The sequence below is a fragment of the Serratia sp. LTN-2 genome, assembly GCF_059740205.1.
Genome location: NZ_JCAXDO010000011.1, coordinates 1 through 55614, shown reverse-complemented (window position 1 = coordinate 55614; position 55614 = coordinate 1). Strand labels below are relative to the sequence as shown.

Sequence of the window (55614 nt, the reverse complement as noted above, 5' to 3'; positions counted from 1 at the left end):
GAACAGGCGGCGCTGGCGGTCTATCTGCGGGGACATGTACCGGTGATCGGCGAATGGTTGGCGCTGCCTCTGGCGGCTGCGGCGGGTTCCACCCAACTTGGCGATGCGGTGAGCGAGGCGTTTCTCTACCCGGTGGCTCACCGGTTGATTGCGCAGTGTCAGGCGGTGTATCGCATCGAAGGAACGTCTGCGGGGGCCGATAACGACGTGCGGTTGGCCAAGGAGTGGGGATTGACGGTCTATCGTCATCTGGAGGAGATCCCGGCCGTACAGGCATAACGCAGGGGCGGGCGCAGGCTCGCCCCCTCGCGTTATTTTTCGTTCAGGACAAACCTCAACCCGGCGATCAGCTTATCCATGCCGGCCTCCAGCTTGCCGCGCGGGCAGCCGGCGTTGAGGCGCAGGAACCCGCGGCCTTCCTCGCCGTAGGTGAAGCCCGGCATGATCGCCACCTTTTCACGCTCGATCAGCGCCTGCTGCAGCGCGCGATCGTCAATGGCCAGCGGCCGCAGATCGATCCAGGCCAGGTAGGTGGCCTGCGGCGGGCGCCAGCCCAGCGCGGGAAACGCCTCCGCCAGCCGTTCGGCGACGTAGGTCAGATTATCCTGCAGATAGTCGCGCAGCGCATCCAGCCAGGGTTCGCCGTGACGATAGGCGGCCACGTGCGCCGCCACCGCCAGCACCGCCGGCGAGGAGAGGCCGTCGCGGGATTTGAGCTGCTGGAAGTAGGCTTCGCGGCTGGCGTCGTCGCTGATAAAACCGTAGGCGCCGGTCAGCGCCGGAATATTGAAACTCTTGGAGCCGGAGGTCAGCACTGCCCAGGCGCCGGTCGCCACCTGGCTCCACGGCGTATGGCGGTGTTCGCCCCATACCATGTCCATGTGGATCTCATCGCTGATCACCCTCACGTCGTGGCGTTCGCACAGTTCGGCCATCTGCTGCAGCTCTTCGCGACGCCATACCTTGCCGGTGGGGTTGTGCGGGCTGCACAGCAGCAGGATCTTGGTTTGCGGCCGCGCCAGCAACGCCTCAAGGTGCGCCATGTCGCAGCGCCAGTCGTCGCCGGCTTTTTGCAGCGGACAGGCCAGCAGCTGGCGCTGGTTGGCGAGGATCACCTTGTAGAAGGCGTCGTAGGCCGGGGTATGGGTCACCACGTAGTCGCCCGGCACGGACCATTGGCGGATCAGCTGCGCCGCCATGTAGATAACGGAAGGGCCGTACACCGCCGTTGCGGTGTCGACAGCGGTGTTGAAACGTTGCTGATACCAGTGGCGCAGCGCGCCGAGAAAATCCTCGTGCTGCCAGCGGCTGTAGCCCAGCACGCCGTGCTGCAGGCGCTGCTGCAGCGCCTCGAGAATGCACGGCGCGGTGGCGAAGTCCATATCGGAGATGGTGAACGGCAGCAGATCGGCGCTGCCGAAACGATCGGCGATGTAGTCCCACTGGGTGCACCAGGTGCCGTGGCGGTCGATCGGGGTGGAGAAATCAAACATGGGTGGCTCCCTGCAGCGCCGCGGCAGGTTGCGCCGTGGCTATCAGTGAGTCTAATTCATCCTTCACCGATTGCACCTGCGGGCCGATCACCACCTGCAGATTATGTTCGTTGAGATGCACCACGCCGATGGCGCGGTTGGCCTTCAGCGCGCCATCGTCCACGCGGCTCATGTCATTGACCGACAGGCGCAGGCGGGTGATGCAGTTGTCCAGCGTGATGATGTTATCCGGGCCGCCGAGCGCCGCCAAAATCGCCGGCGCATTGTAGCCGGATTTGCCCACTGCTCCGCTCGGCGCGCTCTGGCTGGCGGCGCTGTCGCTCTCGCGGCCCGGCGTTTTGATGTTAAAGCGCTGGATGGCGAAGCGGAAAATGGCGTAATAGCCGACGAACCAGACGGCGGCCACCACCGGCACCAGATACCACTTGGTGGCGGTGCCGTGCAGAATGCCGAACACCACGAAATCGATGATGTTGCCGTCGGTGTTGCCGATGGTCACACCCAGCAGCGCCATCACGGTAAAGCCCAACCCGGTGAGCAGCGCGTGGATCAGATAGAGGAACGGCGCGACGAACAGGAACAGGAACTCGATCGGTTCGGTGGTGCCGCCGACCACGCAGGCTACCACGCCGGAGATCAACAGCCCTTTGATTTTATGGCGGTTCTCCGGTTTGGCACAGTGGTACATTGCCAGCGCCGCGCCCGGCAGGCCACCGAGGAACGCCGGCATTTTGCCCTGCGACAGGAAGCGGGTGGCGCTTTCGGCAAAGCCGGTGGTGGTCGGGCAGGAGAGCTGGGCCTGGAAGATGGTCAGGGCGCCGCTGACGCTGTGGCCGCAAACGTCCAGCGTGCCGCCCGCTTCGGTAAAGCGGATCAGCGCCACCAGAATGTGATGCAGGCCGAACGGCAGCAGCAGGCGTTCGCCGGTGCCGAAAATCATCGGCCCGAAGATGCCGGCGCCGTTGATGACGCGGCCCAGGCCGTTAATGCCGGCGGCGAACCACGGCCAGATCAACGGGATCACCAGGCCGCACAGGCCCAGCACCACGGTGGTCACGATCGGCACGAAGCGGGTGCCGCCGAAGAACGCCAGCGCGTCCGGCAGGCGGATGGTGTGGAAACGCTCATGCAGCAGATACACGATGATACCGACGATCACCGCGCCAAGGATGCCGGTGTCGATCGACTGAATGCCGAGAATGTTCTGGATATTGTTGGCCTTCAGCACCAACGGATCGCTGCTGGGCAGCACGCCGGCGGCGGTCAGATAGAAGTTGGTGGCCAGATTCAGCACGGCGAAGCCGACAAAGCCGGAGAACGCGGCCACGCCCTTGTTCTCGCGCGCCATGCCCAGCGGAATGGCGATGGCGAACATCACCGGCAGGAAGCTGAAGGCGAAGGAGCCTATCTTGCTCATCCAGGTGAAGATCAGCTGGAAGATCGGATGGCCGATAAACGGCATCAGGGTGATCACATCGCGGCTGCTCAGCGAGCTGCCGATCCCCAGCATGATGCCGCAGAAAGAGAGCAAGGCGACGGGCAACATGAACGTTTTGCCCAGGCTCTGGAAGAACTCCCAGAGGGTGATTTTTGGTTTGTTGGCTGCTGACATAACCGACTTCTCCTGGCGAAAAGACGAGCAAAAAGGGGACTGCTGATTAGGTAAAAAGAAGATAAAACGTTTTACCTAGCAAAAATGCGCCGTTAATCACAAATTTGCCGCCCGCTTTTTGGCGACAATGCGGCGGTCAGTAAAACGTTTTACTGAGTTAACGGATTCGGTATACCCTTGATCATCACGGCGCGGGTTGCCCAGGAACGGGTTCGCAGAGACTATGAGCATTAAAAAGATCACCATTACCGATGTGGCGCAACAGGCGGGCGTTTCGGTCACCACGGTTTCCCTGGTGTTGAGCGGCAAGGGGCGGATTTCGCCCACCACCGTCGAGAAGGTCAATCAGGCGATAGCGCAGCTGGGCTATGTGCGCAACCGCCAGGCGGCGACGCTGCGCGGCGGCGAGTCCGGGGTGATCGGCCTGATTCTGCGCGACATCTGCGAACCCTTCTATGCCGAAATGACTGCCGGGCTGAGCGAAACGCTGGAGGCGCACGACAAACTGCTGTTTTTGACGCAGAGCGGGCGGGAAGGTCTGGGGCTGCAGCGGGCGTTTGACGCGCTGCTGGCGCAGGGCGTCGACGGCATCGTGCTGGCGGGCGGCATTCGCGCGGCGGCGGGGCTGAAGGAAAAGGCGGCCGAGCAGGGCGTGCCGCTGGTCTGCGTGGCGCGCTCCAGCGGTCTCGAGGGGGTGGACGTGGTACGGCCGGACAATATGCAGGCCGCCAAGCTGGCCACCGAGTTTTTGATCGCCCGCGGTCACAGCCAAATCGCTTACCTCGGCGGCCAGAGCGACTCGTTGACGCGCGCTGAACGGCTGGGCGGATTCTGTGCCACGCTGTTGCAGTATGGCCTGCCGTTTCGCAGCGAATGGATCGTCGAGTGCGATTGCCGACAGAGCCAGGCGGCGGAGGCGGCGGAGCAGCTGCTGCGCCACTACCCGAATATCACCGCTATCGTCTGCCACAAGGCGTCGGTGGCGCTGGGCGCCTACTTTGGCCTGACGCGCAGCGGCCGCAGCATCGGTTCGGACGGGGTCGACGCCTACTACGGGCGACAGGTGGCGCTGATCGGCTTTGGCGACGTGCCGGAGGCCGAACTGACCGAGCCGCCGCTGACCTTTGTTTCCAGCTCGGCGCGGGAAGTGGGGCGCAGCGCCGCTGCGCGCCTGTTGCAGCGCATCCATGACGCCGATCTGCCGACGCAGAACGTCATCTTGCCGCCGGCGCTGATCCGGCGCGGCTCCGCTTAGTCGCGCCGCTGCTCCTCTTCCGCCTCCCGGCCGATCCAGCCGATAAAGGCTTTCATCGCCGGCGTCAAATCTCGCGACTTCAAATGGGTCAGCCAATAGGCGCCGAGCGCGGCCTCGGCGGCGAACGGCCGCTGCAGCGCGCCGGTGGCCAGTTCGCGGCGGAACATGCTGACCGGCGCCAGCGCCACGCCGTCGCACTGGATCGCGCCTTCCACCATCAGCCTTGAGGAATCGAACACCGGGCCGTTGATCCGCCACGGCGTCACCTGCGCCGCGCTGAACCAGCGCTCCCATTCATCCTTGCGGTAAGTGCGCATCAGCTGCTCGTGCTGCAGATCCTGCGGCGCGTGCAGGCGCGCGGCAACCGCCGGCGGGCAGAGCACCGTCAGCGGCGCGTCGAACAGTTTGATATTGCGGGTGGCGGGCCACAGGCCTTCGCCGAAGCGGATGGCGAAATCCATGCCGTCCGCCGACAGATTGACCAGGTTGTTGTGGGTCAACACCCGCAGATCGATAAACGGATGGGCGGTGCGGAACGCCGCCAGCCGTGGCATCAGCCAGCCGACGGCGAAGGTGCCGACCACCGCCACCGTCAGCACCTCGTGGAAATGCCCGCCTTCGAACTGCTGCAGCACCGCCTCGATACGGTCGAAGGCGTCGTTCAACACCGGCAGCAGCGCCTGGCCTTCTTCCGTCAGATCCAGCCCGCGCGGCAGGCGGCGGAACAGCTGAATGCCCAGCTGTTCTTCCAGCATGCGCACCTGCTGGCTGACGGCGGCCTGGGTCACCCTCAGCTCCAGGCCGGCGCGGGTGAAGTTCAGGTGGCGAGCGGAAGATTCGAACGCCCGCAGGGCGTTGAGGGGAAGTCGATTGCGCATGATTGATAGCCATAAGTTTTTCTTTATGCTGGCTGAAATTATTATCGCTTGTCAACCCGGCGGCAAAATCCGATATTTGGCGCCACTGCTGCGAAAGTGGCGGAGTCCGTAAAGGAATGACATCATCAATCAGGGAAAACGCCGTGTTCAACGCCAACAAAAACTTTTGGCCGCGCCGATGCCCTGCAACCGAAGAGTTTCTATCATGACGAAAATGAATCGCCTGGCGGCCGCGCTGATCGCCGCATTGATCCTGCCGACCGCGCATGCCGCACAGCAGCAGGATATCGACGCCGTAATTCAGCCGCTGATGAAAAAGTACGGCGTGCCGGGCATGGCGATCGCCGTGTCGGTCGACGGCAAACAGCAGATCTACCCGTATGGCGTGGCCTCGAAGCAGACCGGCAAACCGATCACCGAGCAGACGCTGTTCGAAGTGGGCTCGCTGAGCAAAACCTTCACTGCGACGCTGGCGGTCTATGCGCAGCAGCAGGGCAAGCTGTCGTTCAGCGATCCGGCCAGCCGCTATCTGCCTGAACTGCGCGGCAGCGCCTTCGATGGCGTCAGCCTGCTGAATCTGGCGACCCATACCTCCGGTTTGCCGCTGTTCGTGCCGGACGACGTCACCGACAATACGCAATTGATGGCCTACTATCGCGCCTGGCAGCCGAAACACCCGGTCGGCAGCTACCGCGTCTACTCCAACCTCGGCATCGGCATGCTGGGCATGATCGCCGCCAAGAGCCTCGACCAGCCGTTTATTCAGGCGATGGAACAGGGGATGTTGCCGGCGCTGGGCATGAGCCACACCTATATTCAGGTGCCGGCGGCGCAGATGGCCAACTATGCGCAAGGATATAACAAGGACGACAAACCGGTGCGGGTCAATCCCGGCCCGCTGGATGCCGAGTCTTACGGCATCAAATCCAACGCCCGCGATCTGATTCGTTACCTGGACGCCAACCTGCAGCAGGTGAAAGTCGCACAGCCGTGGCGCGAAGCGCTGGCCGGCACGCACGTCGGTTATTACAAGGCGGGCGCGTTCACGCAAGATCTGATGTGGGAGAACTACCCGTATCCGGTAAAACTGCCGCGACTGATCGAAGGCAACAACGCCGGGATGATCATGAACGGCACGCCGGCCACCGTCCTCACGCCGCCGCAGCCGGAATTGCGCGCCGGCTGGTATAACAAAACCGGCTCCACCGGCGGCTTCTCCACCTACGCGGTGTTTATCCCGGCGAAAAATATCGCCGTGGTGATGCTGGCCAACAAGTGGTTCCCGAACGACGATCGCGTCGAGGCGGCTTACCGCATCATCCAGGCGCTGGATAAGCGCTGACGGACAGGGGCGCCGACGGGGCGCCCCTATTACCGATGCTGCCGTTCACGCCGCTCGCGCATGAAATCGATAAAGGCGCGCAGCTTGAGCGGCAAATGCCGGCCGGCGGGAAAGTAGATGAAAAATCCCGACGTCTCGCTGGCGCAGTCCGGCAACACTTCCACCAGATCGCCCTGCGCCAGTTCTTTCAGCACCGTGCCCTGAAAACGCTGTGCAATCCCCAGTCCCGCCAACGCGGCATCCTTGATCAGCCTATCTTCGTTAAAAATCAAACTGCCGCTGACGTCCAGCGCGCGTTCATCGCCATGTTGACTGAAATACCAGGGTTCCAGTTTGCCGCTGCCGGGAAAACGGTAGCGCAGGCAATGGTGCGCGAGCAGCTCATCCGGCGTGGCCGGTGCGCCGCAGCGCGCCAGATAGTCGGGTGAGGCGACCAGCACCCGGCGTTGCCCGTTGTCGATCGGCACGGCGACCATGTCCTTTTGCAGCATGGCGTGCATGCGAATGCCGGCATCGAAACTGCCCAGCACCAGATCGGAAAAGCGGTCTTCGGTAAACAGTTCCAGCTGCACCTCGGGATAGCGGCGCTGAAACGCCGCCAGGTGCGGCATTACCAGCAGCGAAGCGGCCAACTGCGGCAGCGTAATGCGCAGCAGGCCCGCCGGCTGTGCGCCCAGGGTACGCACGTCGTCCGCCGCCGCGTCGATCTGGTTCATCGCCGGCGACACCTTCTGATAGAACAACCGGCCTTCGTCGCTCAGCCGCACCGAGCGGCTGGTGCGGTGGAAGAGTCGCACCCCCAGCTGATTTTCCAGCGCCTGTATATTTTGCGACACCGCCGGCGGCGTGACGCCCAGCTGGTTAGCCGCGCGGGTAAAGTTGCCCAGGCGCGCGACGGCTTCGAAATAGGGCAGCAGTTGCAAAAGTGAACTCATAGATTGCTAACCTGTGCTTAATGATCCATTAAATTATGCCGTATTTTAATTTATGAATAACGTTCTAGACTGAATGTACTTTTTATCAAAGAGCAAAAAACATGTTGGCGAAACAACAGACGTTAACAGAACGGCTCGCGGCTATCGATCGGCAGGCGATCGCCGAAGGCCGCATCGTGGGCAGCGTGGTGCTGGTGGCGCGGCAGGGCGAGATTTGCTACGCCGGGGCGGCCGGCTATGCCGATCGCGAGGCGCGGCGGCCGATGCGGCGGGAAACGCAGTTTCGGCTGTCGTCGGTGTCCAAACCCTATACCGTGCTGGCGGCGCTGCGTTTGATCGAACAGGGTAAGTTGGCGCTGGACGATGCGGTCAGCGATTGGCTGCCGTGGTTTACCCCGGCGCTGGCCGACGGCCGTCGACCGGCGATCAAAATTCGTCATTTGCTGAGCCATACCGCCGGGCTGGATTATCGGCTGAATCAGCCGCCGACAGGCGTATATCACCAGATGGGGATCCAGGACGGCGTGGAGCGCTCGACGCTGACGCTGGAGCAAAACCTGCGGCGGCTGGCGCAGGCGCCTTTGCTGTCGGAACCAGGAGTGCGCTTCAACTATTCGTTGGCGATCGACGTGCTGGGGGCGGTGCTTGAACGGGTGACGAGCATGTCGCTGCCGCAGCTGTTTGTCGAATGGGTCGCGCGGCCGCTGGCGCTCGGCAATACCGCGTTCCATGCCACCGACGCCGCGAACCTGGCGACGCCGTATTACAATACGCCGCAGGGGCCGCAGCGCATGTCGGAAGGCGTGCGGGTGGCGCTGCCGGAGGACATGGGCGCCGATGTCGAATTCTCGCCGGCGCGCGCGTTTGACGCCGAAGCGTTTCCTTCCGGCGGCGCCGGCATGGTTGGCGATGCCGACGACGTGCTGCGGCTGGTGGAGGCGCTGCGCAGCGGCGGGCAGGGCATTCTGCGGCCGGAGACGGTGGCTTTGCTGAATAGTCCGCACGTCGGCGCCGAGGCGCAAACGCAAGGGCCAGGTTGGGGGTGGGGATTCTGCGGGGCGCTGCTGGTAGATGCCGAGGCGGCAAATACGCCGCAGCATGCGGGCACCCAGGCCTGGGGCGGGGTTTATGGCCACAGCTGGTTCTTTGATCCCGAGGCGCAGCTGAGCGTGGTTGTCTTGACCAATACCGCGTTCGAAGGCATGTGCGGCCGCTATCCGCAGCAGATCCGCGATGCGGTTTATGCGGGGTAAATAAAAAGGGCCCCGCAGGGGGCCCTCGATCAGGCTTTCAGGCGATTACTGCGCCGGTGCCGGAACAGGCTGCGCATCCTGCGCCGGTTCGTCGTCTTCCGCCGGGGCGCCGCCGCCCAGCAGGCCGAACTGGCCGATGAACTCCTGCAGCGACATCTTGTTGCCGTTCAGGTCAACCTGATTGTCAGCATAGTGGAACTTGCTCGCGATCACGCCGTCTTTCTGGGTAGTCAGCTTGAACATCTGGCCCATCGCCGCCAGACCCTGCACTTGCTGCTGCGCCAGCTTCTGCGCGTCTTCCTCGTTGTAACCCTGCAACAGCGCGGTCTTCGCGGTCACTTCGGTGGCCATCGCTTCCGGAATGGTCAGGCTGAGATCCAGTTTTTTCACCACGCGCGCGACCATCTGGTCCGGCGATTCGGCCGGAGAGCCGGCCTGGCTTGGATCGGTCAGCGCCAGATCCAGCGTGAAGGTGCTTTCACCCTTGCCGTTTTTCCAGCTCAGCGGGGCGATGCTGAGGCTTGGGTTGCCTTTCAGCAGCAGCGGCAGGTTCTTTTGCAGCATCTCGGTGGTCTGCTGTTCGTAGACCTCCGGATCCAGATTTTCACCCTGCTGCAGCAGCGCCATGGTCTGGCGGTTGTAGCTATCGGAGAAATCTTTCAGCGCTTTGCCGTCGACGTTGTCGATTTTCAGCGTCAGTTTACCGGCGCCGAAGTCGTTGCCCTGCACCTTGAGCGCGTCCATGGTGTAGTCGATCTGGCCGCCGATATTGCTGCTGCCTTGCTCGCCGAACTTGCTCACCAGGTTGAAGCCGTCCAGGGTCACGGCGTCTTTACCGTCAATCGCCAACTTGAACTGCTTCAGCGTCATCGTCTGATCGCCGAGTTTAACGCCGAACTTGCTCTCGTCGCTGTTGCCTTTCAGCTTGAAGCCCTGGAAGGTGATCTGCTCGGTTTGGCCGAAAGCGTTCGGGCTGCTCACGGTGATGTTGTCGCTGTTGGCGTCGAGCGCGAGGTTCTTCAGATCGCTGGACACGTCGGCGTTGAGGGTGGCGCCGCTGAATTTCAGCGAGGATTTATCCTTCTGGTATTCCAGCGGGATGATGTCGATGGCGGACGCGGTGTCACCGTTGTACGAGATGCGCGAATCGGCGGTAAACAGCGATTTGCCTTTGGTGACCTCAAACAGGCCTTTCACCGCCGGGGTATTTTCCAGCTCGGTATGCACCGACGCCATGCTCGGCAGCAGGTTGAATTTTTTCAGCTGGGCGAAGGGGAACGGACCGTGATCGATGGTTTCCAGGAACGCCACTTCTTCACCGGTTTTCAGCGCCGCGTTCTCACTGGTATCCGTGCCGTCGGAACGCAGCACATAACGCACTTTGCTGCTGAACAGGCCGCGCTGGTAATTTTCATAGCTCAGCTTGACGCCGGCTTTCGGCAGGTAAGCTTTCAACTGGCCGTTGGCGTTGTCGACGACTTCGCCCATGTGTTGCTCGATCAGTTTCCCGGTGTACCAGGATGCCCCGGTCCATGCTGCGCCAAGAACCACAATGACGCTGACAGCGACTAACGATTTTTTCATAGCTCTGTTTCATCCTTTTTTCTTATAACCCTCCGTTGCGAGGGAGGGGGCAAATACGGGCCGACAATAAACGCCCGCAGGCGTTTAATTGTGGGGGCAGCTCTCGCTTTCAGCAAGCAATTTGCTGAAATTTATCAACGGTTAGGCCAGCTGGTTATAAACCCGGGCGATGCGGCCGCTGCCGCTGACGTTGACCGGGGATTCGAAGGCGCCGATAAAGCAGGATTCGCCCGGTTGGAGCGCCAGGCGCTGCCCCGATTTTTCCAGCGTCGCTTCACCGCTGACGCAGAACACGATGGCCGCGCTCTGCTGCGTCAGCGCCTGTGGAGCGGCGGTCAAATCGTGCAGCGAGAAGGCGAAATCCTCCACCGGGATCGGGAAGAACAGCTCATTGCCGCGCTGTTCCGGTTGGGTCAGCAGGCCGGACGCCGGCTGCGGGCGGAACTGCAGGTTGGCCAGCAGCTCAGGCACGTCGATAAATTTCGGCGTCAGGCCGGCGCGCAGCACGTTATCCGAGTTGGCCATCACCTCCAGCGCCACGCCTTTCAGGTAGGCGTGCGGCGTTTCGGCATACAGGAACATCGCCTCGCCCGGTGCGAGCTGCACCACGTTCAGCAGCAGCGGCGAGAACAGGCCGCTGTCGTCCGGGTAAAAGCCGGCGATAAAGCGCACGGTATCCCAGGGTTCACCCTGCTGGTTGTTGAGCGCGGCTTTCAGCACGCCGAGCGCCAGCGATTTTTGCTCGCCGCTCATCGTCAACAGACTGGCGAACAGGGTCGACAGGTGCGCGGTGTCCGGCTGTTGCAGGAAGGCGGCGATGTCGTGGTGCGCGCCGGCGATCGGCTGCAGCAGGGAAACGATATCGGCCAGCTCGCGAAAGCCGTTCATCGCCAGGAACGGCGTCAGGGCGAAGACCAGCTCGGGCTTGTGATTGGGATCTTTGTAGTTGCGTTCGGCGGCGCTCAGCGGGATGCCGGCGGCGTTCTCTTTCGCGAAGCCGATCTCGGCCGCCGCTTTGCTCGGATGGACCTGGATCGACAGCGGTTGATCGGCGCACAGCACTTTAAACAGGAACGGCAACTCGCCAAAGCGGCTGGCGACGTCGGCACCCAGCTGCTTTGGCTGGTCTTCATCGATAAGAAAGCGCAGCGACCGCAGCTCGCCGTCGGCGCCCGGCACGCGGGAAGGGCTCTTGGGATGCGCGCCCATCCACAGTTCGGCCATCGGCTGGTTATCGGGATTGGCGATGCCGTAAAGGCGAGTCAGCGCATCGTGGCTGCCCCAGGCGTAATTCTGTACCGCGTTGGTCATTTTTTGCATGTCGATAAACGTCCTTTGCGTCATTGCCGTACTGACGGCCAATAACTTACTGATTTTTTGTATGATTATCTCAATCTTTGCCGACGACCATCATACGCCCGCGTCGACGGTAAAAATCATGGGCGCGATCAAAATAACGCCGGATAACGTCGCGCCCGGCAATGCGGCCAAAGTATAGCGTGATAACGATCGGCGTCTCAAATGGCGCGCCGGCCTCAAGGCGGCCCGGTAAACCCGTTAATCGATTATTTTTGGGGAAGGCGGGGTTATTGCCGACTGCTCGGACAACCTGCCGCATTATTTAATTTTCAGCATGTCAAAATATGTCGACCGAATTTATTTTTTACCGTCTGAGCCATTCCCTTATTATTATTTTCGCGCTGCGCCGGGCGATCACACGCCGAGCTTAAACCTGAATGACAGACCTCGTTACCGTAACCGTTAACGAGTCAATTTAATGAAACAAGAGGTCTGTCGCATGAAAAAACTGTTGTTGCTATTGGGGCTTTGCACCGGCGCAGCCCAGGCCGCGGTGATCGTCACCTATCCCTACTCCGCCCCGCGCGCCGTGGTGATAACGCCGGCGCCGATCGTCGTTGCGCCCGCACCGGCAGCGGTTCCCGTCGCGACCGCGCCCGCACCGCATCCGTTGGCGCTCACCGCCGGCGCGGTGGCGGCCGGGGCGTATCGCCATAATGAGCGGCAAGACGCCTACGATGAGATCAATCATCTGCAGCAGCAGCGTATCGATGAGCTCAACCATTTGCAGGCGCAGCGCATCAATAACGTTAATTCACGGCATCCGCGTTAGTTCTTATCTGCGTGTCTATTATCCGGGCGCATTCTTCAACGTTATTTTTGCACGGGTTAACCGATGGCAAATAACCGCGTCATCAATGGGTCAAAGAGATGAAACGTGCTGTGAGATAACTCTCTTAATGCGAATAGTTATTATGTCACTATACTGGGAGTGCGTGCCGACGGGGGGTAGCGCGTCGGCCTGACCCTACAATTTTAGGAATTATGCTAAGGAGACAATGATGGCAGGCGTTCGTATCGAAAAAGACTCCATGGGCCCCATCGAAGTACCGGCCGACAAGCTGTGGGGCGCGCAGACCCAGCGCTCATTGGCGCATTTCCGCATTTCCACCGAAAAGATGCCGACCGCGCTGATCCATGCGCTGGCGTTGACCAAGCGCGCCGCTGCGCAGGTGAACGTGGATCTCGGGCTGCTGCCGGCCGAGCGGGGCGCCGTCATCATCAAAGCCGCCGACGAAGTGCTGGCGGGCAGCCATGCCGACCAGTTCCCGCTCTCGATCTGGCAAACCGGCTCCGGCACCCAGACCAACATGAACATGAACGAAGTGTTGGCCAACCGCGCCAGCGAGCTGCTGGGCGGCGTGCGCGGTGAAGAGCGCAAGGTGCACCCGAACGACGACGTCAATAAAAGCCAAAGCTCCAACGACGTGTTTCCCACCGCGATGCACGTGGCGGCGGTGATTGCGCTGCGCGAGCACCTGATCCCCGAGCTGAAAGTGTTGCACAAGACGCTGAGCGACAAGGCCGAAGCCTACCGCGACATCGTCAAAATCGGCCGCACCCATCTGCAGGACGCCACGCCGCTGACCCTGGGCCAGGAGATCTCCGGCTGGGCGGCGATGCTGGCGCACAGCCTGAAACACATCGAAGACAGTATCCCGCACCTCGCCGAGCTGGCGCTGGGCGGCACGGCGGTCGGCACCGGTCTGAACACCCATCCGGAGTACGCGGTGCGCGTCGCTAAAGCGCTGGCGGCATTGACCCATCAGCCGTTCGTCACCGCCCCGAACAAGTTCGAAGCGCTGGCGACCTGCGATGCGCTGGTGCAGGGCCATGGCGCGCTGAAAGGGTTGGCGGCCTCGCTGATGAAGATCGCTAACGATGTGCGCTGGCTGGCGTCCGGCCCGCGCTGCGGCATCGGCGAGATCGCGATCCCGGAGAACGAACCGGGCAGTTCGATCATGCCGGGCAAGGTCAATCCGACCCAGTGCGAAGCGATGACCATGCTGTGTGCCCAGGTGCTGGGCAACGATGTGGCGGTGAACATCGGCGGCGCTTCCGGCAACTTCGAGCTGAACGTATTCCGCCCGATGGTGATCCACAACTATCTGCAGTCGATCCGTCTGCTGGCCGACGGCATGCAGGGCTTCAACGAGCACTGCGCGGTAGGCATCGAACCGAATCGCGATCGCATCACCCAGTTGCTGAATGAATCGCTGATGTTGGTGACCGCGCTCAACACCCATATCGGCTATGACAAGGCGGCGGAAATCGCCAAGAAAGCGCACAAGGAAGGGCTGACGCTGAAAGCCGCGGCGCTGAAGCTCGGCTATCTGACCGAAGCGCAGTTCGACGAGTGGGTGCGGCCGGAGGCGATGGTCGGCAGCATGCAGAAGTAATCGCGTTCGCCGTCATCTCTTAACGGGGCGCGTTTGCGCCCCGTCTTTTCAAGCCAATCTCTCCAGCACCGATAACAGCGCCTGCGGCTCCGGCCGCCGGGTGTAGTCGGCGTGCGCTTCGGCATAGGCGATACGGCCATCGCGGGCGATGACGAATCGCGCCGGCAGCGGCAGCGTCCAGTCGTCATTCTGATTGAACTGCGCCAGATCGAGGCCGAGCCGTTGTTGATACAGGGTAATCAAGGCCTCCGGCAGGCGGTAACGCAGGCCGAATTGCGCCGCCAGACGGTTGCCGGCATCGCTGAGCAGCGGAAAGGTCAGATCGTGATCGCGCGCGGCCTGGCGGTTATGCATCGCGCTTTGCGGCGAAACGGCCAACAGCTGCGCGCCGCGTTGCTCTATGGCGGGCAATGCGGCCTGCAGCGCCTGTAGATCGAGCGTGCAGTAGGGGCACCAGATCCCGCGATAAAAACTGACGACCAGCGGCCCGTTCGCCAACAGCGCTGCGGAAGCGCATGGCCGGTTTTCGCTGTCCGGCAGGGTAAAGCCGGGCGCGACGTCGCCGACGCTCAGTGCGCGTTCGGCGATGCCTGACGCGATCTGCGCCTGGATCGCCTCACGCATCAGCGCGTGATCTTGCGCAGCGAGTTTGAGCGGCAGTTGGCCGGCTTCGAATGCCGCTTTGAAGGCATCGAGTTTGTCTTGCAGAGTCATGCGTTCTCCTGACGGGAATGAGGGGGTGCGCTTATCTTGCCCATTCCGGAATGGCGCGTGTAGACTGCCAGAGGTGTTAACCGTTATTCCATGAGGGAATGCATGGGCAAATTTGCCGATTACGAAACCTATGCCTGCGTTTACGAGAGCGGTTCCTTTACCGCGGCGGCGCGGCGGCTGCACGTAGGGCAACCGGCGGTCTCGAAGGCGGTGGCGCGCCTGGAACAGCAGCTCGGCACACGCCTGATGCTGCGTTCGACCCACGGCCTGCAGCCGACGGATGCGGGGGAGCAGCTGTATCAACGCACTCGGCGCATTCTGAACGAGCTGGCGGAGACCGAAGCGCTGGTGCAAAACGCTGGCGAGACGCTGAGCGGGCGGCTGCGGGTCGCTTCGGCGGCGGTGTTCGCCCGCATCGTGCCCTTGCCCGACCTGACGGCGTTTATGAGCGCCAATCCGCGTTTGAGCGTCGATCTGTTGCTGGATGACGGCAACCTGTCGCTGATTGAAGAGGGCATCGATATTGCTCTTTGCGTCGGCGAGCTGGAGGATTCCGGCTTTACCGCGCGCAAGCTGGGTGAGGTAAAGCAATGTGTGATCGGCACGCCCGATTATTTTGCCGCCGCCGGCATGCCGCAGCGGCCGGAGGATCTGTTGCGGCACGAGATGGTGATTTACCATCGCCAGGGCGGCGGCGAGCAGTGGCGTTTCAGCCGTGAAGGGGAACAGCGCATGCTGCGGTTGCCGGGGCGCATGCGGGTCAACGCGGCGGAGTGCGTGCGCGAGCTGGTGCTGGCGGGCTTCGGCGCTACCGTCGCCAGCGAAGGCCTGTTTCGCAGCGAACTGCAAAGCGGGGCGGCGATCGCGGCATTAGCGGATTGGCAACTGCCGCCGCTGGCGCTGTGGGCGGTGTTCCCCGGCGGCCATTTCGTCTCGGCCAAGGCGCGGGCCTTTGCCGATTTTGTCCAAACCTCGCTATGCAGGGAGCCGTGATATGTCGCGCGCGCAACGTTTACTCGATCTGATGCAGCTGCTGCGCAGCCACCGTTATCCGGTGGCGGGCCATGCGTTGGCGCAGGCGCTGGGCATCAGCATGCGCACGCTGTATCGCGATATCGCTACGCTGCAGCAACAGGGGGCGGAGATCGTCGGCGAGGCCGGCGTCGGCTATGTGCTGCGCCCCGGCTTTATGCTACCGCCGCTGATGTTTTCGCAGGCGGAGATAGAAGCGCTGGTGTTGGGCATGCGCTGGGTCAGGCGCCGCGGTGACAGCCAGCTGGCGGACGCCGCGGGCCAGGCGCTGGCCAAGATCGCCGATGTGCTGCCTTCGGCGCTGCGGGAAGAGTTGGAGGCCAACACGCTATTGATCGCGCCGGTTCAGGCGCCGCCGGTGGCGGATGAGATGCGGGTGCTGATCCGCGACACCATTCGCCGTGAGCGCAAGCTGCAGATCGACTATCTCGATCTGGCGGGGCAGCGCAGCGAACGCCTGCTGTGGCCCTTTGCACTGGGTTTTTTCGACCAGTTCCAGATGCTGGTCGCCTGGTGCGAGCTGCGTCAGGCCTTTCGCCATTTTCGCCTCGATCGCATTCAGGCCGCCACGCCGCTGGAACAGCGCTATCCGCGCGGCCGACGGCGGTTGCTGAAAGAGTGGCGTCTCAGCGAGGGCATTGCGGAACAATAGCGGCACACTGCTGCCATAAACTGTCAGTCGCACGCCTTAGTCTGTGCCTATCGGGAACCGACCGGTTCCCATCACTCAGAGGACAGACCGATGACCCTTCCCAGCATGACGATGCTTTACGTCGATAACCCACTCAACAGCGCCGCTTTTTATCAACGCCTGCTGGGGCAGGCGCCACAGGAGCTTTCCCCCGGCTTCGCCCTGTTCGTGCTCAACAACGGCTTCAAACTCGGAATGTGGGCCAGGCAAAAAGTGGAACCTGCCGCCACGTTGACCGGCGGCGGCGGTGAGCTGGGCTTTCTGTGCCAGGATGCGCAAGAGGTGGAGGCGCGCTATAACCAGTGGCGCGAACTTGGGCTGACTATCGAGCAAACGCCAACCGAGATGGAGTTCGGCTACACCTTTGTCGCGCGGGATCCGGACGGCCATCGCCTGCGGGTGTATACCCTCAGCGAGTAGCGTCGTCGGTGTACAGGTGCAGGCGCGGCACCAGCAGCCGCAGCGGCCTGGCGTCGGGTTTGTAACGGTGTTTCACCGCCTCGGCGTCGTAGTTGAGCAGCTCGCCGATCTTCGGCACGGCGGCGCCGCTTTCAACCTGACACAGGGCGATCAGCGGCAGCGGGCAGGGGTGCTGCACCTGTTTCTGCTGCTGCTGATACCACACCCGGGCGATCGGCTGCACTTTTACCGGCCGCTTGATTTTCAGCGTAGCCTGCTGCGGCAGCCGGCTGACGTCGTCTATCTCACGGCTGACCAGGGCGGCCCACTGTTCGCGGCTGTGCGGCGGCACCGCGCGGCCGGCTTTCAGGCTTTTATCCAGCTGCGCCAGAATGTCGTCCCGTTTGACGTTTTTGATGATGTGCTTGTTGGCCCAGCCGAAGCGCACGGAATCGGGATTGGTCAGGGCGGTGAGGGTGCGATAGGCGCTGAGGGTGATCAGCCCGTGCAAATGGGTGTGCACGAATTCGAAACGCTGCTCCGGCGCCAGGCCGGAATCGACGGTGATAATCTGCTCCAGCTCGCCCTTCAGGCGGTTGATCAGCGCCAGCTGCGTTTGCAGCGCCTGATATTCCGGTTGCTCCACCGCCAGACAGATAACGCCGGGCAGGCGCACGGCGGCCTTGCTGCTGACATTCTCCCGGTTGTGGTGAATGAACAGCCGCTGATAATGCTCCAGCGCCAGATCGCGCGCCGCTTGCCCCACATGCTGCTCGACCGCGATATGCGAAATAGCCTGATGCTCCTGGCCTTTTTCTACCTCCGGCAGGCTGAACACCCGCGCCGCCAGCAACCGCAGCGGGGCTATCTGCTGTTGCAACGCGCCGAGCGCCTGCTCCAGCTCGGCAAAGCAGGTGTTCATTCGGCCAATCACATCGTATCTGCTCATCGCGCGCTCCTATTTTAGTTACAACATACTATAGAAGAGTGGCGGACTAGGGGCAACATCGGCAAACGAGGAGGGAGCGGCTTCACTGGCCACTCGGCTTGCCAGCGAAAAATGCGCCAGAGGGGCCTTCTACAGCAGGGCGCGAAATAGACATTGCATTGGTAGGGGTTTGATTCATTGATGGATTTTTTCTGTTGGTTGATATTTTGTTTGATCCATTTTCCGTTTGCCGTTGTCCAACCGCTGAAACAAACAGAATGGCAGGACGCTGTGAGCCCTTCGGGTTATCTTTTTTTCTGTCATTAACGGGTGCTTTAAACGGAGGTTTACTGTGGATATTAAACAGAAAGTCAAAAACATGACGCTGGAAGAGAAAATCGGGCAAAAAATCATGCTGGATTTTCGCTACTGGGATCAGAACGGTAGCAGCAATCAGGATATGACCGTTCCCGACGAAGCCATTGGCAAACTGATCGCCGATAACCACATCGGTGGGGTGATCCTGTTTGCCAATAATCTAAAAGACAAACAGCAGATTAAAACGTTGACGGCCTGGTATGCCGCGATGAAAACCCACGCGGGCGTTGGTTTGTTTATTGGCACGGACAACGAAGGCGGCAACGTTTTCCGGCTGCCACGCGGCGACTACGCCTCATTCCCCGGCAATATGGCGCTGGCCGCCGCGATTGAAGGGGGCGCGGATAAACAGCTCGCCGTTGAACAGGGCAAACTGATGGCCCAGGATATGCGTGCGTTGCATATCAATACCAACTTTGCCCCGGTCGTGGACGTTAACACCAACCCGTTCAACCCGGTGATTAATGTTCGCGCCTTCAGCGATGATAAAAACGCCGTTGCCCGCCTGGCGGAAAACATGGTGGCGGGGATGAAACAGCAGGGGCTGATCACCGCGTACAAACATTTCCCCGGCCATGGCAGCACCTCCACCGATTCGCACACCGGTTTGCCCCGCGTCGATCGCACGCGGGAAGAGGCTTTTGCCATCGATATCGCCCCTTACAAACAGGCTATCGATCGCTGCGCGGCGCCGGATATGGTGATGACTGCGCATATTCAGTACCCCGCACTGGATAACAGCCAGATCGACACCCGCAACGGTGAAAAAATCACGGTGCCGGCCACCATGTCGCGCGAAATCCAGACCCAGATCCTGCGCAATGAGCTGGGTTATGCCGGCGTAACGATTTCAGACGCGCTGGATATGGGCGCGATTGCCGAGCATTTCAGCCAGCAAGGGGCGGCTGAAAACGTCTTTGTCGCCGGGGTGGACATCGCTCTGATGCCTGTCAGCATCGCCTCGCCGGCGCAGGCGAACCTGCTGCCCGAGCTTATCCGCTACATTGCGCAGCGGGTGAAAAGCGGGCATCTCAGCGAGGCCGATATCGATGCCTCTGTCGAGCGCATTTTGCGCCTCAAATTACGTCATAACCTGATGGGCCATAGCGATAAATCGTGTTCAAACGGCGTTTCGTCTTCCGCGCATCAGCTGGAGAAACGCATCGCCGATCGTTCCATTACCGTCGTTATCAACCGTCAACGTCTGCTGCCGTTAAAGGACAAGGCGCTGCGCTACTTTATTCTGACGCCATGGGGCGAGCAGGCCAAAGGCATTGCGAACGTGATGGCGCAGGAGGGGTATCAGAACGTCGTGGCCGCGAAGGAAACGGAACTGAGCGATGCCCAGATCAGGGAACATATTGCCGGCTGCGACGTGTTCCTGCTCGGCACGCTCTCAACCCGCTTTACGCCTGCCGAGCAGGATGGCGTGGTTACCTCCGCAACCGGGGCGGCTAATGATACCAGTCCTTATCCGGGATGGCTGAAATACGCCGCCGAACAGGGGAAAAAGCGCGTTCATCTTTCACTGCGCGCACCTTACGATATCGTGAACTATGCCGCAGAGGTGGAGGCGGCTGTCGCTACCTATTCCTATTACGGCTATGACAGTGGCGTGTGGCGCGGCCACTCGATGGTATCGCTGGCGCAGGTGCTGACGGGTAAAATCAAACCGCACGGCAAACTGCCGGTTAATACCTGGCATGACTACGATGAGCAAACCAATACCGGCAAGGTGGCGTTCCCTCGCGGGACTGGGCTGAGCTGGTGATGGGATAAGGAGAGGCGTCGTCTGAGAAGGGCGGCGCCGGTCGCTAAACCGCGTTGCGAAAGCGGGCGGTTTCTTGCTCCGCACGCCGCGACATGGGATAACCGTCACTCACGGAAGGAGAACACTGATGCCGACAGGCGCAACAAAATTAGGCGGATGGCTGTTGATGGCCGCCATGCTGGGCGTGGGCGGATGCGCTAAGCCCCCCGAGCCGGAGAAGCCCACGCAGCCCATACCGCCGGCAACGCCGATGCGGGGCATCTGGCTGGCCACGGTTATTGGCCTGGACTGGCCGCCGGCGGCCTCCCTGAAAGCGGCCACCGCGCAAGAGCGGGTTCGCCAGCAGAAGCAGGGGCTGACGGACGCGCTGGACGAGATGGCAAGAGCCGGGATTAACACGGTGTATTTTCAGGTTAAGCCGGACGGCACGGCCCTGTGGCGCTCGAACATCTTGCCCTGGTCTGGGGTATTGACCGGCACGGTGGGCCAGGACCCGGGCTACGATCCGCTGGCCTTTATGCTGCAGGAAGCGCGTCGGCGCGGCATCAAAGTGCATGCCTGGCTGAATCCTTATCGGGTTTCCATGAACACCGGGCAGCAAACGATCGATGCGCTTAACCATACGCTGCAGTCCCCGCCGGCCAGCGTCTATGCGCTGCATCCCGACTGGGTACGCACCGCCAGCGATCGCTTCGTGCTCGATCCCGGCCTGCCCGACGTGCGCAACTGGATCACCAGCGTCGTGGCGGAAATTGTCAGAAACTATGATGTCGACGGCATCCAGTTTGACGATTATTTCTATTACGAAACGCCGCAATCGCCGCTGGATGATGAAAGGACCTATCGCCAATACGGCAAAGGGTTTGCAGACAAGGCCAGCTGGCGAAGAGACAACACGCTGCAATTGATAAAGCAGGTTTCCGCCACCGTGAGAGCGTTAAAGCCCGCCGTCGCGTTTGGCGTCAGCCCGGCGGGGGTATGGCGAAACAAGGCGGACGATCCTGCCGGTTCAGCGACTCAGGCCGGCGCGCCATCGTACGATACGGCCTATGCCGATACGCGCCAGTGGGTAAAACTGGGGCTGCTCGACTATATCGCACCGCAGCTGTACTGGCCTTTTGAGCGTGAAATTGTCCGCTACGACGTGCTGGCCAACTGGTGGGCCGAGGTGGTGAAAGGCACGCCGGTCCGGCTCTATGCCGGGGTGGCGCTGTATAAAGTGGGTACGCCTTCCGCCAGCGAACCGGCCTGGACCTTCGACGGCGGCGTCCCTGAGCTGAAAAGGCAGTTGGATCTCAACGAAAGCCTGCCGGGGATGGGAGGAACGATACTGTTCCGGCAGCGTTATCTGACTGAGCCGCAAACGCATCAGGCGGTGGAATACCTGCAAACTCGCTGGAAACCCGGTCAATAATCACAGCGTTGGCATCACGAGCCGCGGCTAACCACCGCGGCTTTTTCCATTCACAGGCGCGCCGCTTCCGGCAGCCGTTTCAGGTAATGCACCACCAGCAGCGCCAGCAACAGCATCAGGCTGATGAACGCCGCCACGCCATTCCAGCCGAAACTGTGCCAGAACACGCCGCCGAGGGTACCGGCCACGCTGGAGCCGACGTAATAACAGAACAGATACAGCGACGACGCCTGTCCTTTGGCGCGGCGCGCGCGGCGGCCGATCCAGCTGCTGGCCACCGAGTGGGCGGCGAAAAAACCGGCGGTGAACAGCATCATGCCGATAAAGATCGCCGGCACCTGCGGCAGCGCGGTAATCAGAATCCCGATCAGCATAATTGCGATCGACGCCAGCAGCACCGGGCCACGCCCGAAGCGTGAGGTGAGCGCACCGGCCTTGGGCGAACTGTAGGAGCCGGTGAGGTACACCACCGACAGCAGGCCGACGATCGCCTGGCTCAGGTGATAAGGGTCCGCCAGCAGGCGATAGCCAATGTAGTTGAACAGGGTGACGAAACTGCCCATCAGCAGGAAACCTTCCGCGAACAGCAGCGGCAACCCTTTATCGTGCCAATGCAGTTTAAAGTTGATCAGCAGGGTGCGCGGGCGCAGCGAACTGGCGCGAAAATGCCGCGAGGCGGGCAGGATGCGCCAGAACATGCAGGCGGCGGCGAGGGCAAACAGCCCGATGACGCCCAGCGATACGCGCCAGGAGAAGAAATCGGTCAATACCCCGGTGACCAGGCGGCCGCTCATGCCGCCGATCGAGTTGCCGCTGATATACAGCCCCATCGAGAAGGCGACGAAGCTCGGATGGATCTCTTCACTGAGATAGGTCATGCCGACCGCCGCCACGCCGCTCAGCGACAGGCCGATCAGCGCGCGCATCAGTAAAATGCCGTGCCAGCTGGTCATAAAGGCGCAAATCAGCGTGCAAACCGCCGCCAGCAGCAGCGCCACCACCATGACCGACTTGCGGCCGATGGCGTCGGACAGCGGCCCGGTGAACATCAGGCCGATCGCCAGCAGGCCGGTGGAGACCGAGAGCGACAGGCTGCTTTCCGCCGGCGATACGCCGAAGTCTTGCGACAGCACCGGCAGAATCGGCTGCACGCAGTAGAGCAGCGCGAAGGTCGCCAGCCCGGCGGAAAACAGCGCCAGCGTTACGCGCATAAACTGCGGCGTGCCGCGTTCGATATAGGGGAGTTTATTGTTGAGGGTGGAGCGTTTTACTTTTGGCGCAGCGGCCGCGTCATCGTTGGCGGCCAGCGTCGACGGCATCACGGCCGCAGAACGCACAGGGGTTGTCACAGCGTTTCCTTACCGAACTTCGGGGAGATAACAGACACTTTACAGATGACAAAATGATAGGGAGCGGCTAGTTTTTTGTCTAATATATTAATAATTCAAATTAAGACGTTTTACATATGAATATCGAATTGAGACACCTGCGTTACTTTATCGCCGTGGCCGAGGAGCTGCATTTTGGCCGCGCCGCTGAACGGCTGCGTATCTCTCAGCCGCCGCTCAGCCAGCAAATTCAGGCGCTGGAAGAGATGGTCGGCGCGCGGCTGCTGGCGCGCAACAACCGCAACGTCAGTTTGACGCAGGCCGGGGAGATGTTTCTTAAAGAAGCCTATCAGGTGCTCGATCAGGTCGGGCGCGCGGCGGAAAAGGCGGCGCGCCTGGATCGCGGCGAACTGGGGGAAATGACCATCGGGTTTACCTCCTCCGCGCCCTTTATCAGCGTGGTGTCGCGCAGCCTGCGCGCCTTTCGCCAGCAGTCTCCGCAGGTACATATCAAGATGCGCGAAATCAACACCAAGCAGCAGATCGAACCGCTGCTGAACGGTGAACTGGATCTGGGGGTGATGCGCAACACGCGGCTGCCGGAAGCGCTGCACTATCAGCTGCTGCTGCGCGAACCGCTGGTGGCGGTAGTGCCGGAAGGGCATCCGCTGGCGGAAACGCCCGGCGGCGCGCTGCGTTTTCAACATCTGGCGCAGGAGCCGTTCGTATTTTTCTCGCGTGAAGTGGGCACCGCGCTGTACGACGAAATTCTGCTGCTGCTGAGCAAGGCCGGTATCACCCCGTATATCACCCAGGAAGTGGGAGAAGCGATGACCATCATCGGTCTGGTCTCCGCCGGGTTGGGGGTATCGATTCTGCCGGCTTCTTTCGCCCGGGTGCGGGTGGACGGCGTGCGCTATTTGCCGCTGGCGGAGCCGGACGCCACCACCGAAGTGTGGCTGGTTCATCATCGCCGGCGGCCGCTGACCGCGGCGGCGCAGTCGCTGATGGCGTTGATGCTGAAATGACGTTGAGATTGGGCAAATAAAATTCAATTCACGCTGAAATTGCGAGGAATTTGTGCAGCAAATCACATAACGAATCAAATAGTTGACGCTGTATGACAAAAGCCCCACCATAACCCCTAGTCTTTATTTAGAAGCGCGAAAAATAGTAGGAGCAGGTTTGTGATTGCGGTTGGGCAGCCTGGGCATATTGATCAAATCAAGCAGACCAATGCGGGGGCGGTTTATCGGCTAATCGATCAGCTGGGCCCGATTTCGCGCATCGAACTGTCAAAACGCGCGCAGCTGGCGCCCGCCAGCATCACCAAGATCGTGCGCGAGCTGCTGGAAGCCCATCTGGTCAAGGAAACCGAGTACCAGGAGATCGGCAGCCGGGGGCGGCCGGCGGTGGGGTTGGTGCTGGACACCGAAGCCTGGCACTACCTTTCCGCCCGCATCAGCCGTGGCAGCATCACGCTGGCGCTGCGCGATCTCAGCAGCAAACTGGTGGTGGAGGAACAGCTGCCGCTCGCTGCCGAACACCCCGAACCGCTGCTGAAACGCATCCTGACCGAAGTCGATCAGTTCTTTATCCGCCACCAAAGCAAACTGGAACGGCTGACGGCGATCGCCATCACGCTGCCGGGCATGATCGACGTGCAGTCCGGCGTGGTACACCGCATGCCGTTTTACGACGTGCTGGAGATGCCGCTCGGCCCGGCGCTGGAAACCCGCACCGGCCTGCCGGTTTACCTGCAGCACGACATCAGCGCCTGGACCATGGCCGAGGCGCTGTACGGCGCTTCGCGCGGCAGCCAGAACGTGATTCAGGTGGTGATCGACCACAACGTCGGCGCCGGGGTGATCACCGGCGGCCATGTGCTGCACGCCGGCAGCCACAGCGTGGTGGAGATTGGCCACACCCAGGTCGATCCTTACGGCAAGCGCTGCTACTGCGGCAACCACGGTTGTCTCGAGACCGTGGCCAGCATCGAGAACATGCTGGAGATCGCCCAGCAGCGGCTGAGCGGCTCGATGAGTTCCAGCCTGCACGGCGCGCCGTTGACCGTCGAATCGCTGTGCGACGCGGCGCTGGCGGGCGATCAGCTGGCGCGGGACATCATCCTCGGCGTCGGCCACAGCGTGGGGCGCATTCTGGCGATCATGGTCAACCTGTTCAATCCGGAGAAGATCCTGGTAGGATCGCCGCTCAACCGCGCGGCGGAGATCCTGCATCCGGCCATCGCCTCCTGCATTCGGCAGCAGGCGCTGCCGGCCTACAGCGAGCAGGTCAAGGTCGAATCCACGCAGTTCTTCAATCAGGGCACCATGCCCGGCGCGGCGCTGGTGAAAGAGGCGCTGTATAACGGTTCATTGCTGGTGCAGTTGCTGCAAGGCTAACTTCAGAACATCTTATTAATCCGCAAAAGATTGAGCTACCTCAAGCCCCTACGCGGCAGCATCCCCTAGAATTTTTCCGATAGACTTCCTCGCCGCCGATGCGGCGACACATTGTTAACGGGGCATTCCGGGGCATTTTATTCATGTTGAAGCGTTTATTTGTTACAGGCACGGATACCGACGTCGGTAAAACCGTGGTTTCACGCGGGTTGATGCAGGCGCTGGCCGCCAACGGCCGTTCGGTGGCCGGCTATAAGCCGATCGCCGCACGTTGCCAGGAAACCAGCGAGGGCATCCGCAATAAAGACGCTTTGGTATTGCAGGCATCCTCCAGCCTGCCGCTGTCTTACGAGGAGATCAATCCCATCACCTGTCTGGATGAGGTGTTTCACGCCCATGCGAGCGAGGACATCAACTACGGCGTGATGAGCAGCGGCCTGCGGGATCTGTCGGCCAAAGCCGATACGGTAGTGGTGGAGGGCAGCGGCGGCTGGCGGGTGCTGATGAACGATCTGCGGCCTTACGCCGAGTGGGTGGTGCAGGAGCAACTGCCGGTGGTGCTGGTAGTGGGCATCAAACTGGGCTGCGTCAGCCATGCGTTGTTGACCGCTCAGTCGATCATCAACGACGGCCTGCCGTTGTTGGGCTGGGTGGCCAACCGCATCAATCCGGGGCTGGCGCACTATGCCGAAACCATCGCGGCGCTGCAGCAGCGCATACCTGCGCCGCTGCTGGGTGAGATCCCGTATCTGCCGCGCGCGGAACAGCGCGAACTGGCGCACTATCTCGACATCTCCACGCTGCTGCGCTAGCGCGGTCAGGCCAGCAAAGGGGCCAACAGACGGGCGGAGACAAACAGCCCCAGGCCGTACACCGTATGCACCAGCAGGCTGATGATGCGGCTACGCGTCGGGTTGGGGGTATTCGCCGCCGCCACGCCAAAGCCCAGCGCCGGCTGCATCACGAAGAAAGGCGCCGCCAGGCTCAGCCAGCCGCTCAACAGTGCGACCAGCGGCGCCGGTGCGGCGTACCAACCGATGCCCGCCAAACCGAGCGGGATAAAGGCGAAGGCTACGCCGATCGCATAGTGCAGCAACCATCCTGTCGCTTTTTCTCCTCGCCGCACCGGCGACGCCATGATCGGCGCGTGATAAAACCGGCCGTCGAACAGGCCGATAAACCAGCGGCCAACCAGCGCGTAGTTAAGGGGCGGGATGCCCAGCACGCGCTTTTGCACGATGGCCCACAGGTCGGTGCACAGCGTGGCGCCCACTCCGGTCAGCACAATCATCAGTAAAATTTCTGTCGTCATTTTCGTGTCCTTAAAGTCACTCATGGTGTAATGTGCGCACAGTTTGCAACTTAAAGTCGACTTCAAGTCAATGGAAAAAGAACTGGATATTGGCGAGGTGGCGCGTTTGAGCGGCATCGCGCCCTCGGCACTGCGGCATTACGAGAAAAAGGGGCTGATCGCGTCGATAGGCCGCAACGGTTTACGCCGCCAATATGCCGCCGGTGTGCTGGATCAACTGAAGCTGATCGCTCTCGGGCGGTTGGCGGGATTTACGCTGGATGAGATCGCCTCGCTGTTTGACGAGCGCGGACGCATCGCCCTCGATCGCCGGCTGCTGGCGGCGCGGATTGAAGAACTGGATCGCACCCTGCGGCGTTTGGGGCAGGTGCGCGCCGGTTTGCAGCACATGGTCGATTGCCCTGAACCGGAGCACCTGCAGTGCCCGCAGTTCAGGAAGTTGCTGCAGCAGGGCGAGTTTTAAGCCTCGCGTTTGGGCGGCGGCGCGGTGTGGTAGACCGATACCGGCCGCAGACCGCGCGACACGGTGGTGGCGATCACGCAGGCCAGCAAAATGCCGGGCAGCAGCGCGTATTCGCCGGTCATTTCAAACACCATCAGCGCCGCCATGATCGGCGCATGGGTGGTGGCGGCCAGCAGGGTGGCCATGCCGGTCAGCGCCAGCAGCAGCGGCACCGCCGCATCCATGCCCGGCCACAGGCCGAACAGCTGGCCGATCATCGAACCGAGCGCGGCGCCGACGAACAGCGTCGGGGTGAAGACCCCGCCGGGCGCGCCTGAACCGCTGCTGGCGAGGATCGCCAGCAGTTTGCACACCAGGATCGCGCCCAGCAGCAACACCCCTGGCGGCGCGATCAACAGCGCCTGCACCACGCTATAGCCATTGCCCCACACCTGCGGGAACAGCAGCGAAAGCAGCCCGACGATCAGGCCACCCAGCGCCAGCTGCAACGGCGGTTTCAGGCGCAGCGATCGGAAGGCGCGGCCGGTGGCGGTCATCAGCCATAAAAACAGCGGCCCGCCGGCGCCGGCCACCACGCCGACCAGCGCCATCAGCAGGTATTGCGTCGGCAAGGGGGCGGCGAGCGGCGTCACCAGATAGAGCGGCGCCTGGCCGCCGTTGAGCAGGTTGGTCATCAGCAGCGCGCTCACCGCGGCGATCACCACTGGCCCGAGCGAGGCCAGCATCAGGGTGCCGAACAGGATCTCGGCGATAAACAGGCTGCCCGCCAGCGGCGCATGGTAGGCGCTGGCCATCCCGGCGGCGGCGGCGCAGGCCACCCACAGTTTCCACTCTTTCTCGTGTGTAAAGCGCTGGGCGAACAGCGAGCCCACCAGCGCCGCCAGCAGGATCATCGCGCCTTCGCGGCCGATGGCGCTGCCGCTCGACACCACCAGCAGCGACGCCAGGCATTTCACCAGGCTGGCGCCGGTGTCCAGCTTGCCGTTGCCGGTCTCTATCGCTTCCATATAGTCGGTGGGCGCCGCCGGGCGCTGGTGACGGTAGCGCTGGTGGATATACAGCAGCAGGCCCGCCGCCAGCCCGCCCAGCGCCGGGGTCAGCGCGCGCCGCCAGCCCGGCAGCGCGGCGGCGGCGGCCACCAGGCTGCCGTCGGCATTGCCGAGCAACAGCCACTCGAGGCCAATCATCGAACGGTGAAACAGCCACACCGCCAGGGCGGCGGCGACGCCGATAAACACGGCGATAAACAGGCTGCGCAGCAGGGCGCGATAGTGGTGCAAGTGGACCAATCTTTTCATGCGTGGGCGGCGTCGTGAGAAAAATCAAAGGGTCATCAGCGCATTGTGCTTGGCGCTCCGGCCGATGACCAGTGAATCTTTATCAAACTGCGGCATGGGCGGGGCGGCGGTCGCCCCGGCGCGGATTACTGCGGGGTCAGCACCCGGCGCGTACGGCCGGAGCTGAGGTAGTCGGCGATGTAATCCTGCGAGATTTCGCCGCTGTAGCGGCCGTCTTCATCGACGATCGGCATCCAGGAGGTGTTGTGCTCGTACAGCTTCGACAGCACCACGCGCAGGTTTTCCTCCGCTCTGGCGGTGACGCGAAAACGGTGCAGGCTGTCGGCGCAGACGCCCGGCGCGCCGCGCGCCTCGCGGCGTTTGACATAGCCCAACGGTTTGCCGTCGGCGTCGACCACCGTCACCGAGCGGGCGTCGATATCGTCCATCAGCCCGAATGCCTCCGCCAGCGGCGTTTCCCGGCGCACCGTCACCGTTTCCTGTTGATCGGCCACGTCGCCGGCCTGTACCAGCAGCAGGCGCTTCAGCGTACGATCCTGGCCGACAAAGGAGGCGACGAATTCGTTCGCCGGCCGCGCCAACAGCTCATCGGCGCTGGCGTTCTGCACGATCTTGCCCTGGCGGAACACCGCGATGCGATCGCCAAGTTTCAGAGCCTCATCGATGTCGTGGCTCACCAGCATCACGGTCTTTTTCAGCTGGCGCTGCATGTCGAGAAACTCGTTCTGGATGGTTTCGCGGTTGATCGGATCCACCGCGCCGAAGGGTTCATCCATCAGCAGCACCGGCGGATCGGCCGCCAGCGCGCGGATCACGCCGATGCGCTGCTGCTGCCCGCCCGACATCTCTTTCGGGTAGCGGTGCAAAAAGCGCTTCGGATCCAGCGCCACCATGCTCATCAGCTCCTCGGCGCGATCGTGGCAGCGTTTCTTGTCCCAGCCCAGCATGCGCGGCACCACGGTGATGTTTTCCTCGATGGTCATGTTGGGAAACAAACCGATCTGCTGGATGACGTAGCCGATTTTGCGGCGCAGGCTGACGGTATCCAGCGTGCTGGTGTCTTCGCCATTGACCAGAATGGCGCCGGCGGTAGGTTCGATCAGGCGGTTGATCATCTTCAGCGTGGTGGTTTTGCCGCAGCCGGAAGGGCCGAGCAGCACGCAGATTTCGCCTTCCGGCACGTCCAGATTGATGTTGTCGACGGCGTTGAACGGCGTGCCGTTCTTTTGCATGAACTGTTTGGTCAGATTTTCCAATTTAATCATGAGCGGATCCCCTTGGGCGTGAGCGCAATTTGCAAACGGTGCAATAACCAATCGAGGACGATCGCCAACAGGCTGATCATCACGGCGCCGGTAATCAACTGGCGAATGTCGCTGCTGCTGATGCCGTTGAGCAGCAGCAGGCCGAGGCCGCCGGCACCGATCACCGCGGCGATCGCCATCACGCCGATGTTCATCACCACGGCGGTGCGGATGCCGCCGAAAATCACCGGCAGCGCCACCGGGATCTCCACCCAGCGCAGGCGTTGCCAGAACGTCATGCCGATGCCGCGGCCGGCCTCGCGCAGCCCGCCGGGCAGGTTGTCGAGCGCGGTGTGGGTATTGCGCACGATCGGCAGCAGCGAGTAGAGAAATACGGCGGTGATCGCCGGCACATAGCCAATGCCGTGACCGATTAAGGAAAACAGCGGGATCATCAGCCCGAACAGGGCGATGGAGGGCACGGTCAGCACCAGCGTGGCCAGGCTCAGCACCGGCGTCGCCAGCCACTTGTGGCGGACGATCAGCACGCCGAGCGGCACGCCGATCAGGATCGCCAGGCCGACGGCGACGCCGACCAGCAGCAGGTGTTCCAGCGTCAATCCGGCGATATAGGCCCAGTTTTGCCAGGCGTAAAGTAAGGTATTCATCATGCCTCCCTAAATCAGGCCGCGCTGCTTGAGGAACGCGTCGGCGACCTGTTGCGGCGTCTGGTAGTCGATATCCACCCTGGCGTTAAGCTCGGTGATCACCTGGTTATTGAACTGTTTCGACAGCGTGTTCAACGCCTCTTCCAGCCCCGGCGTGTTTTGCAACACCTCGGCGCGCACCACCGGCGTGACCGCATAGCTCGGGAAGTAGCCTTTGTCGTCTTCGAGCACCTGCAGATCGAAGCCTTTCACCCGGCCGTCAGTGGTGTACACCAGCCCGGCGTCGACGAAGCCGTCGCGGATGGCGTTGTACACCAGGCCCGGATCCATCTGGCGGATTTGCGGGCGATCCAGTGGCATGTCGTACAGCGCCTGCATCGGCTTCAGGCCGTCGGAGCGGCCGGCAAACTCCAGGTCTAGTCCCAGTAGCCAGTTGTGTTTCGGGTCGTTTTTGCGCACCTGTTCCACTTTGGCCACCAGCTGCGACATCGTGCGGATCTGCTCTTTTTCCGCGCGCTGGCGCTGCATGGCGAAGGCGTAGGTGTTGTTCATGTCCGCCGGCTGCAGCCACACCAGACCGAGTTTGGCGTCGAGTTTTTTCACCGTGTCGTAGGTTTCCTGCGGCGACATGCGCTTATTGATGTGGTTAAAGATGATCAGCGAGGTGCCGGTGTATTCCCAGGTCATGTCGATCTGCTTGTTGATCATGGCGTTGCGGGTGATCACCGTGGCCAGGTTGGTCTTGGGTATGACCTGAAATCCCTTGGCCCGCAGGTATTGCACGGTGATCGCCGACAGAATGCGCTGTTCGGTGAAGTTCTTGCTCGCCAGCGTCAAGGGGGCGGCCCAGGCGGCCGCGCCGCTCATCAGCAAGGAGAACAGCAGCGCGTGGCAAGTGCGTTGTAACCATCGAGTCATCGCGTCTCTCCCTTCAGGATGCGGTGTGCGGGCTGAGTCGGCGGCCGAGCCCGGCCAGCGCCAGATCGAGTAGCAGGGCGATCAGCGCGGTGGCGGCGGCGCCGAGGATCAGCGTCGGGAAGTCGTTCAGGTAGATGCCGGGGAAGATCAGCTCACCATAGCTGCTGGCGCCGATCAAAAACGCCAGCGGCGCGGTGCCGACGTTGATCGCCATCGCGATGCGCACCCCGGCGAAGATCACCGGCAGGGCGTGGGGCAGTTCGACCTGGCGCAACCGCTGCCCGGCGGTCATGCCAATACCGTTGGCGGCCTCTGTCAGCGCCGGCGGCACCGAACGCAGACCGGCATAGGTATTGCGCACGATGGGCAGCAGCGAAGCGAGGAACAGCGCCACTACCGCCGGCCGATCGCCGATGCCGATGATCACCATCGCCAGCGCCAGCACCGCCAGCGGCGGCAGGGTGTTGCCGACGTTGAAGATCTGCATCACGTGTTCCGCCCAGCGGCGGGCGAAGGGGCGGCTCAGCAAAATGCCGCTGGGAATGCCGACCAGCAGCGACAGCAGCATGGAACACACCACCAGGAACATGTGCTGTTGGCCGAGGTAGATCAAATCTTCCCGGCGCGACATGAGGGTTTTCCAACCGATGCCGTAAATCAGCAGCGCGATGACGGCGATAAACAGCAGGCTCCCGAAGAGCAGGCGCCGGTATGGCGCGGACTTATGCATGATGTTGCGTCCTCCGTTGCGCGGAGCGGCCGGCGGCGCACTCCACTCTGATTGTTACCCACTGCCCGGCGGGCGTGGCGGTACAAAACGGGCGTTTCGCATGAGGTTAGCGACATTGAGCGAAGGGTGTGTTCGGCATAGCGTGCTGAACGGTGGCTCAATACGTGAGTTAATCAGCATAAGATACTGATATTTAAACTAGAGAAAGCACGAAGCCCAATGACCCCGGCTAGGGAAGGTATAGCACCCTGTCGTTGGCCATGCCAAGTTTTATGAACAAAATCAGTTGATTGAGCTTAGGCGGATCTGCGCCTCAGCCCGCGTCAGCGCTGGGATGCGCGGAAAGTAAAAAAAATCCGCCGCAAAGCGTTACGCCGTAACAATTAGTCCAAATGGTGCGATTCGCCGGCGGCAGCGGCAGGATGTGAGGGCGGATAAACCTGCCGCAGGCGCTTGCTGATATACTCAGGGAAAATAAAAACGCCAGGAAGCCTGCATAACGCCATGACAAATAACGTTTCACCCGCACCTATCGCCCACCGCCCGCTGATCCTGATCGCCTGTATGCTGGCTATGTTCATGTCGGCGATCGAAGCCACCATCGTCGCCACCGCCATGCCGACCATCATCGGCGATCTCGGCGGCTTCTCGTTGCTGGGCTGGGTGTTCGCGGTCTATTTGCTGTCGCAGGCGATCACCATCCCCATCTACGGGCGGTTGGCGGATCTCTACGGCCGCAAGCGGGTGTTCTTCTTCGGCGCCACGCTGTTCCTGCTGGGGTCGGTGCTGTGCGGTTTCGCCCCGGACATGTATTGGCTGATCGGTTTCCGTTTATTGCAGGGGCTGGGGGCCGGCGCCATCATGCCGATCGCTTCCACCATCATCGGCGACATCTACAGCGCCACCGAGCGGCCGAAAGTGATGGGATATCTGTCGAGCGTATGGGGCGTGTCGGCGATCATCGGCCCGCTGTTGGGGGCGTTTATCGTGCAGCACCTGCCGTGGGCGCTGGTGTTCTGGGTCAACCTGCCGATCGGCCTGTTGGCGATGTTCTTCCTTTGGCGCTATCTGCCGGCGCATCAGCAATTGCGCCGGCACGCGCTGGATCTGGCCGGCACCGCCTGGCTGACGCTGTTCGTTTCCGCGTTGCTGCTGGCGCTGTTGCAGATGGAAAGCCTGGGATGGTGGGTGGTGCCGCTGCTGGCGCTGGCGGCGGTGTCGCTGGCGCTGCTGATCCGTCAGGAGCGGCGCGCGGTCGAACCGCTGTTCCCGCTGGCGCTGTGGCAAAGCCGGGTGATCGTCGCCGGCAACATCGGCGGGCTGGTGATCGGCGCGGCGATGATGGGCATCAGCGCCTTTCTGCCCACCTTCATTCAGGGCGTGATGGGCGGCTCACCGCTGGAAGCGGGCACCACGCTGGCCTTGATGTCGATCGGCTGGCCGCTGGCCAGCACGCTGAGCGGCCGTTTGATGCTGATGACTTCGTATCGCGCCACGGCGCTGTTAGGCGCGCTGCTGCTGGTGGCGGGCGGCCTGATCCTGCTGATGCTGCAGCCGGACGGCGGCCTGCTGTGGGGCCGGGTGGCGGCGTTTATGGTCGGCGCCGGCATGGGGCTGTGCAATACCACGTTTCTGGTTTCGGTGCAGAACGCGGCCCATTACAGCATTCGTGGCATCGCCACCGCCTGTACGGTGTTTACCCGCATGGTGGGATCGGCCATCGGCACCGCCATTCTGGGTGCGACGCTGAACCTCAACCTGCAGTGGCGTTTGCCGCAGATCGACGATCCGGTGCAGCGGCTGATGGAGCCGGCGGTGCGGCACAGCATGGGGGGCGAGGCGCTGGCGCAGTTGACCCAGCAAGTGGCGGCTTCGCTGCATTGGGTGTTCCTGGTGTCGGCGTTGGTGTCGTTGCTGGCGCTGGCGGCGGCGATGCTGATCCCGGCCCGTTGTCGGCCGCAGGGCGAAGAAGAAGAGGCGGAGCAGGCGTAAGGGATGAGAAAGGGCGCTGCTGCAGCGCGCCCTGGGTAGCCGGTGCGGCTTACTGCGTGTTGGAGGTATCCTGGCTGGTGCCGGTCTGCGCCGCGTCACCGCGATCGTCGCCGTTGTTCAGGCGGGTATAAACGATCTTCTGGGTGTCGTTTTCGCAGTGCCCAACCACCTGGCCGCCCGCTTGATCGGCCTGATCGTTTGGCACGATCTCCAGTTTGAAGCCGGACTCCGGAACGCCGTTATTGACGATTTTTTGCGAAATGTCGGCTTTCACGCTTTCGCAGGAGGCCAGGGCCGCCAATGGCGCGCCGGCCAGCAGCACAGCGGTTAATATCAGCGTTTTTTTCATCACGTCATCCTTTTAGACAATGGACTTCCTGTAACAGGATAGCAGCAACGGCGGCCGGGTTTCACGCTCGCCCGCCCGCCGCAGGGGGATTAAGGATTAATCCGACGCCCGGTCTGGCGATCCAGACATTTACGGGTATCCGGCTCCCAGTAGGCGTTAACGTTGTTGCTGTCGTTGCAGCGATCTTCGTCATCCGCCGCGCGGTCGGCCTTGTCGAACTCTTTCTCGACGCGGGTATTAACCTTGTGGCGCAGGGTTTTGGTATCATTCCACTGCTCTTTGCTCTGGCGCGCTTCTTCGGTGCTCATCGCGCCGCTGCCTTTGCCATCGACGGTGACGCAGGTGCTGCCCTGAGTGCAGGTGGCGGCCAGCGCCGGCGCCTGCCAGGCGCCCATTACGGCCAGCATGGCGACCGGCAGCATCCCGCGCAGCAGTCGTTGGGTCGAAAATGTTTTCATCGTTTCATCCTTATGAGTGAGTGCGCCTGATGATGGCGACACTGGCGTTACCTCGCCCGCAGGCGTGGTGACAAATATACCACCGCGCTCCTGGAATTCACCAGCCAAGCGCCGATTCGTTTAATTTACCGAGAGAAAACTGCGACCGATGTTAAAAACTACGCTGTTGTTTTTTGCGACCGCCCTGGCTGAAATTATCGGCTGTTTCCTGCCTTATCTGTGGCTGAAGAAGCAGGGTAGCGCCTGGCTGCTGCTGCCGGCGGCATTGAGCCTGATGCTGTTCGTCTGGCTGTTGACGCTGCATCCGGCGGCCAGCGGGCGGGTCTATGCGGCCTACGGCGGCGTGTATGTGGCGACGGCGCTGCTGTGGTTGCGGGTGGTGGATGGCGTGAAGCTGTCTGCGCTGGATTGGGTCGGCGCCGGCGTGGCGCTGGCGGGCATGCTGATTATCGTTTCCGGCTGGCGCGCGGCCTGAGGAAACGCGGCGGGAGTCGCCTCCCGCCGTCGCGGCTCAGGCGCCGCGGTGGATGTTCAGCCCGGCGAAGGACTGGCTGACCGGCATCATTTCCAGCGTGTTGATGTTGACGCGCGCCGGCAATGTCGCGACCCAGAACACCGACTCGGCGATGTCTTCCGGCGTCAGCGCATCGGCGCCTTCGTAGGTTTTGTTGACCTTGCCGTCATCACCCTTGAAGCGCACGTTGGAGAACTCGGTACCGCCCACCAGGCCGGGCTCGATATCGGTCACGCGGATGCGCGTGCCGTGCAGATCGGCGCGCAGGCCCAGGCTGAACTGCTTGACGAACGCCTTGGTGGCGCCGTACACGTTGCCGCCGGCGTAAGGCCAGTTGGCGGCGGTGGAGCCGATGTTGATCACATGGCCGACGTTGCGCTCGACCATGGCGGGCAGCAGCGCGCGGGTCATGTTCACCAGCCCTTTGGCGTTGGTGTCGATCATGGTTTCCCAGTCATCGGCGTTGGCCTTGTGCGCCGGCTCCAGCCCCAGCGCCAGCCCGGCGTTGTTCACCAGCACGTCAATCTGGCGCAGTTCGACCGGCAGCGCTTCGATCGCCTGCTGAATGGCGGCGCGGTTGCGCACGTCGAGCCGCACGATGTGCAGCGCTTCGCCCAGTTCTTCCTGCAGCTCTTCGAGACGCTCAAGGCGGCGCCCGGCGGCGATCACCCGATGGCCTTCACGGATAAAACGGCGTGCGATCGCCTCGCCGAAACCGGAGGTGGCGCCGGTAACAAAAATAATCATGTTGCTGTTCCTCAACTGTTTTTACCCTACATGCCTCTATCATTAGCACAAAGCCGCAGGCAGTGGCAGCGGTTATCGTGGCGGAAAGAAAAAAAGCAAACCGGGCCGATCAGCGTTGAGGCGGCAGGTGGTACACCACCGCGTCATACTTGATGCGTTCGCAGCGGCCTGCCAGCACGCCGCCCAGCGACTCGACGAGGCGGCGGCTGGCGGTATTCTGCTCGGCCACCGGGTAGAGAAAGTGCGGCGGCTGAAAGCGCTCGCTGGCCCAGCGCGCGATACCCTGCACGATTTCACGGCCGTAGCCCTGGCCATGCAGGCCCTCTTTCACCCAGATACCCAGCTCCGGGGTGTGGCTGCGCAGGTTGTGCGCGCCGCCGACGCCGACGAACTGCCGGTCTTCGCGCCGGCGGGCGACGAAGATCACTTCTTCGCCTTCGCGCATCAGCGGCAGCCAGCTTTGCCAGACGTTGGCGAAGTCTTCCGGCGACGCTTCCGGTTCAAAGGTCATAAAGCGCGTCAGAGTGGGGGTGATCGCCTGGTAAACATCGTCGGCGTCTGCTGCGGTAAAGGGGGCAATCAACAAACGGTCGGTGTCCACGCGGCACTGAGAAAGGTCATTGTGATTCATGTTATTTTCCCTCGCTTTTCAGGCCAGAACGGCAAAAAATCCGCGCCCATAAATCGGGGCGGATCGTCGATATTACGCGTATTGGCGTCAGAAGCGACTTATTTTTCACCGCTGCGGCGGTGCGCAAGCGCGGCATTTCGTGACGTCGTCACGTTGGTGGGGAAAGCGGCGGGCAGGGTTGGCCGCCCGCCGCTGAGGGTCAGAACTTCACCGAACCTTGCAGATAGATCGTGCGCGGTTGGCCGATGTACAGACCTTTGTTGTTGTCGTCATAGGCGCGGGTGAAATACTCGTGGTTGAACAGGTTTTTCACGCCGACGCCCAGATTCAGGCCGGCCATTTCCGGGCCGAAATCATAGGCGGCGCGCACGCCCCACAGCATATAGCCGGGGATGCGGCCGGTGCTGCCGTCGGCGCTTTCCGCCACGGTGTTGGCGTTGTCGGCGAACTGGCTGGATTGGAATTCGCCGTTAAGGTTAAACGCCCAGCTGCCTGGCGTGTAGTCCAGCCCCAGCGTGCCTTTATGCTTCGGCGAGAACGGCACCTGGTTGCCCTTGTAACCGCCGTCTTCACGAATGGTGGCGTTGACGTAGGCGTAGCTGGCGTAGGCGGTCAGGTCGTCCAGTTTCGGCGTCAGCTGCGACAGATCGTAACGCAGGCTGCCTTCCAGCCCGGCGTGGCGGGTTTTGCCGCGCGCGGTCACGCTGTCGGTCACCTGGTTGGAGTCGTACTGGTTGTTGAAGTTGATCAGGAACAGCCCGATTTCGCCGGTCAGCGCATCGCCGGCGTAGCGGGTGCCCAGCTCCCAGGTGCGCGCCTTCTCCGGTTCGATCTTGCCGCTGTCCACCGCTTTGCCCATCTGGCTATATTGCACGGTGCCGAAGGAGCCTTCGGTGTTGGCGTACAGGTTCCAGTATTCGTTCAGGTGATACATCACGTTCAACGCCGGCAGCGGCGCGTTATAGCTGACGTCGAGGCGGTTGTTCTTGATGTAGTTGTTCTGATACGACTTGATGTATTCGTAGCGCATGCCCGGCGTGATGGTCCAGTCGCCGATGTCGATGCGATCGTCGATATAAAACGCGTGCGCCTCGGTGCCGGACTGGGTGTCGCGATCGTACGGGCTGGCGGTGGACGGCAGCTTGCCGGTGCTGGCTTTAGTGTAGTAGCGCAGCTCGTGGGTGGATTCGCTGACGTAGCGATAACCGACGCCGACCTCGTGCGCCGAATCGCCCCAGCGGAAACTCTGGCTGTAGCGCGGTTCCACGCCGCGCACCCAGTATTCGCGTGGCGACAGCGTCAGGTTTTTACCCTGATCCAGATAGCCGCTGCGCAGGGTGTAGGTGTAGAAGCTCTGCACGTCGAACTTGTGCTGCTGATCCGGCTGATACTGGTAGCCGAAGTTGGCCAACTGGCGGCGGCCCCAGAACTTGTCGTACGGGCGCGTCGACTGGAACGGGTTGGCGTTGTAGTCCGCCCGGCTCAGGCCGCCCGGCATCTCCGCTTCGCCTTCGTAGTATTGCAGCAGGCTGTTGAAGGTGTGCACCTCGTTCGGCGCGTAACGGCTTTTCAGCATCACGTCGTCGATTTTGGTCGCGCTGTGCTCGCGCCAGTCGCTGCCGCGGGTGCCGGAGTAGAGCAGCGCCGCGCCGAGGCCGTTGTCGGCGGTGCCGCCGATCATCAGGTTACCGGTGCCTTTCGGGTGATCCTGGCGCGAGGTCGGGCTGAGCTGCCCCTGCATGCCGGCCTCCATGCCGAAGGTTTTCGGGATGGCGCGGGTGACGAAGTTGACGACGCCGCCGACGCTCTGCGGCCCGTAGCGCACCGCGCCGCCGCCGCGCACCACGTCAATCGCATCCATATTGCCGAGCGAGACCGGCGCCAGCGACAGCTGCGGCTGGCCGTAAGGGGCGAAGGGCACCGGGATGCCGTCCATCAGCACGGTGGAGCGGCTGGCGAGGCGCGGGTTGAGGCCGCGAATGCCGAAGTTCAGCGCCATATCGTGGCTGCCGGTGCCGTTGTTCTCCGGCGCCACCACGCCCGGTACGCGGTTTAACGCTTCGCGCACGGTGGTGGTGCCGGTTTTGGCGAACTCTTCGCGGCGCACCACGTCGCGCGCGCCGGGATGTTCGAATACATCGATCTGGCGGCCTTCTGCCAGCCAGTCGCCGACTACGGTGATGTCTTCTTCTTTCTGCGGCTGCGGCAGTTTGGCCAGCGTGTAGCCGTTGTTGCCGAGCGCTCGGGCCTGCAGGCCGCTGCCCGCCAGCAGAGCATTCAGGCCGTCGTCGACGCCGTAGCTGCCGTTCAGGCCCGGCGAACGTTTACCGGCGGTCAACGCGCCGTCTACCGAGAGCGCGATGCCGGCGCGAGCGGCGAACGCGTTCAGCGCGCCGTCCAGCTCACCGGCCGGAATGTGATAGGTGGCCGCGGCGCTGGCGGCGCTCGCCATCAGCGGTGCGGCGAATGCCAGGCCAATGGCCACGGCCAGCGGTTTGGCCCGTTTTCCCCAAAGCGAAGCCGGAGCGACCTTTCCCCAAGCGTTGTTCATACCTTCTCCTGAATCATTTTTATTTATTGCTGCAGTGTTTTCCTGGGAGTCGGATGAGCAAGGCAAAAGGGACAATCAAAAATGCGATTTTTTATCATTTTCATTTAAAAAGTTCAGGCGGGGACGATCTGCAGCCAATAGCGGGTAAAGCTCTGCAGACGTATCGGCAGCGTCTGGCTGAGCAGGGCGAGAGCGCGATCGGTATCGTTGAGTGGGAAACTGCCGCTGACGCGCAGGCCGGCAACGGCCGGATCGCAGCTCAGATGGCCGCGCCGGTAGCGCGCCAGTTCGGCGATCACCCGCTCCAGCCGCCACTGGCTGACGCTCAGCACGCCGCGCAGCCAGCTGTCCTCTTGCGCGGCGGGGTGTTTGTCGCCGAAGGCCGTGGCGCTGAAGCTGATCTGTTCGCCGGCATCCACCCGGCGCGTTTGCCGCGCGTCCTGCGCCAGCTGCGCTTCAACCGCATGCTCGAGCACTGTCAGACGCGTCTCGCCGCCGCTCTCGCGCACCAAAAAGCGGGTGCCGAGCGCGCGCATCGCCCCCTGCGGGCTTTGCACCCACAGCGGCCGGGCGTCGCGTCCGGTGATCAGGCTGATTTCCCCAGTGTGCAGGCGGATCAACCGTTGGCGATCGTCGTAATGCACATCGACCGCGCTGGCGGTATTCAGCACCAGCTGGGTGCCGTCGCTTAATACAATGGGCTTGATTTCGCCAGTGGCGGTGCGGTAGTCGGCGCGCAGCTCCCGGCCGAGCGGGGACTGATAAAAGAAGCCGCCGCTGCCCACACCGAGCAACAGCAGCAGGCTTTTCAGCAGCGTGCGGCGGTCGATCGCCGATTGGCGGCCGGCGCGATCGAGCGCGCGGTAGCTGAACTTGCCCGGCACGCCCTGTAGCTGGCTCTGCAACGCTTCGACGCGCCGCCATGCCCAGCGGTGATCGTCATGCTGCTGATGCCAGGCTTGCCACTGTTGGCGCTGGCGTTCGGTGACGTGCTCATCGCACAGCAGGGCGTACCAGTGTGCAGCCATTTTCAGCGCCTGGCGCTGCTCCGGGGTGATGGCGTTGCTCATGAGAAAACGTCGTTTTCCAGGCTGAACAACAGGCAGTGTTCGGTGGCCTTGGCCATGTATTTTTTAACCGAGCTGACCGACACGCCGAGGCGCGCGGCGATGTCCGCATAACCCAGGCCTTCGAGCTGCGACAACAGAAAGGCCTGCTTCACCTTGGGCCCGAGGCCGTCGAGCATGGCGTCGATCTGCTGCAGGCTTTCCAGCAGGCTCTGGCGCTGCTCCGGCGACGGGGCGTAGCCTTCCGGGATCAGCGCCAGCATCTCCAGATAAGCGCGCTCCAGCGTTCTGCGGCGGAACAGATCGACCATCACCCGCTTGGCGACGGTAACCAGAAAGTCTTTCGGTTCGCGCAGGGTCGCCGCGGCGTCGCTTTTCAGCAGGCGCATGAAGGTATCTTGCGCCACGTCGTCCGCATCGAACGCGCAGCCCAGCCGTCGGCGCAGCCATCCCTGCAACCAGGCGTGATGGGTGGCGTAGAGGCGCGATAGCGCGGTGTGCGGGGCAGAAGCGGTGGCGGACATGATTTTCGCATTGCTGGTCAAAAAGATGCGCGGATGATAATTGAGAATGGTTATCGTTTCAAGTTTGGCCGTTGTCCTCAGGCCGAGATTCAACCCCCAGGCGCGGCGTTGAAATAAGCCGTGCGCCGTGAAGATATTCGCTTGCCCATTCATGGTGCAGCGGCGCGGTGTTATTTTGGCAGGCAAACGGTTGCTATTGATCTGCCGGAGAGGATCGATGGTTTGCTTTATTCTTTTTTGCCGGTCAATTCCCCTTGATTAATTAATATCATTTTGTTTTTTAACAATAATGTATTTTGGCGCCGTCAACTGGCATACGGCTTGCTATGCTTAAGCCGGTCTTAGCGTTTGGGTAACAAAAGGCATTGTTTCATCTGCGTGGGTTATTACGCGGGTGAGGCGCGCCGGTCGCGACAAGGAAGAAAATAATGGCACTGCAATTCACCACGGCTATTCGTGGCAATTTTTTTGATATCTCCGCCTGTGTGGAGGAGCCGCAACAGCTCGACGAACGCCTGCGGCATGTTCCCGACGGTTTGCTGCTGCTGAACGACGGCGTCATCGTCTGGTTCGGCAGCTGGCAGCAGGGCGAGGCGCTGCTGCCGCCGGGCTTCGCGGTCACGGAATATCGCGACAAACTGATCGTGCCGGGATTTATCGATACCCACATCCACTACCCGCAAACCGAAATGATCGGCGCCTATGGCGACCAGCTGTTGGGCTGGTTAAACAATTACACCTTCCCGACCGAAAGCCGTTACGACTGCCAACGGCACGCCGACGAGATGTCGGCCTTCTTTCTGCAGCAGTTGCTGAGTAACGGCACCACCACCGCGTTGGTGTTCGGCACGGTGCATCCACAGTCGGTCGACGCCTTGTTCGGCCAGGCGCAAACGCTGAACATGCGCCTGATCGCCGGTAAGGTGATGATGGATCGCCATGCGCCGGAGGCGCTGCTGGAAACGCCGGAGCAGAGTTACCGCCAGACGCGTGAGCTGATTGAACGTTGGCACGGCAAAGGCCGCCTCGGTTACGCCATTACGCCGCGCTTTGCGCCCACCAGTACGCCGGCGCTGCTGGCGCAGGTTCAGCGGCTGCGCGAAGAGTATCCCGACGTCTGGCTGCAAACGCACCTGAGCGAGAACCCGCAGGAAGTGGCCTGGGTTAAAGCGCTGTTCCCGCAGCACCGGAGCTATCTGGATGTTTACCATCGTTATGGCATGACCGGCGATAAAAGCGTGTTCGCCCACTGCCTGCATCTGGAGGAGCAGGAGTGGGACTGCCTGTGCGATACCCGCTCGGCGATCGCCTTTTGCCCCACCTCTAACCTGTTCCTCGGCAGCGGGCTGTTCGACCTGCAGCAGGCCTGGCGCAAGCGGGTGAAGCTCGGCATCGGCACCGACGTGGGGGCAGGCACCACCTTTAACATGCTGCGCACGTTGGGCGAGGCGTACAAGGTCGGCCAGCTGCAGCATTACCGGCTCTCTGCTTTAGAGGCGTTCTACCATGCCACCCTGGGCGGCGCCCGCGCGCTGTCGCTGGACGACAAAATCGGCAACTTCAACGTCGGCAAAGAGGCGGATTTCGTGGTGCTCGATCCGGCGGTGACGCCGCTGCAGCAGTTGCGCTGCGCCAACAGCGCCACGTCGGCGGAACAAGGGTTCGTGCTGATGACGCTGGGGGACGATCGCAACATTTATCGCACCTATGTGGACGGTAAGGTGGTTTATCAGGCGGCGCGCTGACGCAGCCGCGCCTGCAGCCAAACGCTGAGCGGCGCGGCGACGACGGCGCTCAGCGCGCACAGCCATAACAGACGTTGCAAACCGAGCGGGGTGAAGCCGCTGCCGAGCAACGCGGAGGAGAGCAAAAAGGCCGCCGTGGCGCTCAGGTGTATCAGGGCGGTTTGCAGCACGCCGAAGGCCGCGCGTTGCTGATGGTCCGGCCAGCGCATGCTCAGGGAAGAGATCGCCACCAGTCGCGCGTAGGCCGCTGCGAGAAACGCAATCATGAACAGTTCGCCGCGATCGCCACCGCACGCCGCCAACCACAGGCTACCCAACAGCAACAGCGTGGCACCCAGCGTCAGCGTCACGGCGCCAAAACGTTGCAGCCAGCGTCCCGCCAGCACGGTCGCCAGATAGCCGGCCACGCCGCCGATGAGAAACAGCCAGGCCAAATGCGCGTCGGCCACCTGTAGCCGCTGGGTAAGCAGCGGCGCCAGTACCGGGATCAGCAGCATCGGGCTGAACTGTGTCAGGCCGGCGGCGGAGGCGAACAGCAACAAACGGCGATCGAGCGTGGCGGGGGCGGCGGCCTGCGGCTGCGGCGCATCACTGGGAACGAACAGCGCCACCAACACCGCCGCCAGCAGACACAGCCCACCGATCGCCACCAGCGCAACGCGCCAGCTCGCCACCTCGCACAGGTACAGCATGCCCGGCATGCCGACAATGCTCACCAGCGAAAAGGACGAAATCACCGTCGCCAGCATCCGGCCGTGCAGCGCGGCCGGCGCGGCGTTGAGCAGCAAGCCGATCCCGACGCCCATCGTGGTGCCGCCCAACAGACCGGCCAACAGCCGCAGCGCCAGCAGCCAATAGAACTGCTGAGTGGCGGCGATCAGTAAGGTCGTCACGCCCAGCAGCGCGACGTTGAACAGCAGAAAACGCTGCTTCTCAACGCCGCCGATCCAGAAAAACGCGCCGATGCCGGAAATTACCGCGGCCAGCGTATAGGCCGCGCTGACATAGCCGGCGAAGCTGACGGGCACCGAAAAATCGGCGGCCATATAGAGGAATATCGGGTTGAACACCATGTATTCCAGAGCGTTGGTGAACTGAATAAAGGCGATAACCAGCGCGATCGCCGTAAGCTTTCTTGTCGGGGACATAAGCATCCATCGGTTGCAGAATCAGGCCGGCAGTGTAGCGTTTGGCGTTTACCAGGATTAGGTGGTAGAAATGGCAGGGTTTATTATCAAAACCGGGATAATCATGCGCGCCAAATTGGATTTAAACCTGTTACGCATTTTTGTGGCGGTGGTGGAACAAGGCAGTTTCGTCGGGGCCGCTCGGGCGCTGGCCATGCCGACCTCTAACGTCAGCCGCGCTATCTCGCAGCTGGAGCGCCAGCTCGACCAGCGATTAATCGAACGCAGCACCCGCTCAATGCGGTTGACGCCGAACGGCCAGCTATTGCATGAGCGGACACAGCCGCTGCTGGCGTCGCTCGATCACACCGCGCAAACGCTCAGCGAACGGCAGCAACAGCTACGTGGGCCGCTGCGTCTGTGCGTGCCCAATGAAGTGGGGCCCTACCTGTTGGGCGATCCGTTAGCGGCCTTCGCCGTGCAGCATCCGCAGATCGAAATCAGCTGCGTCACCAATCTGGCGGGGATGGCGTCGCTGCTGGACGATGTCGATCTGGCGGTCATGATCAGCCGTGGCATGCTGGACGACAGCGACTATATCGCGCAGCCGCTGGCGACCTTTCCCTGCATCGTGGTAGCCGCTCCGGCGCTGTTGGCGCAATGGCCGCCGACGTCGAAGATTGAACAATTCACGCAACTGCCCTGTATCAGCACGGTGGATGCGCTGAAGGGGAGGCCGTGGCAGTTCGTCCACCCGGACGGAACCTTCGTTACCGTACCGGTCAATGCGCGTTATCGCGTCAATAGCGGGGAGATGGCGCTGAAGGCCGCCCTGGCCGGCGTGGGCTTCGCCATGCTCTCCGAGCTCGGCTGCCGGCCGTTTCTGGCCGACGGACGTTTGGTTGAGATACCGCTGACGTTGCCGCCGGCGCCGCTGCAGCTGTATGCCGTTTACCCCGGCCGCCGCTATCTGCCGGCCAAAACGCGTGCGCTGCTGACGTTCCTGATACAGCAGGTTGGCGAGGCGACTAACTTCTAATCACTTGTTTTTGCTCAAACTGCCAACTGCGCCTAAGCTAGGTAGTGACTCAGAGGGAGCCATTCCCCGAGACCTTATTCCGTGAACATGGAGGAGTTTCGATTTGATGCGTTTATCCACATTGGTGCTGGCGATCGGCATGGCGCTGGGCTCGCAGGCACAGGCAGCAGAAACCCAACCACACGCCGACCATAGCGCGCTGCCCAGCGGCCAGGCGAAGGAGGCTACCGTGACCGGTGAAGCCAATCATCACGACCAGCAAAAGACTCAAAATCCGTTCTTCTATCAAAGCCGTCTGCCGTTCCAGGCACCGCCGTTCAACCTGATCAAGGAAAGCGACTACGCGCCGGCAATCGCAGCGGGCATCAAGCAAAAGCGGGAAGAGGTGGAGAAGATCGCCAACAACCCGGCCAAGCCCAACTTCAAGAACACCTTCGTGGCGCTGGAGCAGGCCGGTTCGCTGCTGACGCGGGTAATGAACGTGTTCGGCGCCATGACCTCGGCCAACACCAGCGATGCGCTGCAGAAGCTGGATGAAGAGACTTCGCCGAAGCTGGCGGCGCTGAACGACGACATCATGCTCAACGGCAAGCTGTTCGCGCGCATCAAGGCCATTTATCAGGATCGCGATGCGCTGAAGCTGGATCCGGAATCGCGTCGGCTGGTGGAAGTGACCTACAAAAACTTCGAGCTGGCGGGCGCCAACCTGTCGGACGCCGACAAGGCCAAGCTGAAAGCGCTGAACCAGGAAGCGGCGACGCTGAGTACCCAGTTCACCAACAAACTGCTGGCGGCGAGCAAAAACGGCGCGCTGGCGATAACCGACCCGGCGAAGCTGGACGGCCTGTCGGAAGGCGAGCTGGCCGCAGCCGCGCAGGCGGCCGCCGAGCGCAAGCTGGAGAAACAGTGGCTGTTGGTGCTGCAGAACACCACGCAGCAGCCGCTGCTGCAGAGCCTGAAAGATCGCGACACCCGTAAAGCGCTGTTCGACGCCTCCTGGACGCGCGCGGAAAAAGGCGACGGCAACGATACCCGCCAGACCATTTCCCGTCTGGCCAAGGTGCGCGCCGAGCAGGCCAAACTGCTGGGCTACCCGAACTACGCCGCCTGGAAGCTGCAAAACCAGATGGCCAAGACGCCGGATGCCGCGCTGAGCTTTATGCGCAACATCGTGCCGGCGGCCACCGCACGCGCCGAGCGTGAAGCCAAAGACATTCAGGCGGTGATCGATCAGCAGAAGGGCGACTTCAAGGTGCAGGCCTGGGACTGGCAGTTCTACGCCGAACAGGTGCGCAAGGCCAAGTACGATCTGGACGAGTCGCAGATCAAACCTTACTTCGAGCTGAACAACGTGCTGAACAACGGCGTGTTCTACGCCGCCAACCTGCTGTACGGCATCAGCTTCAAAGAACGCAAGGACATCCCGGTCTACCAGCCGGACGTCAAGGTGTATGAAGTGTTCGACAAGGACGGCAAATCGCTGGCGCTGTTCTACACCGATTACTTCAAGCGCGACAACAAGGGCGGCGGCGCCTGGATGAGCAACTTCGTCGATCAGTCGAAACTCAACGGCACCAAGCCGGTGATCTACAACGTGGCCAACTTCACCAAACCGGCGCCGGGCCAGCCGGCGCTGCTGTCGTATGACGACGTGATCACCATGTTCCACGAGTTCGGCCACGCGCTGCACGGCATGTTCGCCGATCAGGAATACCCGAGCCTGTCGGGGACCAACACCGCGCGCGACTTCGTCGAGTTCCCGTCGCAGTTCAACGAACACTGGGTCAGCGATCCGAAAGTGTTCAGCCACTTCGCCAAACATTACCAGACCGGCGAGGCGATGCCGCAGGAACTGGTCGACAAGATCAAGAAGGCCGACAAGTTCAACAAGGGCTACAGCATGACCGAGCTGCTGTCCGCCGCGCTGCTGGATATGCACTGGCACATGCTGACCGCCGATCAGCCGCAGCAGGACGTGGACAAGTTCGAGGCCGAGTCGCTGCAAAAAGACAAGGTGGATCTCAGCTATGTGCCGCCGCGCTACCGCTCCAGCTACTTCCAGCACATCTGGGGTAACGGCTACGCCGCGGGCTACTACGCCTATCTGTGGACGGAAATGCTGGCGGACGACGCCTTCCAGTGGTTCACCGAGCACGGCGGACCGACCGCCGAAAACGGCCAGCGCTTCCGCGACATGATCCTGTCGCGCGGCAACAGCCAGGATCTGGAGAAGCTGTACATCGACTGGCGCGGCAAAGAGCCGAGCATCGAGCCGATGCTGCTCAACCGCGGGCTGAAGGACGAGTAAGTTCGTCCATTCCCGGTAAGTCAACAAAAGGGCGCGTGATGCGCCCTTCGTCTTTTTTGGCGTCGAGGCGTTAGAGAAAGGTTGAAGGTTAATCCGTTGCCGTGCGGTCGGCAAGATCCTCCTCTCCCTGGCGCAGGAACGCCACCAGCCGCTGCGCCGGCAGCGGCAGCTGCGCCAGTTCACGCACCGCAATAGACAGACGCCGGGTCGCCCAATCGTCCGTCAGCGCGAGGGCGCTGCGTTGAATTTCTGCATGGCGCCGGGCACTCTCTTCCGGCATTACCGCCAGCCCGGCGCCGCGCAGCACCATGCGGCAGATGGCGTCGAAATGGCCGGCGCGCGCCCGCAGCCGCATTGGGCCGCCGCTGCGTATCGCCAGCTGCTCCAGATGCTGTTGCAGCGCGCTCTCTTGCGGCAGGCCGATAAAATCAAAAGGCAGGGCGTCCGCAAAGCCGATCTGGCGGCGGCCGCTGAGCGCATGCCCCGGCGGCAGCGCCAGCACCAGACGATCCTGGCGAAAAGGATAGCTGACCAGACCGCGCAGGTCGGCGTGATCCGCCACGATGCCGATATCCGCCGCCCGTTCGGCGATCGCCTGCGCGATAGCCGGGCTGGGCAGCTCCTCCAGCGCGATGTCGGTGTGCGGGTGCAGCGCCAGAAAATCCGCCAGCAGCTCCGGCAAAAAGGCGTCGGCGGCGACGGTATTGGCGACGATGCGCAGCTGGCTGCGCTGGCCCGGCGCAAACTCGGCCATTTCGCCGCGCAGCCGGTCGCGCTGTTGCAACAGCAAACGAGCGTGTTGCAATAAGCGTTCACCGGCGGCCGTTACCTGGACGCCGCGCGGATTGCGCGTCAGCAGCGCCACACCTGCCTGCTGCTCCAGCCCGCGCATGCGGGCGCTGGCGGCGGCCAGCGACAGCCCGACGCGCTCGGCGCCGGCGGTGATGCTGCCGGTCTCGATCACCGCCACCAGCAGCCGCAGATCGATAAAGTCAAAATGCATGCGTTCTCCCTCTGTCTTTGCCGCAGGCAGGCTCTGCCATTGCCGCATTGTGCCGCGCCGCGCCGCTGGTCACAATCGGGCCGTTGATTGCCATAAGGATAGACGCATGTCGCTGACGCTACTGGATATTATCGCCCTGACGGGCATTTTTACGCTGGCCGGCACGGTCAAAGGGGCGATCGGTCTGGGATTGCCGACGGTGTCGATGGGGCTGCTTAGCCTGATGATGCCGCCGGGGCAGGCCGCCGCGCTGCTGCTGTTGCCCTCACTGATCACTAACCTGTGGCAGTTGCTGTGCGGGCCGATGCTGGGGGCGCTGTGCCGTCGGCTGTGGCCGATGATGCTGTGCGTCACGTTGGGCACGTTGCTGAGCGCCGGCGCGCTCACCGCCAGCGACGGCCGCCTGGCGCCGCTGGCGTTGGGCGTTTGCCTGTTCGGTTATGCGCTGTTGGGTTTTACCCGTTTCGATTGGCGCATTTCCGCCGCGACCGAACCTTGGCTGGGGCCGTTGTGCGGCCTGGTGACCGGTGCGCTGACCGGCGCCACCGGCGTGTTCGTCATACCGGCGGTACCTTATCTGAATGCGTTGGGCCTGGCGCGCGACGATCTGGTGCAGGCGCTGGGGCTGTCGTTCACCGTCTCGACGCTGGCGCTGGCCGCCGGTTTGGCCTGGCATCAGGCGCTGCCCGGCGCGCTGCTCGGCGGTTCGTTGTTGGCGCTGTTGCCGGCGTTGGGCGGCATGTGGCTGGGCGGGATCGTGCGCCGTCACTGCAGCCCGCTGATTTTTCGTCGCTGCTTTTTTAGCGGGTTATTGGTCCTGGGGGCAGAGATTGTGTGGCGGGGGATGTATTAGGCGGTAAATTTTACTTGCGCCTTCCGCTTTCAATTTACGGCGCGGCGCATTGCGCGATATTCTGGTTTCCTGATGGGCTAACGGCGGACGAGGGAACCATGACGGACAGCCAGGTGTTTGAACAACAAAGCCTCGACAATCTGCTGAGCTATTGGCGACGTCATCGCCGCCTGCCGGGCGCGCGTTACCCGGCCGGCCCGACCGACAGCCTGTGCGACGTGCCGGGCGTCAGCGTCGGGCATCACACGCTGGCCGACGGTGAATGCCAGACCGGCGTCACCGCCATCGTGCCGCCGGGCGATCTGTTCAACCAACCGCTGCCGTGCGGCAGTGCGGTGCTCAACGGTTTCGCCAAGCCGCTGGGATTGGTGCAATTGAATGAGCTGGGGGAGTTGCAGACGCCTATTCTGCTGAGCAATACCTTCGCCGTCGGCACGCTGTTTAACGCCATGGTGCGGCGCAGCTGTCTGCGCTATCCGCAGATCGGCCGCGGCAGCGCCACCATTAATCCGCTGGTGCTGGAGTGCAACGACGGCTACCTCAACGATATTCAGGCGATGGCGGTGCGTGAGGAACACGTCTTCAGCGCGCTGGATAATCACTCCACCCGCTTTGCGCGCGGCAGCGTCGGCGCCGGGCGCGGCATGAGCAGCTTCGGCCTGAAGGGAGGCATCGGCACCGCCTCGCGCTATTGCCCGGGGTTAGGCACCATGCTCGGCGTGCTGGTGCTGGCCAACTTCGGCACCCTCGACTCGCTGACGCTGAGCGGCGTGCGCGTAGGTCCGGCGCTGGGCAAACTGTTGGCGGATCCGCCGCCGCAGGTAGACGCCGGCTCGGTCATCATCATCATCGCCTGCGATCGGGCGCTGGACAGCCGTCAACTGAACCGTATCGCCCGCCGAGCGGGCGCCGGTTTGGGGCGGGTAGGCAGCCATTGGGGGCACGGCTCCGGCGACATCGCGCTGGCGTTCTCCACTCGGTTGTTGGGGGCGACGTTGCCGGACGAACGGCTGGAGCCGCTGTTTGCGGCGGCGGCGGACGCCACCGAATACGCGGTGCTGGATGCCTTGCTGAGCGCGGAAGGCGTCAGCGGTTTCCAGCAACATGCGCGCGTGGCGCTGGGCCCGCTGCTCGATCGGCTGGCGGCGGCAAATTAACTTACGGGAGCCCGATGTGAAGGTCTTTATCTCTGCAGATATCGAGGGGATAGCCGGCGTAATGCGGCCGGAGCAATGTAACCCGGCCCATGCCGACTATGCGGCGGCGCGCGAGCTGATGGAGCAGGAAGTCAACGCCGCCATCGACGGCGCTTTCGCCGGCGGCGCCACCGAGGTGACGGTGGCCGACAGCCACGCCATGATGCAGAACCTGCGCGCCGATCGCATCGATGCGCGGGCACGACTGGTGCAGGGCAAGCCGCGTGGGCTGTCGATGGTGGAAGGGCTGCAGCATCAGCGTTACGACGGCCTGATGTTTATTGGTTATCACAGCGCCGCCGGCGAGCGCGGCGTGCTGGCGCACACCATCAACGGCCGGGCCTTTTATCGCGTCAGCCTGAACGGCGACGTGGTGGGCGAAAGCGATCTGTATGCGGCGGCGGCGGCCGAGTTGAACGTGCCGCTGTGGCTGGTGAGCGGCGACGACGAGCTGCAAGGCTGGATCGCCGAACGCTATCCGCAAGCCGGCTATGTCTGCGTGAAGCGCGCCATCTCGCAAACCGCCGCCGAATCGCTCAGCCCGCAACGGGCGCGCGCCGAGATCCGCGAACGCGCGATGCAGCAGGTGCGACAGGGCGCCAGGCTGCCCGTGGAACGCCGCTTCATGCCGCCTTATCGGCTGACGCTGATGGCGGCCAAACCAGTGCTGGCGGATCTGTTCAGTCTGGTGCCCGGCGTGCAACGCCAGGACGCGCTCACCGTGGTCTTCGACAGCGATAACATGGCGGCGCAAATCAGCCTGCTCAGCGTATTTTCCTATCTGGCGACGACGCAGAGCTGAGCATCCCGGTCATTACTGCCGGTCGCGTTGGGTTAACTGGATAGTGAGGTGCTCAATGCGTTCGGCCATCTGCTTGGTCAGGGCGGTGAGCTCGGTGTTTTGTTTCAACAGCTCGAGCAGCTGTTCGGATTGCCGTTCGACCAGGGTTTGCCGCTGCGCCATCGCCTCATCCAAATCCTCCCGGTGCTGGGCATCGGCCAGGGCGTGCGCCTGATCGCGCTCGGCCTGACGGGTTTGCGCCAGCAGGATCAGCGGCGCGGCGTAGGCGGCCTGCAGGCTGAACGCCAGGTTCAGCAAAATAAACGGATAAGGGTCAAATTTGGTGAAGCCCGCCAGGTTGAGATAGATCCATACGCCGACCACCACCGTTTGCCCCACCAAAAACGTCGGGGTGCCGAAGAAACGGGCGAACGCCTCGGCTTTCAGGGCAAACCACTGATCGCCAAAGGTGTGGGTCAGGCCTTTCAGCGGGCGATACAAGCGAAATTTTTTGTGTTCCGACATAGCGGTAAGACTCGTTGCGGTTGGAAGTGCCTCATTTATAGCACAAATGAATGCAAAATTTTGTCCGCGCGACGGTCGGGCGTTGCCGGCCCGCACCGCACGATTCTCCAATAGAAAAATCCCTTTTCAACATTAAGCCTACTGAATAATAGGCTACGCTAATTATTGCTCTGCTGCGCTATATCACCTGACCGGCGCAGCAAGCCATTCCCATAACAAGATTTGTTTCGCCGAAGGCAGTGACGCCTTCGGTTTTTTTGGAGTCATGAGCAATGAGCATATCCCAAGTTCCGCTTTCGCGGCGGCGGTTCATCGTCGGCGCCGGGGCGTTGGTGATCGGCGCTTATCTGCCGTCCACCGGCGCGCTGGCGCGCTCGAACGCCCCGGCCGCCTCCGGCACGGCGGCGTTTGACGCCAACGCCTTCGTCCAGATCGGCGCCGACGGCATCGTCACCGTGATCAGTAAACACACCGAAGTGGGCCAGGGGGTCTATACCGGCATGGCGACGCTGGTCGCCGAAGAGCTCGATGCCGACTGGGCGCAGGTGCGGGTCGTGGCCGCGCCGGTGGACACCTCCGTCTACAAGAACCTGGCGTTTGGATTCCAGGGCACCGGTGGATCCAGCTCGGTCGCTAATGCCTATGAGCAGATGCGGCGCATGGGCGCCATGGCGCGTGCGCTGTTGGTGCAGGCCGCCGCGCAGAGTTGGAAAACCTCGGCGCAGGAAATCACCGTGCAGGCGGGCAAGATTCGCCACGCCGCCAGCGGGCGAGAAGCGGGTTTTGGCGAGTTCGCCGCGTTGGCCGCCACGCTGCCGCCGCCCGATCCCGCCAGCCTGACGCTGAAGGATCCGGCCCATTTCACCCTGATTGGCAAAACGCGCGGCCTGCACCGCGTCGATTCGCTGGCGAAAACCAACGGCAGCGCGCAGTTCTCGCAGGATATCCACGAGCCGGACATGCTGACCGTCACCATCAAGAAGCCGCCGCGTTTCGGCGGCAAGGTGGCGACCTTCGACGCCGAGCGCGCGCTGGCGGTGCCGGGAGTGGTGGCGGTGAAGCAGATCGCCACCGGCGTGGCGGTTTACGCCAAAAATACCTGGGCGGCGATCCAGGGACGGGAGCGGCTGCGGGTAACCTGGGACGACGCGCAGGCCGAACGGCGCAACACCGAAGAGATTTACGCCGAATTCCGTCAGGTGGCGCAGAAAAGCGGCGTGGTGGCGAAGAGTCTCGGTAAGCCGGACGAGGTGTTCGACAAGGCCGACAAGGTGATTGAGGCCGAATACACCTTCCCGTACGTCGCCCACGCCCCGATGGAGCCGCTGGACGGTTACCTGTTCTGGGATGGCGAAAGCGTCAAGGCGCGCTATGGCTGCCAAATCCAAACGCTCGATCACAAGCAGCTGTGCGATCTGTTCGAACTGCCGCCGGACAAGGTGCAGATTGACACTATTCTGGCGGGTGGCAGCTTTGGGCGGCGCATCGATCTGGGTAACCCGACGCTGGGGCCGGACCTGGCGGCCGACATGGCGGCTGCCGCCAAGGGCATCGGCCCCGGCCACGGTGTGAAGGTGGTGTGGACGCGCGAGGACGACATCCGCAATGGTTGGTATCGTCCGATGATCCTGCACCGCCTGCGCGGCGCCATCCGTGGCGGCAAGGTGGTGGGGTGGACCGATACCGTGGTCGGCCACTCCTGGACGCGCCACAGCGCGATGGATGCGCTGGTGGTCAACGGCCTCGATCAGATGATGGTCGAGGGTGCCAGCGAGGTGCCTTATACCTTCGAAGCCTTCCGCTGCGATGCGCACATCGTGCCCGGCAAGGTGCCGACCACCTCACTGCGATCGGTCGCCAGCACCCACACCGGCCACGCGGTGGAGAGCTTTATCGATCAATTGCTGCAGGAGACCGGGCAGGATCCGGTTGAAGGGCGGCTGGCGTTGATGGGCGAGGCGCCGCGTGCGGCGGGTGTGCTGCGGGCGGTGGCCAAAGCCGCCGGCTGGCAGGGTGCCAAAGTGGTGGACGGACGCGCGCGCGGCGTGGGCGTCGCCAAGGCGTTCGATACCTATGTGGCGCAGGTGGCCGAGGTGTCGATCGGCGAGGGCGACATTCCGAAAGTGCACAAGGTGTGGTGCGCGGTGGACTGCGGCGTGGCGGTGAATCCCGACGTGATCCGCGCGCAGATCGAAGGCGGCATCGGCTACGGCCTCAGCATGGCGCTATACGGCAACATTACGCTGAAAGACGGCGTGGTTGAACAGTCCAACTTTAATAATTACCGCCCGCTGCGCATCGATGAGATGCCGGAGATCGAGGTGATCATCGTGCCCTCGAGCGAGAAACCGACCGGCATAGGCGAACTGGGGGTGCCGACCATCGCTCCGGCGGTCGGCAACGCGCTGGCGCTGCTCGGGCGGCCGCGCAGCTCGCTGAACCTGCCGCTGCATAATCCCACCGCGAATCCGGCATCTGACAAGGAGAGAACCTGATGATGCAATTAACCGTAAACGATCGGCCGCTGACCTTTGAGGGTGACCCGCACATGCCGCTGCTGTGGTTTTTGCGTGACGAAGCCGGCCTGACCGGCACCAAGTTCGGCTGCGGCATCGCCATGTGCGGTGCCTGCACCGTGCATCTGGACGGCGTGCCGGTGCGATCGTGCATGACGCCGGTCTCCGCCGCCGTCGGCAAGAAAATCACCACCATCGAAGCCGTGGGCGCCACGCCGGAGGGCAAAGCGGTGCAGGAAGCCTGGCTCGACCTGGACGTGGTGCAGTGCGGTTACTGCCAGTCCGGCCAGATCATGAGCGCCAGCGCGCTGTTGGCGCAAAGTAAAAATCCAAGCGATGCGGACATCGATGCGGCGATGGGCGGCAACGTCTGCCGCTGCGCCACCTATGTGCGCATTCGCGCCGCCATCCACCAGGCCGCCAAGGCATTGGGTTAGGGAGAGATGCGATGAGCAACGCCTTGAAAGGGCTGTTATGGCTGATTATCGCCGTGGCGGTACTGGCGGGAGGGTACGCGCTGTACACGCAGCTGCGGCCAACCGGCGCGGAACCCGCGGCGCCGATCGCCGGGGCGCCGGCCGGCATCACCGATAAGCTGGCGCGCGGCGAGTACCTGGCGCGCGCCGCCGACTGCGTGGCGTGCCATACCGCGCCGGGCGGCGCGCCTTATGCGGGCGGCTTCGCCTTTAAACTGCCGTTCGGCACCATTTACGGCACCAACATCACCGCCGACAAGGAGACCGGCATCGGCAACTGGAGCGACGATCAGTTCGTGCGCGCGGTACGTGAGGGCATCGGCCCGCAGGGCAACCTGTATCCGGCGATGCCGTACACCTCGTACACCGGGCTGAGCCGCGACGACGTGCTGGCGATCAAGGATTATCTGTTCAGTCTGCCGCCGGTGAAACAGGCCAACCCGCAAAACGATCTGTCGTTCCCGTTCAACCAGCGTTGGGGCATGAAATTCTGGAACCTGGCGTTCTTTAACGAGCAGCGTTTTACGCCGGATCTCAATAAGGACGAACAGTGGAATCGTGGCGCCTATCTGGCGACGGCGCTGGGCCACTGCGGCGAGTGCCACACGCCGCGCAATCTGGGGTTTGGTCTTAACCAGAGCAAGCACCTGAGCGGTGAAGTGGTGCAGGGCTGGTTCGCCGCCAACATCACGCCGGACAAACAGACCGGCATCGGTGGCTGGAGCGACCAGCAGCTGTCGCAATATCTGGCTACCGGCCATGCGCCGGGGCGCAGCAGCGCCGCAGGCCCGATGGCGGAAGCGGTGGAAAACAGCCTGCAGTTCCTGACGCAAGAAGACAATCTGGCGTTGGTGAAATACCTGCGCGACATCGAGCCGATCGCCGGCGACGCTGCCGCCGCGGTGAACCTACAGCCGAAGGGCGCGGCGGCTTCCACCCCGATCCTGCCGGGCGGGCAAGACAGTTCGCTCGGGCGCCGGCTGTTCGCCAACGACTGCAGCGGCTGCCACCAGTGGAACGGGCCGGGCCGCCAGAGCGAGTATGCGTCGCTGGTGGGCAGCACAGCGGTGAACGATCCGCAGGGGCGCAGCGCGGTGCAGGCCATCCTGAAGGGGACGAGCATCAGCATCGGCGATCGGCATGAAATGATGCCGGCGTTCGGCAGCGCCTATTCCGACGAGGAAGTGGCGGCGGTCGCCAACTTCGTGGTCGGCCACTTCGGCGATAAGCAGGGCAAAGTCACCGCCAAGCAGGTAGCGGAGCAGCGCAAGCAGTAACGCATCGCGGTGGCGTGTGTGTTGAGGGCGGCGATATCGGTGATATCGCCGCTTTTTTGTGCACAGAAAACCCCCAGCTAGGCTGGGGGTTCAGTAAAGCTTTCAGCTTTGGGCCAGTTATAAAAACCCCTT

52 protein-coding genes (1 of these 52 only partly in view) are annotated in these 55614 nt (G+C 62.5%); 26 read left to right on the top strand and 26 right to left on the bottom strand.

The window, feature by feature from the left end; genetic code table 11:
• Nucleotides 1–279 carry the 3' portion of a hypothetical protein gene (locus tag AC6BYQ_RS19415; protein WP_019455938.1) on the top strand. The gene continues 90 nt to the left of window position 1, outside the view, so the window shows 279 of its 369 coding nt (coding positions 91–369); the start codon falls outside the window, past its left edge; it ends in the stop codon at nt 277–279.
• Between the two features lie 32 nt (nt 280–311).
• Here AC6BYQ_RS19415 and AC6BYQ_RS19410 read toward each other — a convergent pair whose 3' ends face one another.
• Nucleotides 312–1493, bottom strand: coding sequence for a MalY/PatB family protein (locus AC6BYQ_RS19410; RefSeq protein ID WP_498057385.1), 1182 nt, complete (start codon nt 1491–1493; stop codon nt 312–314).
• Nucleotides 1486–3105, bottom strand: coding sequence for a maltose/glucose-specific PTS transporter subunit IIBC (gene malX / locus AC6BYQ_RS19405; protein WP_498057384.1), 1620 nt, complete (start codon nt 3103–3105; stop codon nt 1486–1488). Before malX ends, AC6BYQ_RS19410 begins: the two co-directional genes overlap by 8 nt.
• A 223-nt stretch (nt 3106–3328) precedes the next feature.
• Here malX and AC6BYQ_RS19400 point away from each other — a divergent pair, with 223 nt between their 5' ends.
• Nucleotides 3329–4360: a Mal regulon transcriptional regulator MalI gene (locus tag AC6BYQ_RS19400; RefSeq protein WP_498057383.1), complete on the top strand. Its 1032-nt coding sequence runs from the start codon at nt 3329–3331 to the stop codon at nt 4358–4360.
• On the opposite strand, the gene AC6BYQ_RS19395 is transcribed toward AC6BYQ_RS19400, so the two are convergent.
• Nucleotides 4357–5238, bottom strand: coding sequence for a LysR family transcriptional regulator (locus tag AC6BYQ_RS19395; protein WP_025159716.1), 882 nt, complete (start codon nt 5236–5238; stop codon nt 4357–4359). The two genes, AC6BYQ_RS19400 and AC6BYQ_RS19395, sit on opposite strands and share 4 nt — an antisense overlap.
• 205 nt (nt 5239–5443) lie before the next feature.
• On the opposite strand from AC6BYQ_RS19395, the gene blaSRT reads away from it, so the two are divergent.
• On the top strand, nt 5444–6580 hold the full coding sequence (gene blaSRT, locus AC6BYQ_RS19390) for an SRT/SST family class C beta-lactamase (protein ID WP_025159717.1): 1137 nt from the start codon (nt 5444–5446) through the stop codon (nt 6578–6580).
• Nucleotides 6581–6609: 29 nt separating this feature from the next.
• Here blaSRT and AC6BYQ_RS19385 read toward each other — a convergent pair whose 3' ends face one another.
• Complete coding sequence (locus tag AC6BYQ_RS19385; RefSeq protein ID WP_025159718.1) at nt 6610–7515, bottom strand: LysR family transcriptional regulator; 906 nt, start codon at nt 7513–7515, stop codon at nt 6610–6612.
• Nucleotides 7516–7616: 101 nt separating this feature from the next.
• Between AC6BYQ_RS19385 and AC6BYQ_RS19380 the strand changes: the two genes are divergently transcribed.
• On the top strand, nt 7617–8768 hold the full coding sequence (locus tag AC6BYQ_RS19380; RefSeq protein WP_498057382.1) for a serine hydrolase domain-containing protein: 1152 nt from the start codon (nt 7617–7619) through the stop codon (nt 8766–8768).
• 45 nt (nt 8769–8813) lie between these two features.
• On the opposite strand, the gene AC6BYQ_RS19375 is transcribed toward AC6BYQ_RS19380, so the two are convergent.
• The 3 genes from AC6BYQ_RS19375 to AC6BYQ_RS19365 all read right to left on the bottom strand — a co-directional run bounded on the left by AC6BYQ_RS19375 (nt 8814) and on the right by AC6BYQ_RS19365 (nt 11970).
• A complete protein-coding gene (locus tag AC6BYQ_RS19375; protein WP_025159720.1) occupies nt 8814–10352 on the bottom strand; it encodes a YdgA family protein in 1539 nt (512 codons plus the stop codon).
• Nucleotides 10353–10493: 141 nt separating this feature from the next.
• A complete protein-coding gene (manA, locus tag AC6BYQ_RS19370; RefSeq protein ID WP_198636426.1) occupies nt 10494–11672 on the bottom strand; it encodes a mannose-6-phosphate isomerase in 1179 nt (392 codons plus the stop codon).
• Nucleotides 11673–11742: 70 nt separating this feature from the next.
• A complete protein-coding gene (locus AC6BYQ_RS19365) occupies nt 11743–11970 on the bottom strand; it encodes a hypothetical protein (protein ID WP_154746156.1) in 228 nt (75 codons plus the stop codon).
• 180 nt (nt 11971–12150) lie between these two features.
• Here AC6BYQ_RS19365 and AC6BYQ_RS19360 point away from each other — a divergent pair, with 180 nt between their 5' ends.
• The gene (locus tag AC6BYQ_RS19360) at nt 12151–12483 is read left to right on the top strand and encodes a hypothetical protein (protein ID WP_498057380.1); all 333 of its coding nucleotides are present in this window, start codon (nt 12151–12153) and stop codon (nt 12481–12483) included.
• A gap of 229 nt (nt 12484–12712) precedes the next feature.
• Nucleotides 12713–14110: a class II fumarate hydratase gene (fumC, locus tag AC6BYQ_RS19355; RefSeq protein ID WP_498057379.1), complete on the top strand. Its 1398-nt coding sequence runs from the start codon at nt 12713–12715 to the stop codon at nt 14108–14110.
• Nucleotides 14111–14158: 48 nt separating this feature from the next.
• Here the strand turns inward: fumC and AC6BYQ_RS19350 are convergent, their stop codons facing one another.
• Nucleotides 14159–14824, bottom strand: a complete 666-nt coding sequence (locus AC6BYQ_RS19350) for a peroxiredoxin-like family protein (RefSeq protein ID WP_211129422.1) — start codon at nt 14822–14824, stop codon at nt 14159–14161.
• A 102-nt stretch (nt 14825–14926) separates the two neighbouring features.
• Here AC6BYQ_RS19350 and AC6BYQ_RS19345 point away from each other — a divergent pair, with 102 nt between their 5' ends.
• The 3 genes from AC6BYQ_RS19345 (at nt 14927) to AC6BYQ_RS19335 (ending at nt 16967) form a co-directional block, all read left to right on the top strand.
• Nucleotides 14927–15817, top strand: a complete 891-nt coding sequence (locus tag AC6BYQ_RS19345) for a LysR family transcriptional regulator (RefSeq protein ID WP_498057378.1) — start codon at nt 14927–14929, stop codon at nt 15815–15817.
• Nucleotide 15818: 1 nt separating this feature from the next.
• Nucleotides 15819–16508 (top strand): helix-turn-helix transcriptional regulator, encoded by a 690-nt coding sequence (locus AC6BYQ_RS19340; protein WP_019455927.1) that lies wholly within the window; start codon nt 15819–15821, stop codon nt 16506–16508.
• A gap of 90 nt (nt 16509–16598) precedes the next feature.
• On the top strand, nt 16599–16967 hold the full coding sequence (locus AC6BYQ_RS19335) for a VOC family protein (RefSeq protein WP_025159723.1): 369 nt from the start codon (nt 16599–16601) through the stop codon (nt 16965–16967).
• On the opposite strand, the gene tus is transcribed toward AC6BYQ_RS19335, so the two are convergent.
• On the bottom strand, nt 16957–17895 hold the full coding sequence (gene tus, locus AC6BYQ_RS19330; protein WP_498057377.1) for a DNA replication terminus site-binding protein: 939 nt from the start codon (nt 17893–17895) through the stop codon (nt 16957–16959). The two genes, AC6BYQ_RS19335 and tus, sit on opposite strands and share 11 nt — an antisense overlap.
• Nucleotides 17896–18226: 331 nt before the next feature.
• Here tus and AC6BYQ_RS19325 point away from each other — a divergent pair, with 331 nt between their 5' ends.
• Nucleotides 18227–20023, top strand: coding sequence for a glycoside hydrolase family 3 protein (locus tag AC6BYQ_RS19325; protein ID WP_198636420.1), 1797 nt, complete (start codon nt 18227–18229; stop codon nt 20021–20023).
• Nucleotides 20024–20150: 127 nt separating this feature from the next.
• A complete protein-coding gene (locus tag AC6BYQ_RS19320; protein WP_498057376.1) occupies nt 20151–21437 on the top strand; it encodes a glycoside hydrolase family 10-like protein in 1287 nt (428 codons plus the stop codon).
• A gap of 50 nt (nt 21438–21487) precedes the next feature.
• Here the strand turns inward: AC6BYQ_RS19320 and AC6BYQ_RS19315 are convergent, their stop codons facing one another.
• Nucleotides 21488–22756 carry an MFS transporter gene (locus AC6BYQ_RS19315; RefSeq protein ID WP_029988790.1) on the bottom strand — a complete coding sequence of 423 codons (1269 nt, stop codon included), beginning with the start codon at nt 22754–22756 and terminating at the stop codon, nt 21488–21490.
• A gap of 146 nt (nt 22757–22902) precedes the next feature.
• On the opposite strand from AC6BYQ_RS19315, the gene AC6BYQ_RS19310 reads away from it, so the two are divergent.
• The 3 genes from AC6BYQ_RS19310 to bioD all read left to right on the top strand — a co-directional run bounded on the left by AC6BYQ_RS19310 (nt 22903) and on the right by bioD (nt 25982).
• Nucleotides 22903–23793, top strand: coding sequence for a LysR family transcriptional regulator (locus AC6BYQ_RS19310; RefSeq protein ID WP_063919397.1), 891 nt, complete (start codon nt 22903–22905; stop codon nt 23791–23793).
• A gap of 159 nt (nt 23794–23952) precedes the next feature.
• Entirely contained in the window at nt 23953–25170 is a 1218-nt protein-coding gene (gene mlc, locus AC6BYQ_RS19305) for a sugar metabolism global transcriptional regulator Mlc (protein WP_004938526.1), read from the top strand.
• Between the two features lie 143 nt (nt 25171–25313).
• Nucleotides 25314–25982 (top strand): dethiobiotin synthase, encoded by a 669-nt coding sequence (bioD, locus tag AC6BYQ_RS19300; protein ID WP_019455919.1) that lies wholly within the window; start codon nt 25314–25316, stop codon nt 25980–25982.
• 5 nt (nt 25983–25987) lie between these two features.
• Here bioD and AC6BYQ_RS19295 read toward each other — a convergent pair whose 3' ends face one another.
• Nucleotides 25988–26482: a DUF2938 domain-containing protein gene (locus AC6BYQ_RS19295; RefSeq protein ID WP_025159726.1), complete on the bottom strand. Its 495-nt coding sequence runs from the start codon at nt 26480–26482 to the stop codon at nt 25988–25990.
• A gap of 70 nt (nt 26483–26552) precedes the next feature.
• Here AC6BYQ_RS19295 and AC6BYQ_RS19290 point away from each other — a divergent pair, with 70 nt between their 5' ends.
• Nucleotides 26553–26945: a helix-turn-helix domain-containing protein gene (locus tag AC6BYQ_RS19290; protein ID WP_049241177.1), complete on the top strand. Its 393-nt coding sequence runs from the start codon at nt 26553–26555 to the stop codon at nt 26943–26945.
• Here the strand turns inward: AC6BYQ_RS19290 and clcB are convergent.
• The 5 genes from clcB to AC6BYQ_RS19265 form a co-directional block, all read right to left on the bottom strand.
• Nucleotides 26942–28243: a voltage-gated ClC-type chloride channel ClcB gene (gene clcB, locus AC6BYQ_RS19285; protein WP_063919399.1), complete on the bottom strand. Its 1302-nt coding sequence runs from the start codon at nt 28241–28243 to the stop codon at nt 26942–26944. The genes AC6BYQ_RS19290 and clcB overlap by 4 nt on opposite strands.
• 125 nt (nt 28244–28368) lie before the next feature.
• Complete coding sequence (osmV, locus tag AC6BYQ_RS19280; protein ID WP_019455915.1) at nt 28369–29508, bottom strand: osmoprotectant ABC transporter ATP-binding protein OsmV; 1140 nt, start codon at nt 29506–29508, stop codon at nt 28369–28371.
• Nucleotides 29505–30155 (bottom strand): osmoprotectant ABC transporter permease OsmW, encoded by a 651-nt coding sequence (osmW, locus tag AC6BYQ_RS19275; RefSeq protein WP_015377782.1) that lies wholly within the window; start codon nt 30153–30155, stop codon nt 29505–29507. The genes osmV and osmW overlap by 4 nt, the downstream gene beginning before the upstream one ends.
• 9 nt (nt 30156–30164) lie before the next feature.
• Nucleotides 30165–31022, bottom strand: a complete 858-nt coding sequence (locus tag AC6BYQ_RS19270; protein WP_230328935.1) for a glycine betaine ABC transporter substrate-binding protein — start codon at nt 31020–31022, stop codon at nt 30165–30167.
• Between the two features lie 64 nt (nt 31023–31086).
• On the bottom strand, nt 31087–31803 hold the full coding sequence (locus AC6BYQ_RS19265) for an ABC transporter permease (RefSeq protein ID WP_019455913.1): 717 nt from the start codon (nt 31801–31803) through the stop codon (nt 31087–31089).
• Nucleotides 31804–32307: 504 nt separating this feature from the next.
• Here AC6BYQ_RS19265 and AC6BYQ_RS19260 point away from each other — a divergent pair.
• Entirely contained in the window at nt 32308–33795 is a 1488-nt protein-coding gene (locus AC6BYQ_RS19260) for an MDR family MFS transporter (RefSeq protein WP_063919401.1), read from the top strand.
• 49 nt (nt 33796–33844) lie between these two features.
• Here AC6BYQ_RS19260 and AC6BYQ_RS19255 read toward each other — a convergent pair whose 3' ends face one another.
• Both AC6BYQ_RS19255 and AC6BYQ_RS19250 read right to left on the bottom strand, forming a co-directional pair.
• Nucleotides 33845–34144: a DUF1161 domain-containing protein gene (locus AC6BYQ_RS19255; RefSeq protein WP_019455911.1), complete on the bottom strand. Its 300-nt coding sequence runs from the start codon at nt 34142–34144 to the stop codon at nt 33845–33847.
• A gap of 89 nt (nt 34145–34233) precedes the next feature.
• Nucleotides 34234–34602 carry a DUF1283 family protein gene (locus AC6BYQ_RS19250; protein ID WP_019455910.1) on the bottom strand — a complete coding sequence of 123 codons (369 nt, stop codon included), beginning with the start codon at nt 34600–34602 and terminating at the stop codon, nt 34234–34236.
• Nucleotides 34603–34750: 148 nt separating this feature from the next.
• Here AC6BYQ_RS19250 and AC6BYQ_RS19245 point away from each other — a divergent pair, with 148 nt between their 5' ends.
• Entirely contained in the window at nt 34751–35077 is a 327-nt protein-coding gene (locus AC6BYQ_RS19245; protein WP_004938563.1) for a YnfA family protein, read from the top strand.
• Between the two features lie 36 nt (nt 35078–35113).
• Here the strand turns inward: AC6BYQ_RS19245 and ydfG are convergent, their stop codons facing one another.
• The 5 genes from ydfG to fecI all read right to left on the bottom strand — a co-directional run bounded on the left by ydfG (nt 35114) and on the right by fecI (nt 40636).
• Nucleotides 35114–35863: a bifunctional NADP-dependent 3-hydroxy acid dehydrogenase/3-hydroxypropionate dehydrogenase YdfG gene (ydfG, locus tag AC6BYQ_RS19240; protein WP_025159728.1), complete on the bottom strand. Its 750-nt coding sequence runs from the start codon at nt 35861–35863 to the stop codon at nt 35114–35116.
• A 109-nt stretch (nt 35864–35972) separates the two neighbouring features.
• Nucleotides 35973–36494 (bottom strand): GNAT family N-acetyltransferase, encoded by a 522-nt coding sequence (locus AC6BYQ_RS19235; RefSeq protein WP_019456504.1) that lies wholly within the window; start codon nt 36492–36494, stop codon nt 35973–35975.
• A 199-nt stretch (nt 36495–36693) separates the two neighbouring features.
• Nucleotides 36694–39045 carry a TonB-dependent Fe(3+) dicitrate receptor FecA gene (gene fecA, locus AC6BYQ_RS19230; protein ID WP_432525229.1) on the bottom strand — a complete coding sequence of 784 codons (2352 nt, stop codon included), beginning with the start codon at nt 39043–39045 and terminating at the stop codon, nt 36694–36696.
• Nucleotides 39046–39158: 113 nt separating this feature from the next.
• Nucleotides 39159–40115: a ferric citrate uptake sigma factor regulator FecR gene (gene fecR, locus AC6BYQ_RS19225; protein WP_498057375.1), complete on the bottom strand. Its 957-nt coding sequence runs from the start codon at nt 40113–40115 to the stop codon at nt 39159–39161.
• Nucleotides 40112–40636, bottom strand: coding sequence for a ferric citrate uptake sigma factor FecI (gene fecI / locus AC6BYQ_RS19220; RefSeq protein ID WP_025159729.1), 525 nt, complete (start codon nt 40634–40636; stop codon nt 40112–40114). The genes fecR and fecI overlap by 4 nt, the downstream gene beginning before the upstream one ends.
• Nucleotides 40637–41064: 428 nt before the next feature.
• Between fecI and guaD the strand changes: the two genes are divergently transcribed.
• Nucleotides 41065–42381 (top strand): guanine deaminase, encoded by a 1317-nt coding sequence (guaD, locus tag AC6BYQ_RS19215; protein ID WP_019456362.1) that lies wholly within the window; start codon nt 41065–41067, stop codon nt 42379–42381.
• Here guaD and AC6BYQ_RS19210 read toward each other — a convergent pair.
• Nucleotides 42366–43529 (bottom strand): MFS transporter, encoded by a 1164-nt coding sequence (locus AC6BYQ_RS19210; protein ID WP_498057374.1) that lies wholly within the window; start codon nt 43527–43529, stop codon nt 42366–42368. The two genes, guaD and AC6BYQ_RS19210, sit on opposite strands and share 16 nt — an antisense overlap.
• A 103-nt stretch (nt 43530–43632) precedes the next feature.
• Between AC6BYQ_RS19210 and AC6BYQ_RS19205 the strand changes: the two genes are divergently transcribed.
• Together AC6BYQ_RS19205 and dcp are read left to right on the top strand one after the other, a co-directional pair.
• On the top strand, nt 43633–44547 hold the full coding sequence (locus tag AC6BYQ_RS19205; RefSeq protein ID WP_498057373.1) for a LysR family transcriptional regulator: 915 nt from the start codon (nt 43633–43635) through the stop codon (nt 44545–44547).
• Between the two features lie 106 nt (nt 44548–44653).
• Nucleotides 44654–46855 (top strand): peptidyl-dipeptidase Dcp, encoded by a 2202-nt coding sequence (gene dcp / locus AC6BYQ_RS19200; RefSeq protein ID WP_498057372.1) that lies wholly within the window; start codon nt 44654–44656, stop codon nt 46853–46855.
• Nucleotides 46856–46943: 88 nt separating this feature from the next.
• On the opposite strand, the gene AC6BYQ_RS19195 is transcribed toward dcp, so the two are convergent.
• On the bottom strand, nt 46944–47858 hold the full coding sequence (locus AC6BYQ_RS19195) for a LysR family transcriptional regulator (protein WP_498057371.1): 915 nt from the start codon (nt 47856–47858) through the stop codon (nt 46944–46946).
• Between the two features lie 106 nt (nt 47859–47964).
• Between AC6BYQ_RS19195 and AC6BYQ_RS19190 the strand changes: the two genes are divergently transcribed.
• The 3 genes from AC6BYQ_RS19190 to AC6BYQ_RS19180 all read left to right on the top strand — a co-directional run bounded on the left by AC6BYQ_RS19190 (nt 47965) and on the right by AC6BYQ_RS19180 (nt 50709).
• Nucleotides 47965–48711 (top strand): sulfite exporter TauE/SafE family protein, encoded by a 747-nt coding sequence (locus AC6BYQ_RS19190; protein ID WP_498057370.1) that lies wholly within the window; start codon nt 47965–47967, stop codon nt 48709–48711.
• 98 nt (nt 48712–48809) lie between these two features.
• Nucleotides 48810–49868 carry a P1 family peptidase gene (locus AC6BYQ_RS19185; RefSeq protein WP_063919407.1) on the top strand — a complete coding sequence of 353 codons (1059 nt, stop codon included), beginning with the start codon at nt 48810–48812 and terminating at the stop codon, nt 49866–49868.
• Between the two features lie 16 nt (nt 49869–49884).
• Nucleotides 49885–50709 (top strand): M55 family metallopeptidase, encoded by an 825-nt coding sequence (locus AC6BYQ_RS19180; RefSeq protein WP_025159731.1) that lies wholly within the window; start codon nt 49885–49887, stop codon nt 50707–50709.
• A gap of 12 nt (nt 50710–50721) precedes the next feature.
• On the opposite strand, the gene AC6BYQ_RS19175 is transcribed toward AC6BYQ_RS19180, so the two are convergent.
• Nucleotides 50722–51213, bottom strand: a complete 492-nt coding sequence (locus tag AC6BYQ_RS19175) for a DUF1003 domain-containing protein (RefSeq protein ID WP_019456353.1) — start codon at nt 51211–51213, stop codon at nt 50722–50724.
• Between the two features lie 272 nt (nt 51214–51485).
• Here AC6BYQ_RS19175 and AC6BYQ_RS19170 point away from each other — a divergent pair, with 272 nt between their 5' ends.
• From AC6BYQ_RS19170 to AC6BYQ_RS19160, 3 genes are read left to right on the top strand one after another with little or no spacing between them, the layout of a single operon-like run.
• Nucleotides 51486–53708, top strand: a complete 2223-nt coding sequence (locus AC6BYQ_RS19170; protein WP_498057369.1) for a xanthine dehydrogenase family protein molybdopterin-binding subunit — start codon at nt 51486–51488, stop codon at nt 53706–53708.
• Complete coding sequence (locus AC6BYQ_RS19165; RefSeq protein ID WP_019456351.1) at nt 53708–54166, top strand: (2Fe-2S)-binding protein; 459 nt, start codon at nt 53708–53710, stop codon at nt 54164–54166. Before AC6BYQ_RS19170 ends, AC6BYQ_RS19165 begins: the two co-directional genes overlap by 1 nt.
• Nucleotides 54167–54177: 11 nt before the next feature.
• Complete coding sequence (locus AC6BYQ_RS19160) at nt 54178–55482, top strand: c-type cytochrome (RefSeq protein ID WP_498057368.1); 1305 nt, start codon at nt 54178–54180, stop codon at nt 55480–55482.
• Nucleotides 55483–55614: the final 132 nt, after the last annotated feature.

Bases quoted from the DNA above. Each gene is read 5' to 3' on its own strand.
- AC6BYQ_RS19410 (WP_498057385.1), bottom strand. From the start codon at position 1,493: ATGTTTGATTTCTCCACCCCGATCGACCGCCACGGCACCTGGTGCACC.
- malX (WP_498057384.1), bottom strand. From the start codon at position 3,105: ATGTCAGCAGCCAACAAACCAAAAATCACCCTCTGGGAGTTCTTCCAG.
- AC6BYQ_RS19400 (WP_498057383.1), top strand. From the start codon at position 3,329: ATGAGCATTAAAAAGATCACCATTACCGATGTGGCGCAACAGGCGGGC.
- AC6BYQ_RS19395 (WP_025159716.1), bottom strand. From the start codon at position 5,238: ATGCGCAATCGACTTCCCCTCAACGCCCTGCGGGCGTTCGAATCTTCC.
- blaSRT (WP_025159717.1), top strand. From the start codon at position 5,444: ATGACGAAAATGAATCGCCTGGCGGCCGCGCTGATCGCCGCATTGATC.
- AC6BYQ_RS19385 (WP_025159718.1), bottom strand. From the start codon at position 7,515: ATGAGTTCACTTTTGCAACTGCTGCCCTATTTCGAAGCCGTCGCGCGC.
- AC6BYQ_RS19380 (WP_498057382.1), top strand. From the start codon at position 7,617: ATGTTGGCGAAACAACAGACGTTAACAGAACGGCTCGCGGCTATCGAT.
- AC6BYQ_RS19375 (WP_025159720.1), bottom strand. From the start codon at position 10,352: ATGAAAAAATCGTTAGTCGCTGTCAGCGTCATTGTGGTTCTTGGCGCA.
- manA (WP_198636426.1), bottom strand. From the start codon at position 11,672: ATGCAAAAAATGACCAACGCGGTACAGAATTACGCCTGGGGCAGCCAC.
- AC6BYQ_RS19365 (WP_154746156.1), bottom strand. From the start codon at position 11,970: ATGCGGCAGGTTGTCCGAGCAGTCGGCAATAACCCCGCCTTCCCCAAA.
- AC6BYQ_RS19360 (WP_498057380.1), top strand. From the start codon at position 12,151: ATGAAAAAACTGTTGTTGCTATTGGGGCTTTGCACCGGCGCAGCCCAG.
- fumC (WP_498057379.1), top strand. From the start codon at position 12,713: ATGGCAGGCGTTCGTATCGAAAAAGACTCCATGGGCCCCATCGAAGTA.
- AC6BYQ_RS19350 (WP_211129422.1), bottom strand. From the start codon at position 14,824: ATGACTCTGCAAGACAAACTCGATGCCTTCAAAGCGGCATTCGAAGCC.
- AC6BYQ_RS19345 (WP_498057378.1), top strand. From the start codon at position 14,927: ATGGGCAAATTTGCCGATTACGAAACCTATGCCTGCGTTTACGAGAGC.
- AC6BYQ_RS19340 (WP_019455927.1), top strand. From the start codon at position 15,819: ATGTCGCGCGCGCAACGTTTACTCGATCTGATGCAGCTGCTGCGCAGC.
- AC6BYQ_RS19335 (WP_025159723.1), top strand. From the start codon at position 16,599: ATGACCCTTCCCAGCATGACGATGCTTTACGTCGATAACCCACTCAAC.
- tus (WP_498057377.1), bottom strand. From the start codon at position 17,895: ATGAGCAGATACGATGTGATTGGCCGAATGAACACCTGCTTTGCCGAG.
- AC6BYQ_RS19320 (WP_498057376.1), top strand. From the start codon at position 20,151: ATGCCGACAGGCGCAACAAAATTAGGCGGATGGCTGTTGATGGCCGCC.
- AC6BYQ_RS19315 (WP_029988790.1), bottom strand. From the start codon at position 22,756: ATGCCGTCGACGCTGGCCGCCAACGATGACGCGGCCGCTGCGCCAAAA.
- AC6BYQ_RS19310 (WP_063919397.1), top strand. From the start codon at position 22,903: ATGAATATCGAATTGAGACACCTGCGTTACTTTATCGCCGTGGCCGAG.
- bioD (WP_019455919.1), top strand. From the start codon at position 25,314: ATGTTGAAGCGTTTATTTGTTACAGGCACGGATACCGACGTCGGTAAA.
- AC6BYQ_RS19295 (WP_025159726.1), bottom strand. From the start codon at position 26,482: ATGACGACAGAAATTTTACTGATGATTGTGCTGACCGGAGTGGGCGCC.
- AC6BYQ_RS19290 (WP_049241177.1), top strand. From the start codon at position 26,553: ATGGAAAAAGAACTGGATATTGGCGAGGTGGCGCGTTTGAGCGGCATC.
- clcB (WP_063919399.1), bottom strand. From the start codon at position 28,243: ATGAAAAGATTGGTCCACTTGCACCACTATCGCGCCCTGCTGCGCAGC.
- osmV (WP_019455915.1), bottom strand. From the start codon at position 29,508: ATGATTAAATTGGAAAATCTGACCAAACAGTTCATGCAAAAGAACGGC.
- osmW (WP_015377782.1), bottom strand. From the start codon at position 30,155: ATGAATACCTTACTTTACGCCTGGCAAAACTGGGCCTATATCGCCGGA.
- AC6BYQ_RS19270 (WP_230328935.1), bottom strand. From the start codon at position 31,022: ATGAGCGGCGCGGCCGCCTGGGCCGCCCCCTTGACGCTGGCGAGCAAG.
- AC6BYQ_RS19265 (WP_019455913.1), bottom strand. From the start codon at position 31,803: ATGCATAAGTCCGCGCCATACCGGCGCCTGCTCTTCGGGAGCCTGCTG.
- AC6BYQ_RS19260 (WP_063919401.1), top strand. From the start codon at position 32,308: ATGACAAATAACGTTTCACCCGCACCTATCGCCCACCGCCCGCTGATC.
- AC6BYQ_RS19255 (WP_019455911.1), bottom strand. From the start codon at position 34,144: ATGAAAAAAACGCTGATATTAACCGCTGTGCTGCTGGCCGGCGCGCCA.
- AC6BYQ_RS19250 (WP_019455910.1), bottom strand. From the start codon at position 34,602: ATGAAAACATTTTCGACCCAACGACTGCTGCGCGGGATGCTGCCGGTC.
- AC6BYQ_RS19245 (WP_004938563.1), top strand. From the start codon at position 34,751: ATGTTAAAAACTACGCTGTTGTTTTTTGCGACCGCCCTGGCTGAAATT.
- ydfG (WP_025159728.1), bottom strand. From the start codon at position 35,863: ATGATTATTTTTGTTACCGGCGCCACCTCCGGTTTCGGCGAGGCGATC.
- AC6BYQ_RS19235 (WP_019456504.1), bottom strand. From the start codon at position 36,494: ATGAATCACAATGACCTTTCTCAGTGCCGCGTGGACACCGACCGTTTG.
- fecA (WP_432525229.1), bottom strand. From the start codon at position 39,045: ATGAACAACGCTTGGGGAAAGGTCGCTCCGGCTTCGCTTTGGGGAAAA.
- fecR (WP_498057375.1), bottom strand. From the start codon at position 40,115: ATGAGCAACGCCATCACCCCGGAGCAGCGCCAGGCGCTGAAAATGGCT.
- fecI (WP_025159729.1), bottom strand. From the start codon at position 40,636: ATGTCCGCCACCGCTTCTGCCCCGCACACCGCGCTATCGCGCCTCTAC.
- guaD (WP_019456362.1), top strand. From the start codon at position 41,065: ATGGCACTGCAATTCACCACGGCTATTCGTGGCAATTTTTTTGATATC.
- AC6BYQ_RS19210 (WP_498057374.1), bottom strand. From the start codon at position 43,529: ATGTCCCCGACAAGAAAGCTTACGGCGATCGCGCTGGTTATCGCCTTT.
- AC6BYQ_RS19205 (WP_498057373.1), top strand. From the start codon at position 43,633: ATGCGCGCCAAATTGGATTTAAACCTGTTACGCATTTTTGTGGCGGTG.
- dcp (WP_498057372.1), top strand. From the start codon at position 44,654: ATGCGTTTATCCACATTGGTGCTGGCGATCGGCATGGCGCTGGGCTCG.
- AC6BYQ_RS19195 (WP_498057371.1), bottom strand. From the start codon at position 47,858: ATGCATTTTGACTTTATCGATCTGCGGCTGCTGGTGGCGGTGATCGAG.
- AC6BYQ_RS19190 (WP_498057370.1), top strand. From the start codon at position 47,965: ATGTCGCTGACGCTACTGGATATTATCGCCCTGACGGGCATTTTTACG.
- AC6BYQ_RS19185 (WP_063919407.1), top strand. From the start codon at position 48,810: ATGACGGACAGCCAGGTGTTTGAACAACAAAGCCTCGACAATCTGCTG.
- AC6BYQ_RS19175 (WP_019456353.1), bottom strand. From the start codon at position 51,213: ATGTCGGAACACAAAAAATTTCGCTTGTATCGCCCGCTGAAAGGCCTG.
- AC6BYQ_RS19170 (WP_498057369.1), top strand. From the start codon at position 51,486: ATGAGCATATCCCAAGTTCCGCTTTCGCGGCGGCGGTTCATCGTCGGC.
- AC6BYQ_RS19165 (WP_019456351.1), top strand. From the start codon at position 53,708: ATGATGCAATTAACCGTAAACGATCGGCCGCTGACCTTTGAGGGTGAC.
- AC6BYQ_RS19160 (WP_498057368.1), top strand. From the start codon at position 54,178: ATGAGCAACGCCTTGAAAGGGCTGTTATGGCTGATTATCGCCGTGGCG.